Source organism: Umezawaea tangerina, assembly GCF_003002815.1.
Taxonomy (GTDB): Bacteria; Actinomycetota; Actinomycetes; order Mycobacteriales; family Pseudonocardiaceae; genus Umezawaea; species Umezawaea tangerina.
Genome location: NZ_PVTF01000013.1, coordinates 227,143 through 284,813 on the forward strand (window position 1 = coordinate 227,143; position 57,671 = coordinate 284,813).

Consider the following 57,671-nt stretch of genomic DNA (forward strand, 5'->3'; position numbering starts at 1 on the left):
ACGCACCCGCACGTCCGGATCGTGCACCGCAAGACCGGCAAGGCCGACGACCACCACCAGGCGCTGTTCACGCGCATGGCCGCCGGGTCGGGCCTGGCCGACGTCGAGGCCGTGGAGGAGGGCTGGATCGCCCAGGTCATGGCCAAGGCCGACCAGTTCAACGACCTCTCCAAGATCGGCCCCTCCGACGTCACGGCGGAGCGCTGGCTGCAGTGGAAGTCCGACTCGGCCAGCACCAAGGACGGCGAGCTGATCGGCTACGGGACCGACATCGGCCCGATGGCCATGTGCTACCGCCGCGACCTCTTCGACGCCGCCGGGCTGCCGTCGGACCCCGAGGCCGTCGGCGACCTGTTCTCCTCGTGGGAGAAGTACTTCGCCGCCGGGGACAAGTTCGTGGAGAACTCCGGCGGGAAGGCCTGGTTCGACAGCGCCTCGCAGGTGTTCAACGCGATGGTCAACCAGAACAAGGTCGGCTACTACGACCTGGACGACAAGCTCGTCGTGGAGACCAACCCCGCGGTGAAGGCCGACTGGGACCAGGTCACCGCGGCGGTCCGGAACGGCCAGTCGGCGAACCTGGTCGCGTTCAGCAACGAGTGGAACACCGCGTTCAAGACCGGCGCCTTCGCGACGAAGACCTGCCCGTCCTGGATGCTCGGCGTGATCGAGGCGCAGGCCGGTCCGGAGAACGAGGACAAGTGGGCCGTCACGGCCGCCTTCCCCGGCGGCGCGGGCAACTGGGGCGGGTCGTTCCTGACCGTGCCCAAGCAGAGCAAGCACCCGAAGGAGGCCGCCGAGCTGGCCGCGTGGCTGACCGCGCCGGAGCAGCAGATCAAGGCGTTCACCGCGAAGGGCGCGTTCCCGAGCCAGAACGAGGCCCTGCTCTCGCCCGCGCTGCTCAACCAGACCAACCCCTACTTCGGCAACGCCAAGGTCGGCGCGCTGTTCGCCGAGCAGGCCAACAAGGTCCCGGCCGCGCAGCACAAGGGACCGGGGTCGGGGCAGATCCAGGACAAGGTGTTCAGCGACGCGCTCCAGGCCGTCGAGCACGGCACGAAGGCCGACGAGGCGTGGAAGCAGGCGGTCGCCGAGGCCGAGAAGGTCGCCAAGTAGGGGCGTTCAGCGCCTCGGCGACGTGCCGCCCGGTGCCGGGAGGCGGTCGTCGCCCAGGCGCTGGACGCCGATGACCCCGAGCAGCCGCAGCTGCTCGACGGCCGGGCTGCCCGGCGGCGCCGTGAAGAACTGCAGGCGCTGCCTGCCGTCCTCGCTGAACAGGTTCTGGCAGTGCACGTCCACCTCGCCCAGCTCGGGGTGGATGACCCGCTTGCGGTCGCCGCGCCGCACGGCCACGTCGCCGGTGTCCCACAGGTCGGCGAACTCGCGGCTGGCCCGGCGCAGGCGGGTCACCATCGCGGTGGTCGGGCTGTCGTGCCCGCGACGGGCCACCGCCGCGCGCAGGTCGTGCACCAGCACCCTCGAGTGGTGCGGGTGGTCGTCCTCGGGGTAGACCGCCCGCGCCTCCGGGTCGGTGAACCACCGGTGCACGAAGCTCGCCTCCGGCCCCGAGGTGTGCGGGGGAGGACCCATCAGCGCCTCGGCGAGGCGGTTCTGCACGAGCGTCTCGTGCAGGTCGGTGATGATCTGCGCCGGGGTCGTGTCGAGCCGGTCCAGCAGCGCGAGCATCGCGGGCTGCACGTGCGCCGACCTCCCGGAGGACGCGGGCGGCAGCCGGTCGGCCAGCCGGAACAGGTGGTCGCGCTCGTCGTCGTCCAACCGCAGCGCCCTGGCCAGCGCGCCCAGCATCTGCGCGGACGGCTGCACGCCGCGACCGCGTTCCAGCTCGATGTAGTAGTCCACCGACGCGCCCGCGAGGGTGGCGACCTCGTCGCGGCGCAGGCCGGGGACGCGGCGGCGCGGACCGGTGGTCAGCCCGACCTCGGCGGGCGTGATGCGGGCGCGCCGGGTCCGCAGGAAGGCTCCGAGCTCGGGCAGGTTCACGTCACCAGTGTGCGGTCACCGCCGGGACCGGACCAGGGGGTGCCACCCCCTGGGTGGACGGCAACTGGTTGCCCTCCCGCAGCGGGGCCATCGTCGTGGTGACAACACCGAGCAGTGGGAGATGGACATGCCGTTCGCCAACCTGAAGGTCCCCGCGGGGACGCTGTCCGCGGCGCAGAAGGAGGAGCTGGTCGTCAAGGTGACCGACCTGTACGCCGAGACGTTCGGCGACCGGGCCCGCGCCACCACGATGGTGCTGGTCGAGGAGGTCGCCGACGGCGGCTGGGGCATCTCCGGCGGAGTGCTGACCCTCGCGATGCTCACCGGTTCCGAGACGTGACCGGTGGTCCGGCGCGGTGGGCGGACACCGCGCCGGACGCCGCGCGACCACCAGCGTAGGCCGTTCGGGCGCACCGGTTCGGCGCGGGCTGACAACCCGGACAGGATCACCGGCGCGCCGTTGACAGTCCGGCGCATTCCCCCGAATAGTGGGGTCGAATCGCGAATACCGGACCAATTGATACGGCGCCGGACCGCCCTGAATGGTTGCCGGTTTCGTCCGGAAACCTTCCGGGGTCGCCAACCCGGTGCCATGGCCTGTCAAAGGAGACAGCCATGGAATGCACACCGCGGTGCGACTCGTGAACGCTCGCAAGTTCACCTGTTTGGTCCTTGGCATTTTGTTGGCCGGTTCGGCGATAACCGTTTCCGCCGGTGGGACGGCCGAAGCGGCCACCACCGCGGTCGCGGTGAACGGCGCGAGCACGGGCCGCACGTTCGACGGCATCGGCGCGATCAGCGGTGGCGGTGGGAATTCCCGGCTGCTGGTCGACTACCCGCCCACGCAGCGCGCGCAGATCCTCGACTACCTCTTCAAGCCGAACTACGGCGCCGCCGTGCAGTTGTTGAAACTGGAGATCGGCGGCGACGCGAACTCCACCGACGGCGCCGAGCCCAGCCACCAGCACGTCCGCGGCGAGATCGACTGCAACGTCGGCTACGAGTTCTGGCTCGGCGCCGAAGCCGTCGCGCGCAACCCCGCGATCAAGCTCGTGGCGCTGCCGTGGGCCGCGCCGGGCTGGATCGGCGGCGGGAACTTCTGGTCCCAGGACATGATCGACTACGACATCTCCTGGTTGGACTGCGCGAGGTCGCACGGCCTGACGATCAGCTACCTCGGCGGCTGGAACGAACGCGGCCGCGACCTGACCTGGTACAAGAACCTCCGGTCCGCGCTGAACTCGCACGGCTACGGCTCGGTGCAGATCGTCGGCGACGACACCGGCTGGGACACCGCCGACGACATGCTCCGCGACAGCCAGTTCAACGCCGCCGTCGGCGTGGTCGGCTCGCACTACCCGTGCGGCTACCTGTCCGACGCCACGTCGTGCGGGTCCTCGGCGAACGCGGTCGCGACCGGGAAACCGCTGTGGGCCAGCGAGTTCGGCTCGCAGGACTTCAACACCGGGTCGGCGCCCTACATCCGCACCATCACCCGCGGCTACCTCGACGGGCAGATGACCGGGTTCATGAACTGGCCGCTGGTGGCCGCCCTGTACTCGACGCTGCCCTACAGCACGGTCGCCCTCGCCACCGCGAACACCCCGTGGTCCGGCGCCTACCAGGTGGGCAAGAGCCTGTGGGCCAACGCGCAGGTCGCCCAGTTCACCCAGCCCGGCTGGAAGTTCCTGACCGGCACGGCGAGCGGGTACCTCGGCGGCAACCGCGCCAACGGCAGCTACATCTCGCTGAAGTCCACCAACGGCACCGACTACTCCACCGTCTACGAGACGACCGGCGCCACGGCAGCGCAGACCGTGGACGTCACCGTCTCCGGCGGCCTCAAGACCGGCACTGCGCACGTCTGGTCGACGGACCTCGGCTCGTCGAACACCGCCGACCACTTCGTGAAGCAGGCCGACGTCACGCCGTCGTCGGGGACCTACTCCTTGACCCTGCAGCCGAACCGGATCTACACCGTGACCACCACGACCGGGCAGGCGAAGGGCACCGCGACGAGCCCGGCGGCCGGGTCCCTCGGCCTGCCCTACAGCGACGACTTCGAGTCCTACGCCGTGCGCAAGGAGGCGAAGTACTTCTCCGACATGCAGGGCTCGTTCGAGGTCCGCGTGTGCGCGGCGGGCCGGGCCGGTCGGTGCCTCCAGCAGGTCGCGCCGGTGAAGCCGATCGAGTGGCAGGACGACAGCGACGCCTACAGCCTGGTCGGCGACCCGTCGTGGGCCGACTACACGGTGAGCGTGGACGTCGACCTGCAGCAGGCGGGCACGGTCACGCTGCTGGGGCGGGCGAACACGCAGAACCGCCCGCAGGGCAAGCAGGCCGCCTACCAGCTGCGCGTCGCCGACACCGGCGCGTGGTCGATCGCGAAGAACAGCAGCGGCGGCGTGCTGACCACCCTCGCCTCCGGCACCCGGTCGGCGTTGGGGCTGAACTCCTGGCACAACCTCAAGCTCGGCTTCTCCGGCAACCGGATCACCGCCACCGCCGACGGTGCGACCCTCGGCGCGGTCACCGACAACTCGTTCACCGCCGGTCTCGTCGGCGTCGGAGTCGTGGGCTACCAGACGAACCTGTTCGACAACCTCTCCGTCACGCCCAACCCGCCCGGCGACTTCGGCGGCTACCTCAAGGGCGTCGAGTCCGGCATCTGCGTCGACGTGCCCGCCGCGAGCCACACCAACGGCACCGCCGTCGCGTTGTGGGACTGCAACGGCGGCGGCAACCAGAGCTGGACGGCCACCCCGGCCAAGCAGCTGACGGTCTACGGGGACAAGTGCCTGGACGCGGGCGGCACCGCGGACGGCACGGCCGTGCGGATCGACGCCTGCACCGGGTCGACCGCGCAGCAGTGGACGGTCAACGCCGACGGCTCGGTCGTCGGCGTCGGGTCCGGCAAGTGCCTGGACGCCACCGGCCACGGCACCGCCAACGGCACGGCGCTGGTGATCTGGGGCTGCACCGGCGGTCCCAACCAGAAGTGGGCGCGGACCGACACGACGGGCTTCCTCAAGGGCCAGGAGTCCGGCCGGTGCGTCGACGTGCCCGCGTTCGAGCAGACCAACGGCACCCGGCCCGCGCTGTGGGACTGCAACGGCGGCGGCAACCAGACGTGGACCTCCACGGCGACCAACCAGCTGAAGGTCTACGACGCCAAGTGCCTGGAGGCCGCGGGCGGCGGCACCGCCGACGGCACGGCCGTCCAGATCAACGACTGCACCGGGTCCACCGCCCAGCAGTGGCGGGTCGGCTCCGGCGGCACCGTCGTCGGCGTGGGTTCGGGCAAGTGCCTGGACGCCACCGGCCACGGCACCGCCAACGGCACCCTGTTCGCCATCTCCACCTGCACCGGCGCCGGGAACCAGAAGTTCTCCCGATCCTGACGGGGGTTCCCGGCGCCGGGACGGCACGGACGAAAGGATCGGCTATGCGCTGGAACCTCGGGCGGCTCGGTGCCGCCGCGCTCGGACTCGTCCTCGCCGCCGGGATGGCGGTGAGCACGACCGCGCCCGCCCAGGCCGCCGAGTCCAACGGCGGCGTGCGGGTGATGCCGCTCGGCGACTCCATCACCGACGGCTTCAACGTCCCCGGCGGCTACCGGATCAACCTGTGGCAGCGGATGGCCGCGGCCGGGCAGACGGTCGACTTCGTCGGCTCCGGCGTCAACGGCCCGGCCTCGCTGGGCGACCACGACCACGAGGGCCACTCCGGGTGGCGCATCGACCAGCTCGACGCGAACATCGTCGGCTGGCTGGCGAGCTCCAACCCGCGCACGGTCCTGCTGCACATCGGCACCAACGACATGAACCAGAACTACGACATCGCCAACGCGCCCGCCCGGCTGTCCGCGCTGATCGACAAGATCCGGGCCAACGCGCCCCAGGTGGAGCTGTTCGTCGCCCAGATCACCCCGGAGACCGACGCGACGCTGGAGTCGCGGGTGCAGGCCTTCAACGCGGCCGTGCCCGGCATCGTGTCACAGAAGGGCGCGAAGACGCACCTGGTCGACATGCACTCGGCCATCACCACCGCCGACCTGGCCGACGGCGTCCACCCGAACGCCGCGGGCTACGACAAGATGGGCGCCCGCTGGTTCTCCGCGCTGCAGGCCGTGCCCGGCAGCCTGACCACCGTGGCCGTCCCGCCGGTCGGCGGCGACGTGGTGCTGTCCAACCCGCAGTCGACCCGCTGCCTGGACGCCGACGGCGCGGGCACCGCGGACGGCACGCAGATCCAGATCTGGGACTGCCTCGGCGTGGTCAACCAGCGCTGGACCCGCACGGCCGCCGGTGAGCTGCGCTCGTACGGCCGATGCCTGGACGTGAACGCCAACGGCACCGCGAACGGCACGAAGATCCAGCTCTGGACGTGCAACTCGACCACGGCGCAGAAGTTCGCCTTCAACGCCGACGGCACCATCGTGGGCGTCACGTCGGGCAAGTGCGTGGACGTCACGTCCAGCGGCACCACCAACGGGACCCGCGTGCAGCTCTACGAGTGCAACAACACCGGCGCCCAGCGCTGGTCCGTGCGGTAGGACCCGTGGATGGTGGGCGGCCGGGACCCGGCCGCCCCACCACCGCGCCACCGCGGCCGGACTCGCCGGCGCCGCCGTCACCGTCGGGCTCCTGCGCGAACGGGGTCAGATCCGGCAGCTGATCTCCATGCCGTCCTCCACGGGGAAGTCGACGGAGTGGTAGCCGTTGGCCGGGTCGCGGACGTAGGCGAGGTACGGGGCCATAGACGGGAAGCTGGTGTCGTCGGCGACGACCAGGGTGCCGGGGGAGAGGCGGGGTTCGAGCAGGTGCAGGACGGGGAGGCAGAGGTCCTTCCAGCCGTCGAGCAGGACGAGGTCGACGGCGCCCTCGATGGTCGCGAGGGTGTCCAGTGCGTCGCCTTCGAGCACGGTGACCAGGTCGTCCAGGCCGGTCTCGGCGAACGTGCGCCGGGACGCGGCGGTCTTGGCGCGGCTGAGCTCGGTGGTGATGACGTGGCCGCGGCCGTTGTCGCGCACGGCCGCGGCGAGGTGCAGGGTGGAGATGCCGAACGAGGTGCCGAACTCGACGACGGTGGTCGGGCGGGCGGCGCGGACGAGGTTGTACAGCAGCCTGCCGCCCTCGGCGGAGATCGGCATGTAGATCGCGGCGGCGTCGTCGGCGCGCTCCCGCGCCGTGGTCGGCGCGTACCCGGTGGGCCGGTCGGCGACGACCGCCGCCGCGGCGACGTCGTCGTGCTCGGCCTGGGCGAACATCCGGCTGAGGGCGCGTTCGACCCTGGGGTCGCGCAGCGTGCTGGTTCGAGTCATGGGCCATAGGCTAGACGCAACGTTGCGTCTCGACAAAGTCCTACCGGCCGACCGGGGAGAACTCCGGTCGGCGGGCGCGGGTCAGTCGCCCCGCATGGCGCGGCGGATCTCCTCCAGCCTGTCGCGGCCCGCCCGGTCGCGTTCGGCCAGCTGCTCGTCGACCGACGCGGCCTCCGGCGTCCCGCCCGCGAGCTCGGTCGATCCCGCGGCCGTGCCCACCCGGTTCTCGATCCGGTCCCGCACGTAGTCGAACGTCGGCACGCCGTCGTCGGTGTAGTCGAAGGCCGGCACGACCGGCGGGGGAGCGCCGGTCTCCTCGACGATCTCGCCCTCGATCGCCAACGGCTCGTCCTGGTGGGGCCCGGTCATCGCCTGCTCCGTTCGTCGGTGCTGTGGCCGCCATTGTTCACGCACCGTCCCCGCGCGGGCGGGACCTGTGAGCATCCTGTGCGTTCCTTGTGATCCCGGTCTCGCCGGGTTTCGGGAAACCGTTGTCGGGCAACACTTCCGCAATTCGCACCGTCTAGTGTGGAACGGATCGGGTGGTGCGCGCACAGGGAGGTCACATGTCCGGGAGGGACGCTCGTGTCATGACCGAGCTGACCTTCCGCGCCCGCGGGACCGACGTGCACGCCCCGACCGACGTCGACCCGGCGGTGGCGCGGAAGCGACGGCTCCGGCTCGCGGCGGGTGGCGCGGTGGCCGCGCTGCTGGCCGTCGAGGGCTACCTGGTAGCTCCGACGCTCGGGGAGGCGGCGTCGTCGCTCGCGGACGTGGACGCGACCTGGTTCGCCGTCGCGCTGCTCGCGGTGGCGATGTCGATGGTGATGTTCGCGCTGACCAGGCGGCGGCTGCTGCTCGCGGCGGGCGTCGGCACGTCGGTGCGGGACGCGGTCGAGGCGGCCCTGGTGGCCAACTCGCTGCATGCGACGCTGCCCGGTGGGCCGGCCTTCTCCACCGCCTACAACTTCCGCTGGATGCGCGGCGCGGGTGCCAGCAGCGCGGTGGCGACGTGGTGCCTGGTCGCGGGCGGCCTGGTGTCGACGGCGTCGCTGGGTGTGGTCGCCCTGATGGCCGCGGTGCTGGTGCGCGGCCGGGCGAGCTGGGAGCAGCTGGCCCTGGAGGCCGCCGGACTGGTCGCCGCCGGGCTGGCCGTCCGCTGGGTCGTGCGCCGTCCCCACGTGCTCGTCGCCGCGGGCCAGTGGGCGCTGCGCCGGGTGAACCGGCTGCGCCGCCGCCCGGTGGAGACCGGGGTCGACGGTCTCGGCGAGCTCGTGACGCAGCTCGGGACCGTCCGCCCCACCGGCCGCGACTGGGGTGCCGCGACCGGGCTCGCGCTGCTCAACTGGGCGTTCGACGCGGCCTGCCTGGCCGCGTGCGCGGCGGCGCTCGGCGTGCACGGCGTGACTCTGCCGCTGCTGCTCGTCGCCTACACCGCGGGCATGTCGACCTCCGGGCTCTCGCCCCTGCCGGGCGGTCTCGGCGTGGTGGACGCCGCACTCGTGCTCACCCTCGTCGCGGGCGGCATCCCGGCCGCGCAGGCCCTGCCCGCCGTCGTGCTCTACCGGCTGATCAGCCTCGTCGGCGTCGTCGTGGCCGGCTGGGTCGTGTGCGCGGTCCGCCAGGTCCGCCCCTGGCACTCCGGCGACGTCGCCACCACCCCCTGAACGACCAGGGCCGTCGCGGACAGCCCCGCGGCGGCCCCGGTCCCTCCTACAGGGTGATCTTGTCGACGTTGGGTCCGCCGTTCGCCGTGGTCGCCACGGCCTTGATCCTGTTCACCCCGGCCGCGAGCGCGAGCCGGACGGTGGCGGTCTGCCAGGTCGTCCACGCACCGGTACCCGTGAACGCGACCCCGGTCGGCCCGGTCGTCCCGTTCACGCTGAACGTCATCGGCCGGTCGGCCGCCGTGCCGTTGGCGAACCGGACGACGACGTCGGCCGGTCCCGCCGCGGCGGCCGTCACGGTCCACTCGACCGAGCTGCCCACCGCGTTGTCGTAGTCGACGAACCCGGTCCCCGTGAAGCCCGCGTGGTCGGACTCGACGACGCCCTGCACGACCGCGCCGTCCTCGGCCTGGTAGTCCACCGGCGTGCCGCCGCCACCACCGTTCGCGGGCACGGTCCGGGTGCCGGTGTTCCAGCCGGACACCCGGACCGACGGGGACGCGCCCTTGAGGTCGGCCGTGCGGTAGGTCGCGGTGAGCGTGGTCGACTCGCCCGGCCACAGGCTCACCGCGTTGTCGTTCCACCGCACCGGCAGCACCGGCGCGCCCGCCGCGCCGACGACGTGCGCGTCGACGTAGAACGCCGGGACCTTGCCGGTGGAGGTGTTCCTGAGGACGACCGTGGTCGTGGTGTTGCCGTCCGAGCCCGTGGTGGAGGTGGCGGTCGTCGTCACCGGCGCCGTGCCCATCCCGGCCAGGCCGGTCAGGTCGGCCGACGCCGTCGTGGGCGTGTAGTACCAGTCGCTGTTGGCCCAGTCGAGCGTGTCGGGCTTGGTGGACAGCCAGTACACGTTCCGGCTGACCTCCCTGCCCGCGGAGTCGCTGAGCACCAGCTTCGCCAGGTACGTCGTGGACAGCCCGGACACCGCCGGGATGGTCACCACGCCGGTCTTGGCGCCGTCACCGCCGACCGACACGCCGGTGGCCGTCTGGCTGTACTTCTCCGTGCCGTCGAGGGAGAACAGCTTCACGCTCGCCGTCAGCCCGCTCGCGGCCGCGTGGTCGCGGTTGACCACCACGACGGACCTCGAGTCGTAGGAGTACTGGATGTGCAGCCTCTCGTTGGCCTTCTTGGCGCCGTAGTACGCGCCGTTCTGGTCGAGGTAGGTGTCGAACAGCTGCCAGTGCAGCGACGTCCAGCCGCTGTTGAGCATCCAGTAGATGAGGCCCGTCGACGGGTTCGACGAGTCGGTGTAGTCGCGGGCGTGCGACTCGAACTCCGCCCGCACGTTCTCGTACTGCGCGAGCTGCGCCTTGCGGGTGAAGTCCGCCAGGCTCGTCGTGGCGCCGTAGCGCTTGGCGAGCGCGTCGCCGAACAGCTTCAGGTTGCCGAACGTCGACGAGGACGACCGGTGGTACTGCGCCGTGGACGGGCTGGTCCACAACGTGTTCAGCTCGCTCGCCGACATCATCCGGTTGAGCGTGTCCGTCGTCGGGATGCTCGGCCCGGCGCTGGTCTCGGAGTTGAAGCTCCACGCGCCGCCGCTGTCGGTGTGCGCCTTGTCGTACCAGTAGTTCGGCGGCACGTAGTCGTACGGGCCGTTCATCTTCATGCCGGACGCGCCCAGCTGCGGCGAGGACTTCGCCGACGCCGCCGCGATGACCGGGGTGGGCCAGTCGGCCGCGGTGAGCGCGTCGAGGTAGCCCTTCTCGATGGTCGCGTCGGGCGCGAAGTCGCTGCCGATGTGGAACGAGATCACGCTCGGGTGGTCGCGCAGCCGCTCGGCCTCGCCGGTCATCGACGCCTTGGCGACCGGGTAGTCCGCCGCGGTCCACGCGTCACCGGCCTCGCCGCCGTTGACCTGGCCCTCCCACTTGTCGCAGCACTCCCAGCCCGGCATGGTCAGCACGCCGTACCGGTCGGCCAGGTCGAAGAACTCGTCGGGCTCGATGTGGCCTTCCAGCCGCACGGTGTTGAGGCCCAGGTCCTTGACGTACTTGAGCTTGTCGGAGGCGTAGGTGGCGTTCCAGCGCAGGAACAGGTCGGGTGACCAGCCGCCGCCGCGGATCAGCAGGTCGCGCCCGTTGACGGTGTACTGCCTGCCGCCGCTCGCGTTCAGCCTCGCCTTGACGTCGCGGACGCCGAAGCGCGAGTGCGCCGTGTCCGAGGTCGCGCCCGCCACGGTCGCGGTGAGGTCCAGGTCGTAGAGCGGCTGGCCGCCCATGTCCGCGGGCCACCAGACGTCCGGGTCGTCCACACCGACCACCCCGAAGGTGACGGTCTTCCTCTCCTTGGCGGCCAACGAGACCGCCTGGCTGACCGGCCTGCCCGCCACCGTGCCCGAGACGACGGCGGACACCGCCGCGGCCGAGTCGTTGCGGACGTCCGCCTTCACGGTGAGGTCCACGTGGTCCAGCGCCGGGACGGCCAGCTTGGTGACGACGTGCGCGCCGCGCAGGGCCACGGGGCCGCTGCGCCGGACCAGCACGTCCCGCACGATGCCCATGTTCTGGTCCGGCGGCGTCTGCGCCCAGTCGATCCAGCCCATCGAGAGGTCCTTGAGCGGGTCGTTCGGGTAGACCTTGAACGCCACGCTGTTCACGCCCGCGCGCACCTGGGCGGTCACGTCGAGGTCGTGCCGGGTGTAGGCGCCGTTGACCTGGTCCTTGGTGGCGATCCGGGTGCCGTTGACCCACACGTCGGCCTTGGACAGCACGCCGCTGAAGTCCAGGTAGGTGCGCTGCGCGGTGCTGTCGAGGGTCAGGTCGGCGCGGTACCACCAGGGGACGGTGAAGTCCGCCTTCGGCACGTCGCGCATCCGCGTCGAGTAGAACGGGTCGGGGTAGACGTTGTTCGCCAGCAGGGCCGCGTAGACCGTCGAACGCGACGACGCCGGGTACCAGCCAGCGGTCGGGAAGCCCGGCTTGGACACCGCGGAGTCGTCGCTGATCCCCGCGGACGTCCGGATGAGGTAGCCGGGGATCGCCGTCGCGGTCCCGGGGGAGTCGGCCACCGCCGTGGACGCGGCGGCCGACCGTTCCCCGGACGCCTCCGGCGCGACGACCGCCGCGCAGACCAGCGAGACCAGGGCCGTGACGAGGACTGTTCGCAGGGGGAGTCGGGGTCGAACCAGGCGGTTGCTCACAAGCGCGCCTCCTCGGGCACACGGCGGCGGCCGGACCAGGGATTTGTTAGGGAACTTTCCTAACAGTCCGTGGATAGTAGCCGCCCCCCGACCACCGCGACAGCCCCGAACCGGTGCTCGTCGTCAACGTCCCGCAGGGGCGGACCCGGTCACCAGGTGACCGGCAGCGACCGCACCGCGTAGACCGGACCGTCGACCCGGAACTCCAGGTCCTCCTCGGGCACCGCCAGGCGGAGGCCGGGGAAGCGGCGCAGCAGCGCGGGCAGCGCGATCCGCAGCTCCATGCGCGCCAGCTGCTGGCCGAGGCACTGGTGCACGCCGTGGCCGAACGCCAGGTGCGGCTGGGGCTTGCGGCGTACGTCCAGCGCGGTCGCGTCGCCGACGAACGCCGGGTCCCAGTTCGCGGCCAGCTGCGACACCACGACCCGGTCGCCCGCGCGCACCCCGGTGGCGCCGACGGTCATGTCCTCGGTCGCCTGCCGGACCAGCGGCGCGGCGATGGCGAGGTGGCGCAGCAGCTCCTCCACGGCGCTGGTCGTGGCGGAGTCGTCGTCGCGGACCACGGCGAGCTGGTCCGGGTTCCGCAGCAGCGCCAGGGTGCCCAGCGAGATCATGTTCGACGTCGTCTCGTGCCCCGCGATCAGCAGCAGGGTGCCGATTCCCACCAGCTCGTCGTCGCTCAGCTCGTGGCCGTGGTCCCGGACGAGGTCGCCGAGCAGCGTGTCGCCGGGGTCGGCGCGGCGCGCGACGACGATCGCCGCCATGAAGTCGTTCAGCCCGGCCACCGTGTCGAGGTGCTCCTCCAGCGTGGCCGACCCGCTGAGCAGGATCTCGGTCCGCCGCTGGAAGTCGTCGCGGTCGGCGTAGGGCACGCCGAGCAGCTCGCAGATCACCAGCGACGGCACCGGCAGCGCGAACTCGGCCATCAGGTCGACCGGTCCGGTCGCGGCCGCCATCGCGGACAGCCGCCCGGTCACGATCTCCTCGATCCGCGGCCGCAGCTTCCCGATCCGCCGCACGGTGAACGCGCCGGTCAGCATCCGCCGCAGCCGCGCGTGCTCGGCGCCGTTGTAGTTCAGCAGGAAGCCGGGCTGGTTGCCCAGTGTGCGGGGCAGGTCGGGGTCGAACGCGAACCCCATCGCGAACCGCTGGTCGCCGAGCACCCGGCGCACGTCGGCGTACCGCGTGACGACGTGCGCGTCGAACGCGTCCTGGCCGTTGAGGCTCATCCGCACGGCGGGCAGCGCGGTCGTGTCGTCCCGGATTCCGGCCAGCTCTGCGGCGGGTGCGAACGGGCAGCCGGTGGCGCGCCGGTTGGTGACCAGGGCGGCTTGGTGCTGGGTCATGGAGTGTCCCCCTCGGACTGAACGGAAGAAGTGCTTGAGTTTCTCAACGACTTCGAGCCTGGCCGAGATGCTTGAGCCTGTCAAGCAACGTCGACTCGATGAGCGACTCACGGAACAGCTCAAGAGGTACGCTGGCGCCATGGGCACGCACGAGACGAACGCGCTGCTGGTCGAGCAGCTCATCGACCTGAACTCCCTGGTGGCGGGGATGACGAAGGCCGTCGTCGAGGCCGAGGGGCTCAACGAGTCACAGGCGAACCTGCTGTGGCTGCTCGACCCCGGCGCCGAGCCGGTGTCCCTCAAGCAGCTGGCCGTCCGGCTCAAGTGCGACCCGTCGAACGTGACCCTGATCAGCGCCAAGCTGGAGGAGAAGGGGCTCGCCGTGCGCGCGCCGCACCCGGCCGACGGCCGCGTCCGCACCCTCGTGCTCACCAAGGCGGGCAAGAAGGCCCGCGAACGCGTGCTCGCGGGCGCCTACGGCCGTTCGCCGTTCAGGGTGCTGGGCGAACGCGACCAGCAGCAGCTGCACCGGCTGCTCAAGAAGGTCCTCGAAGCCTCGGAGCCCCAGCGCTGACACCGCCGGGGAACCCCGGTGCCCCGGCGTCCGACCTGTGGGGAGAAGACGCCGAACACCCGAGGGAGTCCCTGTGGAACGACGTACCTTCCTGCGCGCCTCCTTGCTCAGCGGTGGGGCCATGGCCGCGGGGGTCCCCGACGCGGCCGCCTCCGGACCGCTGCGGGTGCAGCTCCTGATGTTCGACGGCGTGGAGGAGCAGGACTTCGCCGGTCCGCTGGAAGTGCTCGGGATGGCGCGGCAGACCGGGAACGCGCTGACGGTCACCCAGGTCACCACCGGGGAGCCGGGCCGGATCACGGCCAGGTTCGGCACGTCGATCGACGTCGCCACCGGCTGGTCGCCCCAGGACGCGGACGTGCTGCTGGTGCCGGGCGGCGGGTACGCCGACAAGACCGGACCGGGGGTCAACCGGCTGATCGACGACCCCGGGTTCCTGGCGCGGCTGGCCGCGGCCGAACCCGTGCCGGTGGGCGTGTGCACCGGCGTGATGGTGCTGTCGGCCGCCGGGATCACCCGCGGCCGCCCGTGCACCACGCACTCGGCGGCGAAGGCGGACCTGGCAGCGCAGGGCGGGGTGGTCGTGAACGCCCGCGTCGTGGACGACGGCGACCTGGTCACCGGCGGCGGCATCACGTCGGGCATCGACGTCGCGTTGTGGTTGGTGGAGCGGCACTTCGGCGCGAAAGCGGCGCAGCGGGTCGAGACGGTCCTGGAGCACGAGCGCCGCGGGACCGTCTGGCGGGCCTGACCGCCCGGACGCGGGGGAGGTGACGCCGAACGGAGGTGTCACGGGAAACTCCAACACGGTGCACTGGTATCGCGAAAACTCGCAACCACATCACCTCGCGGGAGTGCCCGTGTCCTCACGCCCCCGTTCCGCGGCACTGGTGGCCGCGGTGGTCGTCTCCCTCCTCCTCCCCGCGTCGGCCCATGCCGACCGCGCCCCGTCGCCCGCCCCTCCGGTCGTGTCGGCCGATCCGGCGGACCTGACCCCCACCACGTCGGCCGCCGCCGAGGACCTGCGCCCGGAGTCCGGTGCCGGGTCGCCGGTCGGCGCGGCACCGGTGGCGGCCACGGCCGTCGACCCCGCGCACCGCATCGAGACCGCCCGCACCACGCGGCCGGTCGCGCCGGGCGTCTCCCTGGACTCCTTCGACTGGTACGAGCCCGGCGACTCGGGCGGCTGGGTGCGCGGCGACGCGCTGACCGTCGACCTGACCGCGGGCACCCGCGTCGACTACCTGCACCCCGGCACCGTCTCCTCGGCCGAACCGCTGTCCGCGCAAGCGGAGCGGACCCGCGCGGTAGCGGCCGTCAACGGCGACTTCTTCGACATCGACAACTCCGACGCGCCCGAGGGCGTCGGCATCCAGGCCGGTCGCACGGTCAAGTCGCCCAGCACGAACCACCGGCGCGCCGTCGGCCTCGACGCCGCGGGCGTCGGTCGGGTGATGGAGGTCTTCTTCCAGGGCAGGGTGGTCCGGCCGGACGGCCCGTCGATCCGGGTGGACCAGCTGAACAACGCCGCCGTGGACACCGGCGGGGTCGGCGTGTTCGACCCGATGTGGGGCACCTACAGCCGGGCCCGCGCCGTGCAGGGCGCCACCCGCGTCACCGAGGTCGTCGTCCGCGGCGGCGCGGTGGCCGAGCTGCGCGACCACGCGGGCGACGACCCGATCCCCGCCGACGGCTTCGTCCTGGTCGGCCGCGAGGCGGGTGCCGACGCGCTGGCCACCCTCAAGACGGGCGAGCGCGTCACCGTCGAGCACACCGCGAGAGCGGCGGACGGCACCGTGCCGCGCACCGCGCTGGGCGGCAACCAGCGGCTGGTCGAGAACGGCGTGGTGGTCGCGCCCGACGACCCGCTGCACCCGCGCACCGCGGTCGGCTTCGACGCCACCGGAAAGCGGATGTTCCTGCTCACCGTCGACGGCAGGCAGGCGCCCTACCTGCTCGGCCTCACCCTCAAGGACGTCGCCGCGATCCTCAAGGAGATGGGCGCCTACAACGCGCTCAACCTCGACGGCGGCGGGTCCTCCACCCTGGTGGCGCGGCGGCCCGGCGGCGAGTCGGTCGAGCTGGAGAACACCCCGTCCGACGGCGCCGAACGGCCGGTGCCCAACGGTCTCGCGCTCTACGCCCCGGAGGGCAGCGGCGAGCTGACCGGATTCCGCGTCGGCACCGCCGCGGACCCGCGGACCGCGCCCGGCGACGGCACCGTCCCCGGCGGCCGTCCCGACCGGGTGTTCCCCGGCCTGACCAGGCCGCTGGTGGCCGAGGGCTACGACGAGACCTACGGTCCGGCCCGCGACGAGCGGCACGAGTGGAGCACGTCCGCGCCCGCCGTGGGCGAGGTGGACGGCGACGGCGTGTTCCACGCCCGCGCGTCCGGGACGACCACGGCGGTGGCCAGGCGGGGCGGTGTGGCGGGCGAGGTCCCGTTGACCGTCCTGGGTCCGCTGGCCGGTCTGCGGGTCACGACCCCGCGGCTGAGCCTGCCCGAGGTGGGCGGCACCGGCCCGGTCGGTGTGGTCGGCTTCGACGCCGACGGGTTCACCGCTCCCGTCGACCCCGCCGACCTCGTGCTGGAGTTCGACCGGTCCGTGGTGGACGTCGTGCCGGGCGCGGACGGCGCTCTCCGCGTCACCGCGCTCCGGCCGGGGGCGACCACGATCGTCGCCCGCGTCGCGGGGCACGAGGTGCGCGTGCCGGTCACCGTGGGCCTGGAGGAGCGGCTGCTGGCCGGTTTCGACGACGGCGCGCGGTGGACGTTCGGGTCGGCGCGCGGCTCGGGCTCGGTCGCCCCCGCCGAGGGTCGCACCGGTCCCGGCCTGCGGATGACCTACGACTTCACCCAGTCGACGGGGACCCGCACCGCCTACGCCATCCCGCCCGCGCCCATCGAGGTCCCCGGCCAGCCGCTGGCGCTGGGCGCCTGGGTCTACGGGCACGGCAAGGGGGAGTGGACGGCGTTCACGGTCACCGACGGCTCGGGCCAGAGCCGGTCGCTCTACGGGCCCTACGTCACCTGGACGGGCTGGCGGTACCTGGAGGTCCCGGTGCCCGCCGGACTGGCGTACCCGATCACCGTCGACCGGTTCTACACCATCGAGACCAAGGCGGACCGCCAGTACACCGGGGAGGTGCTGGTGGACGACATCGTCGCCAAGGTGCCTCCCAGCGCGGAGCCGCCGGTCGTCACACCGGTGCAGGACCGGCTCGTGGTCCGCGACGGCACGGTCGCCGACCGGCCCTGGCGGTTCGCGGTGTTCTCCGACGCCCAGTTCGTGGCGCGGGACCCGGACAGCGCGCTGGTGCTCGCCGCCCGCCGGACGCTGCGCGAGATCAAGGCGCAGCGGCCGGACTTCGTGGTGATCGCGGGAGACCTCGTCGACGAGGCCTCACCGGCGGATCTGGCACTGGCCCGGCGGGTGCTCACCGAGGAGCTCGGCGACGAGCTGCCCTGGTACTACGTGCCGGGCAACCACGAGATCATGGGGCCGGGCACGATCGACGGGTTCCGCCGCGAGTTCGGCGCCACCTACCGGGTCTTCGACCACCGGGGCACCCGGTTCGTGCTGCTCGACTCGTCCACCGGAACCCTGCGCGGCGGCGGGTTCGACCAGACCGCGGCCCTGCGCGACGCGCTGCGCGACCACTCCGCGGTGGACTCCGTCGTCGTGGTCGAGCACCACCCCACCCGCGACCCCACGCCCACCAGGAGCAGTCAGCTGTCCGACCGGCTGGAGGCGGGCGTGGTCGAGGGCTGGCTGGCGGACTTCGAGCGCGCCACCGGCAAGGGCGCGGCGTTCATCGGTGGCCACGTCGGCCTGTTCCACGCCTCGCGGGTGGACGGCGTGCCCTACCTGGTGAACGGCAACTCGGGCAAGGCACCCGCGGACGAGTCCGCCCGCGGCGGGTTCACCGGCTGGACCATGCTCGGCGTCGGCGCGCGACGGCCGGGCGACGACTGGATCGCCGCCGAGATCCGCCCGCACGTCGACGCGCTGCGCCTGGACGCCCCGCCGGTCGTCCGCGAGGGCACCCCGGCCCTCGTCACGGCCACCGCCACCCAGGGGACGCGCACCGTGCCGGTCGCCTATCCGGTCAGCGCTGACTGGTCCGGCTCGCCGAACCTGCACATCGGCGCACCCGCCGACCTGCGGCCCTGGCACGTGGCGAACCTCGACCCGGACACCGGCGTCCTCACCGCGGTCCGGCCGGGCACCACGACGATCGCCGTCACCGTCAACGGCACCACCCAGCGCACGACCGTGCGCACGGCCCTGCCCGAACGGCCGAGGGCGGCGGCCTAGGTGTAGTGATTTGTGCGTTGTCGACGCTTACGGCGACCTCGACCGGTTCCGGGACGCGCTGGACGACCTCGGCGCGGGCGGGCGATCCTCACGTCGTGACCGGGTGGTCAGCCGCCGGACGTGCAGGTGACGTCCGGCGGCTCGGTCGCCGGGCCGTTGGCGGTGAAGCCGAGGGTGGTCGACCCGTCCACGGGCAGGGCGGCGTTGTAGTCGGCGCTGGTGACCGTCACGGAGTCCGCGCCCTTGGTGAGGACGCCGTTCCACAGGTTGTTGATCGCGTTGGCCGCCGGTTGGGGCCAGGTCAGCTTCCACCCGGTGAGCGCCCGGCCGCTCGCGTTGCGCACGACCACCTGGGCCTGGTACCCGTCGGGCCAGGCGTTGGTCACCTCCAGCCGGGCGGCGCAGTCGGGTGCCGGCGGTGTGGTCGACGAGGTCGTCGTGGAGGTTGTGGTGGAGGTGCTGTCCTGGGCGGGCAGCGCGGTGTCGGCGGGCCGCTCGTCCCGCAGCGAGGTGCCGACCACGACACCGACGGCGACCAGTGCCGCGGCACCGGCGACCACGGCGACCTTCTTCCACGGCACGCGGCGCGGCACGGGGAGCGACTGCGTGCCACCGGTCGGCGGCGCGTGACCGACGGGCCCGGTGTCCTCGACCGGCCGCGTGTCCACGTGCGTGGCCGTGGCCGTCGCCGTCGGCGGTGCGGCCGCCGGCAACGGCAGCCCCTGGACGGCCGCGTCCAGCAGGGCGTACGTCTCGGCCATCGTCGGCCGCTCGGCGGGGTCGCGCCGCAGGACGCGCCCCAGCACCTCGCCCAGCGGGCCGGGGAACCGCGGCGGCGCGACCTGGCCTTCCGCCACCCTCCGCAGCAGCGCGTACGGGTTGTCGTCGGCGTTGCCGAACGGCGGGTGGCCCTCCAACGCCGCGTACAGCGTCGCGCCGAGGGCGTACACGTCGGACGCGAACACCGCGCCGTGCCCCGACGCCACCTCCGGCGCGAGGTACGCGGGTGTGCCGATGACGGCGCGCGCCTCGGTCACGGTGCCCTCGCCGACCGCGCGGGAGATGCCGAAGTCCACGACCTTCGCCGTCCCGTCGTCGCCCACCAGGACGTTGAAGGGCGTGACGTCGCGGTGCACGATCCCCGCCGCGTGCGCCGCCGCCAGCGCCGAGGCCACCTGCCACCCGACGCCCACGACCAGGGCCTCCGGCAGCGCCCCGGCCGCGTCCATCATCTCGGCCAGCGTCTTGGAGGGCACGTACTCCATGACCAGGCACGGCTTCCCGCCGTGCTCGACCACGTCGTGCACGGTCACCGCGTGCGGGTGTCGCAGCCGGGCGGCGATCCGCCCCTCGCGCACGATCCGGTCCACGTCCTTCGGCGAGCCCGCCGAGGTGAAGAACTTGACCGCGACGACCCGCGCCAGCCGCTCGTCCTGGGCCCGCCAGACGACTCCGGCGGCCCCTCTCCCGAGCGGCTCCACGAGCCGGTAGCGCCCAGCGACGACCTCATCCCGTTCCGGCACGGTGCAAAAGCTACGTGGCCGCCCCGCCCACCGGCCAGCCCCGTCGATCGCGGGTGCGGTGCGGGCACTCCGGTGCCTAGGGTGGGAGCACGGTCGACGTCGAGGTCGGAAGGTGGCGGTCGGTGCCCGAGCAGCCAGGTCCCCCCGAGTCCGGTTACCCGCAGCGGAGCTCCCAGTGGTACGGCGGGACCGACCGCAACTCCTACATCCACCGGGCGTGGATGCGGCGCGGGCTGCCCGCGCACGCGTTCGACGGACGCCCGCACATCGCCATCGCGAACACCGCGTCCGACCTGACGCCCTGCAACGCGCACTTCAACGAGGTCGCGGAGAGCGTCAAGCAGGGTGTGTACGAGGCGGGCGGGATCCCGTTGAACCTGCCGGTGGTGTCGCTGGGCGAGACGCTGGTCCGGCCGACGGCGATGCTGTGGCGCAACATGGCCGCGATGGCGGCGGAGGAGATGTTCCGCGCCAACCCGATCGACGGCCTGGTGCTGCTCGGCGGCTGCGACAAGACCATCCCTGCGCTGCTGATGGCCGCCGGGTCGGTGGACCTGCCCGCGGTGGTGGTGCCCGGCGGTCCGATGCTGACCGGCACGTTCCGCGGGGTGGCGCTGGGCTGCGGCACGGACGTGTGGCGGCTGTCGGAGGAAGTGCGCGCGGGCACGCTGTCGCAGGAGCAGTTCATCCGGTCCGAGTCGTCGATGATCCGCAGCCGCGGCCACTGCAACACCATGGGCACGGCCTCGACGATGGGCCTGGTCGCGGAGGCGTTGGGGATGGTGCTGCCGGGTCTGGCCGGCACTCCGGCCGCGGACAGCCGCCTGCTGGAGAGCGCGCACGCCTCGGGGCGGCTGGCCGTGGAGATGGTGGCCGAGGGGCGCACACCCAGTGCCGTGCTCAGCCGCGGCTCGTTCCTCAACGCGATCGTCGCGCTGGCCGCGATCGGCGGCTCGACCAACGCGGTCGTGCACCTGCTCGCCATCGCCGGCCGGGTGGGGATCGAGCTGTCGCAGGACGACTTCGACCGGACCGGCTCGGAGATCCCGCTGCTGGTGGACCTGCAACCGGCGGGCCGCTTCCTGATGGAGGACTTCTTCCGCGCGGGCGGCCTGCACGCCGTGCTGCGCGAGGTGCGCGACCTGCTCGACCCGACCGCGCTCACCGTCACCGGCAAACCGCTCGTCGACTACCTCGACACCGCCGACATCTGGGACCGCGAGGTCATCCGCACCCGCGCCGAACCGCTCCTGCCGCACGCCGGCATCGCCGTGCTCTACGGCAACCTCGCCCCGGACGGCGCGGTGGTGAAACCGGCCGCCGCCTCGGAGCACCTGCTCCAGCACCGCGGCCGGGCGGTGGTGTTCGACTCCGTGGAGGACATGCACGCCCGCATCGACGACCCGGACCTCGACGTGGACGCCGACTCCGTGCTGGTGCTGCGCGGCTGCGGCCCCAAGGGGTATCCGGGGATGCCCGAGGTGGCCAACATGCCGTTGCCGCAGAAGCTGCTCCAGGCAGGCGTGCGGGACATGGTGCGGATCTGCGACGGCCGGATGAGCGGAACCGCCTACGGAACCGTCGTGCTGCACGTGTCGCCCGAGGCCGCGGCAGGTGGTCCGCTCGCGCTCGTGCGCACCGGCGACCACATCGTCCTGGACATCGCGGGCAGGCGCCTGGACCTGGACGTGCCCCCGGAAGAGCTCCTGCTGCGCCAACCGGACCCGGCGACGGTGGCCGCCTACGCCGCTCCCCAACGCGGCTGGGAGAAGCTCTACGTCCAGACCGTCGGCCAGGCCAACACCGGGGCGGACCTGGACTTCCTGGTGGGCTCCAGCGGCGCCGAGGTGTCGCGCGAGTCCCACTGAGAGCACGGTCACGAGGACGACCGCTACGCCGGGGCCAGGCGTTCGACGTGGACGCCGCGCATGCGCAGGCCGTTGCGGCGCAAGGCCGAGCGGCCGTAGAACCGCTGGAAACCGACGACGGCGGCGAGGGTGACGACCAGGAGGACGTCGTCGAGCAACGGCACCAGGTCGATCGGGAAGGTGACCGCCATGACGCGCGGGCTGCCGTTGACGAACGACATCGCGACGGTCAGCGCCATGGTGGCGAGGACGAAGATCCGCACGCCGCTGACCCGACAGCGGGTCACGACGTCGTGCGCCGTTCCGGCCAACGGGATCAGCGCACCCGCCAGCAGCGCGGTGAACTGGCTCGCCCCCAGTGCGGGCAGCCCGTAGAACACCGCCAGCGGCGCGATCACGTCGACCAGCAGCACCCGGCTCAACCGGCCTCGGATTCCCGATGCCACGGTGGTCCCCCCTTGGTCAGGCCCGCCGGGTGGCGAGCGCGAAGGTCGTGACGACCTCGGCGGTGTAGGCGTCGAAGTCGAAACCCGGCTCGGTCCGGAGCCGCTGTGCCGCGGCCTCGACGGCGCCGCGGATCAGCACGGCCATCGACCGGGTGTCGAAGTCGCGGAACTCGCCGGTGCGCTGCCCGTCGGCGAGCAGCCACTCCAGCCCCTGGACGCCCGGCTCCTGCGCTGTTTCCGACGTGTAGGCCTCACCGGTCGGGGTGCGCAGGTGTGGGCCGATAGCCGTCAGCGCCGCCATGTCGTTCGGGTGCTCCCGCAGGTACCGGAGGCTCGACTCGGGGTAGGCGCGCAGCCTGCCGGCGGCGGTCTCCTGCTCCTGCACGTGGTCGAGCACGTACCGCGCGGCGGCGGTGAGGACCTCCACCGCGATCTGGTGGACCAGGTCGTTCTTGTCCGCGAAGTGGTAGGAGATCATCCGCGGACTGCTCAGCCCCGCCTGCTTGGTGATGCGCGCGAAGGAAGCCTCCACGTACCCGTGTTCGGCGAGCGCGTCGATCGCGGCGCGGACAACAAGGGTCGCGGGTCGGACGGATCGCCGCGAACGAGGACCGGGCTCGTCTTCCGGAGTTCCGGCTCAGGCCGCGGGCCCGAACCGGCGCCGATAGGCCGACGGGCTCAGCCCCGTGTGCCTGCGCAGCTGCGCCCGCAGGTTGGCCGCCGTCCCGAACCCGCTCGCCGCGGCCACCCGGTCCAGCCGCTGCTCACCGCGTTCGATCAGCCTGCACGCCAGCGTGACCCGCTGGGTCGTCAGCCACGCCAACGGCGTCGTCCCGAGCTCGGCGCGGAACCGGCGGTGCAGCGTGGCCTGGCTGCTGGTGGCGCGCGCGGCCAGGTCCGCCACGGTCAGCGGCCGGTCCAGCCGTTCCTGCGCCCAGGCGAGCACCGGCCCGAGCGAGGAGTCCGGCACGGCGGGCACCGGCCGTTCCACGAACTGCCGCTGGCCGCCGTCGCGGTGCCCGGTGAACACCAGCCGCCTGCTGACCGCGTTGGCGACCTCCGCCCCGTGGTCGCGGTGGACCAGGTGCAGCCCGAGGTCCAGCGCGGCCGCGCTGCCCGCCGCGCTGAACACCGTCCCGTCCTCCACGAACAGCACGTCGGGTTCCAGTGCGACCTGCGGGAACCGGCGGGTGAACTCGTCGGCCCAGCGCCAGTGCGTGGTCGCCCTCCGCCCGTCCAGCACACCCGCTTCGGCCAGCGTGAACGCGCCGGTGCAGAAGCTGACCAGCCGGGCGCCGCGGTCGGCGGCGCGGGCGACCGCGGCCAGCACGGCGGGGGAGGGGGGCACCTGCGGGTCGGGCCGGTTGGGCACGACCAGCGTGTCCGCCGTGTCGGCGACCTCCAGCCCGGCGACGTCGGAGAGCGTGAACATCCCGAGGTGCATCGTCACGGCGGGCTCGGCGGCGCACAGCGCGAAGTCGTACCAGGGTCGGTCCAGCTCGGGCCGCCTCAGGCCGAACAGCTCGGTCGCCACGCCCATCTCGAACGGGTTGGAGCCCTGGTCGACGATCACCACGACCCGGTGCGAGGAATCTTGCGACATGTGCGATTCCTAGCACTCACGGCCGTGCGGGGCCAGTGGACAGGATGGGCGCATGAGCACTCAGCCGATCGACGTCCAGTCCGTCCTCGACGGGTTCGACACCCCCTGGAGCCCTCGGATCCCCTTGTACGTCAACGACTACGACATCCGGATCGCCAAGTTCCTCGGTGAGCACGTCTGGCACGTCCACCACGAGACCGACGAGTTCTTCCTCGTGCTGGACGGCGAGATCGCCATCGGTCTGCGCGAGGCCGACGGCGAGCGGGTGGTCACGCTGCCGCGCGGCTCGATGTTCGTCGTGCCGCGCGGGACCTTCCACATGCCGTCGTCCGAGCAGGGCGCGTCGGTGCTGCTCGTGGAGCCCACCGGCACGCTGTCGGTGGGCGACGAGCACGACGAGGTGCCCGACCACGTGGACGCCACCATCGGTCACCGGGTCTGACCTCAGGCGCCCCGGCTCAGCGCGCCCTCCGGTCGTGGGGCGTAGGTCCGCAGCGGCTCGGTCGCCCGGACGATCGTGCGCAGGTCGCCGTCCAGCGCACCCGCGGCGCGCGCCTGCACCAGCACGTTGCCGAAAGCGGACGCCTCGACCGGACCGGCCACCACGGGGAGCCCGCACGCGTCGGCGGTGAGCTGGCACAGCAGCTCGTTGCGCGCGCCACCGCCGACGATGTGCACGACGTCCACCCGGCGGCCGGAGAGCCGGGCCGCGTCGGCCACCGCGTCCCGGTGCGCCAGCGCGAGGCTGTCCAGCACGCAGCGGACGAGCTCGGCACGGGTCCGCGGCTCGGGCCGCCCGGTCTCGCGGCAGGCGGCCGCGATCCGCTCGGGCATGTCGCCGGGGGCGAGGAACCGGCTGTCGGTGGCGTCCACCGTGGCCGGTGACGGGGGGAGTGCCGCCGCCTCGGCGAGCAGGGCGCCGGGGTCGGTGGTGCCCCACGTCCGGTGGCACTCCTGGAGCAGCCACAGGCCCATCACGTTGCGCAGGAACCGGATCGTGCCGTCCACGCCCAGCTCGTTGGTGAAGTTCGCCCGCCGGGCGTCCTCGGTGAGCACGGGCCCGGTCAGCTCGACACCGACCAAAGACCAGGTGCCGCAGGAGATGTAGGCGAAGTTCTCGTCCCGCGCGGGCACCGCCACGACGGCGGACGCGGTGTCGTGCGAGCCCACCGCGTATACCGGGACCCGGTGCTCCAGGCCGATCGACGGCAGCACGTCGCCGATCACCGAGCCCGGCTCGCGCAGCGGCGCGAACAGGTCGGTGTCCAGCCCCAGCGCGTCGGCGACCTGCTCCGACCACGCGCGGGTGCGCGGGTCCAGCATCGCCGTGGTGGACGCGTTGGTGATCTCGGTGCCCTCCTGACCGGTGAGCCAGAACGAGATCAGGTCCGGGACGAGCAGCGCCCGCACGGCGCCGCGCGCGGCCCAGTCGTCGGCCACGAGCTGGAACGCCGTGTTGAACGGCTGGAACTGGATGCCGGTGGCGGCGTAGTGCAGGTCGGCCGGGAGCAGCTCGCGGGCGTGCTCGACGGCGGGTGCCGTGCGCTCGTCCCGGTAGTGCACCGGGTTGCCCACCAGGCCTCCGTGCCGGTCGAGCAGCCCGTAGTCCACCGCCCAGGAGTCCACGCCCACCCCGTCGAGGCGACCGGCGAGCCGAAGCCCGTCGACCACCTCCCGGTACAGGTCCAGGACGTCCCAATGGAGCGTGCGGCCGATCTTCACCGGCCGGTTCGGGAACCGGTGCGCCTCGGTGAGCGCCACCCGGTTCCCGTCCACCTCGCCCACGATCACCCGGCCGCTCGACGCGCCCAGGTCGACCGCCGCGAACCGCCTCATCGCAGGAACGCCGCGGCCACGCCGGCGTCGACCGGCACGTGCATGCCCGTGGTGTGGCTCAGCGTCGTGAGCACGAACACCGCGTGCGCCACGTGCTCGGGCAGCACCTCGCGCTTGAGCAGGGTGCGCTGCGCGTAGAACTCGCCCAGCCGCTCCTCGGGCACGCCGTAGACCTCGGCGCGCTGCGCGCCCCAGCCTCCCGCGAAGATGCCCGACCCGCGCACCACGCCGTCGGGGTTGACGCCGTTGACCCGGATCCCGTGCTCGCCGAGCTCGGCGGCCAGCAGCCGCACCTGGTGGGCCTGGTCGGCCTTGGCCGAGCCGTAGGCGATGTTGGCCGGACCGGCGAACACCGAGTTCTTGCTGGCGATGTAGACGATGTCGCCGCCCAGCCCCTGGTCGACCATGACCCGCGCGGCGTGCTTGGCGACCAGGAACGAGCCCCGCGCCATCACGTCGTGCTGCTTGTCCCAGTCCTCCACCGTGGTGTCCAGCAACGGCTTCGAGATCGACAGCCCGGCGTTGTTCACCACCAGGTCCACCCCGCCGTAGGCGAGCGAGGCCTCGACCAGCGCGGCGGCGATCTGCGCCTCGTCGGTCACGTCGGACGTCACCGCCGTCGCCCGCAGCTCGTCGGCCACGGTCCGCGCGGCCTCGGCGTCGCGGTCGGCGACCACCACGCACGCGCCCTCCGCGGCCAGCTTGTGCGCGATGGCCCGGCCGATGCCCGACCCGGCGCCGGTGACGAACGCGACCCGGCCGGTCAGCGGCGCGGGCTTGGGGCGGCGGGCGAGCTTCGCCTCCTCCAGCGCCCAGTACTCGATGCGGAACTTCTCGGCCTCGTCGATCGGCGCGTAGGTCGACACCGACTCGGCGCCGCGCATCACCGCGATGGCGTTGAGGTAGAACTCCCCGGCCACGCGGGCGGTCTGGGCGTCCGCGCCGAAGGAGAACATGCCGACCCCGGGCACGAGCACGATTGCCGGGTCGGCGCCGCGGATGGCGGGGGAGTCCGGGGTCGCGTGCCGGTCGTAGTAGGCGCGGTAGTCCTCGCGGTAGGCGACGTGCAGCTCGCGCAGCCTGGTCCGCACCTGCTCCAGCGGTGCGGTCGCCGGCAGGTCGAGCACCATCGGCCGGACCTTGGTGCGCAGGAAGTGGTCCGGGCACGACGTGCCGAGCGCGGCCAGCCGCGGGTGCTCCTCCCTGGCCAGGAAGTCCAGCACCGGCTCGGTGTCGGTGAAGTGGCCGATCCGGCGGTCGTCGGTGGAGGCCAGCCCGCGCAGCAACGGGGCCAGCTCGGCGGCCCGCGCCCGCCGCTGGTCGGGCGGAAGCGCCTGGTATCCGGGGATCTCCGGGCCGAACGGCTCGGCGCGGCCGTGCTCGGCGAGGAACCGCGCGGCGCCCTGGATGATCTCCAGCGAGCGCGCCTCCGCCTCGGCGGAGGTGTCGCCCCACGCGGTGATGCCGTGCCCGCCGAGCACGCAGCCGATGGCCTCGGGGTGCTCCTGCTTGATCTTGGCGATGTCCAGCCCCAGCTGGAAGCCCGGTCGCCGCCACGGCACCCAGACGACCCGGTCGCCGAAGCACCGCTCGGTCAGCTTCTCGCCGTCCACGGCGGTGGCCAGCGCGATCCCCGAGTCGGGGTGCAGGTGGTCGACGTGGCCCGCGTCCACCAGCGCGTGCATCGCGGTGTCGATCGACGGCGCCGCCCCGCCGCGGCCGTGCAGGCAGTGGTCGAACGCCTCGACCATCTCGTCCTCGTGCTCGACGCCCCGGTAGACCGCGCTCAGCCCGCGCACCCGGTCCAGCCGCAGCACCGCCAGTCCCGACTCGGTCAGCGTGCCGAGGTCGCCGCCGGACCCCTTGACCCACAACAGGTCCACCGGCTCGCCGGTCGCGGGGTCGGTCGCCGAGCCCTTGGCCGAGGTGTTGCCACCCGCGTAGTTCGTGTTCGCGGGGTCGGAGCCCAGCCGGTTGGACCGCTCCAGCAGGTCGCGCACGGTGCTCACACGCCCCACCCGCCCTGGTCGATGCCACGCGCGAGTGCCGTCATCGTGATCTCCCGCTCGTCATTGAAACGTTTCATCCGCATGTTAGGGTTCTCCGTGGCGCGGAGCAAGGGATCGGGTGACATGGTCGGCATCAAGGACGTGGCACGCCGTGCCGGGGTGTCCATCGGCACGGTCTCGAACGTGGTCAACCGACCGCACGTCGTCTCCGCGGCGACCAGATCCAGGGTCAACTCGGTCATCGAGGAGCTGGGCTACGTCCGCGACGAGTCGGCCCGCCAGCTCCGCGCGGGCAGCAGCCGCACGCTGGCCCTGCTGGTGCTCGACCTCGGCAACCCGTTCTTCGTCGACGTGGCGCGCGGTGCGGAGGAGGCAGCGCACGACGCGGGCCTGAACATGATCACGTGCAACAGCGCGCAGCGCGTCGACCGCGAGACCTCGTACCTGGCGATGCTCGCCGAGCAGCGGGTGCGCGGCGTCCTGCTCAGCCCGGTCGGCACGGCCGACGAGAGCCTGGCGGGCTTCCGCCGCAGCGGCATCCCCTACGTGTTCGTGGACCGCAAGGCGACCGGCGGCGAGTGCTGCTCGGTCTCGGTGGACGACGTGCTCGGCGGCGCGCTCGCGGGCAGGCACCTCACCGCGCAGGGCCACACCAGGATCGCGTTCGTCAACGGCCCGGCCGTCCTCGTGCAGTGCCGCGAACGCGAGGAGGGCGTGCGCAAGGCGTTGGCGGAGGCCCCCGGCCACGAGCTGTCCGTGCTGGAGGTGGCCGCGCTCGACGTGGCCTCGGGCCGGGACGCGGGCGCCCGCATACTGGGCATCAGCCCCCGCCCCACGGCGGTGTTCTGCGCCAACGACCTGCTGGCGCTGGGCGTGCTCCAGGCCATGGTCGCCGCGGGCGTGCGGGTGCCGGAGGACGTCGCGATCGTCGGCTACGACGACATCGAGTTCGCCTCGGCCGCCGCCGTCCCGCTCACCTCGGTCCGCCAGCCCGCCGCCCGCATAGGGGAGACGGCCGCGCGACTGCTGATCGAGGAGACGTCGGACGACGTGGCGCACGAACACCGCTCGGTGGTGTTCTCACCCGAACTGGTGGTCCGCGACTCCACCCGCGTGCCGCGTCGGTGACGGCCGCTACCCGATAGGGGCTTCCCTCCCGTCGTGCGGAGCGGACCCGCCGCAGGTGGGAGACGCTGTCGGCATGATCGGTTCCTGCGACACCTGGTCGTCGGCGGACGCGGTGGGCACCGGCGCGGAGTGGTCGCTGCGCTACACCCACGACGACGACTTCCTGTCCATCAGCGTCTTCATCCCGCCGTCCGGCCGCTGCGCCGAGGCCGTCCGGGACGTCTACGCCGAGATCTTCGCGTTGACCGGGTGGAGCGGGTACCCGGACATCTGCAGGCTCTGGCACTACATCGGGGACATCAACGGCGCCAACGCCGACGGCCTGGAGACCTACCGGGACTTCTGCGTCGGCCGCGCACGGGCGTTCGAGGAGCTCCGCCCGCCGTTCGGGATGCCCGCCGCGACCGGTGTCGGCAGCTCGGGCGAGGGCATCACGGTGTGCGTGCTCGCGACACGGGCGGGGCGGCTCACCGCGATCGAGAACCCGGACCAGGTGCCCGCCTACCACTACCCGACCCGCTACGGGCCGCGGCCGCCGTCGTTCGCCCGCGCCGGGTACCTGGAGCGCGCCGAGGGCGACGTGCTGTTCCTGTCCGGCACGGCGAGCATCGTGGGCCACGAGACCGTGCACGTCGGCGACCTGCACGGGCAGCTCGACCGCACGCTCACCAACATCCGGACGGTCGTGGGCGGGCCCAACCTCGCGCGCCACGGCGTGGACGGCCACTTCGGGCTCGCCGACTTCGACCGGGTGAAGGTGTACGTGCGGCACGCCGAGCACCTGCCTGCCGTCGAAGCCGTGTGCCGCGCGGTCTTCACCGGCGACCCGGCGGTCGAGCTGGTCCGCGCAGACCTCTGCCGGTCCGACCTGCTGGTCGAGGTCGAGGGCGTGATCGCCGTGCGGGGAGCCCTGCCGCGCGTCCTGCGCAGGGCCGATCAGCCCGATCGCGCGGGCGCGCCGACCCTGGCGCAGGCACCGGTCGTGTCGGCGCCGTAGCGGGCGATGTCGGCGTCGAGGTCCAGCTCACCCCGGTGCGCCAGGACCTCGGCGTCGACCAGGTGGTGGGGGACCAGCCAGCAGACCTCGAACTCCAGCCCGTCGGGATCCTTGGCGTACAAGCCCTTCGTGGCGCCGTGGTCGCTGGAGCCGACCAGCGCGCCCGCCGCCTCCAACCGGTCGCGGCAGTCGCGCAGGTCGGCGAGCGTCGGCACCTCCCACGCCAGGTGGTACAGCCCGACCTGGCCCTGCCCCGCCGTGCTGGGCGCGGCCACGTCGGTCCGGAACAGGCCAAGGTCGTGGTCGTTGGACGACTCCGGCGCCCGCAGGAACACCGACCTCGGCGTGCTGTGCACGACCCGGAAACCCAGCACGTCCACGTAGAACGCGGAGCTGGGCGCGGGGTCGCGCACCCACAGGACGGCGTGGTTCAAGCCGCGGATCGCCACGGTCGGTCTCCTCAGGCACCTCGGGGGAGGGCGAAGTCCGCGCCTCCTCGGAGCCACCATCGCGCGTACACCGGGGACGTGTCCACCAGCGCGCGGTACCGCACCTCGATCTCCCGGCACAGCTCGTCGACCGCGGAGGCGACGGGCGAGTCCTCGCGCCAGGCCAGCACGATCTCGCGGTGCAGCGGGTTGCCCTCCAGGGTCAACGTCGCCAGCCCGTCGCGCGCCGTGCCGATCGGGTAGAGCTGGCACACCGCGCGGCCCTCGGCGGTCAGCGCGAACGCGATGTGCGCCTCGTTGGTGAGGTGCGCGATCCGCTGCTCGAACCCGGCCGCCGCGCAGGCGCGGGCGACGAACTCGTTCATGCCGCTGTCGTCGGGGTCCGGCATGACCCACTTCTCGTCAGCCAGCTCCGCCAGCGCGATCTCGTCCCGCCCGGCCAGCGGGTGTCCTTCGTGGACACCCACGAAGATGGGCTCGGACAGCATCAGCCGGTGCTCGACGCCCGTCGGCAGCGCCAGCGGGAAGCCGGGGAACCGCCGCATGACCGCGACGTCGAGCTCACCGGACCCGAGCAGCGCGGTCAGCGCCGAGGTCTCGCGGACGGTCCGGCTGGTGACCTCCTGCCGCGGTCGGGTCGCCGCGAGGACGTTGACCAGCAGGCTGAACTGCTGCGCCGGGATGCCGCCGACCTTGAGCGGCGTGCCCGACTCGCGCTGGGTGTTGAGCCGCGCGGTCCGCTCCAGGTCGGCGAGCTGGTCGAGGACCTTCTTCGCGTCGCGGACCAGCTCGGTGCCCGTGTGGGTGGCCAGGACCCCGTCGGTGGACCGCACGAACAGCGGCCCGCCGAGCCACGCCTCGATCCGCTTGAGCTGGGTCGTCACCGCGGGCTGCGTGAGGTGCAGGTGCGCGGCCGCCTTGCGCAGGCTGCCCGACTCCGCGATGGCGACGACGAGCTCGAGGTGCCGGACTTCCAGGCGCATGAGGATCATCGTACGGGCGGTGAACGGACGCTGAACGCGAAAGGTTATCGCCCATCGGTATAGCGCCAACTCCGTGATCATCGTGACGTTTCCCCAGGTCGTGGCCTTCCGCCTGACGATCGGCGGGTTGTCGGCGCAGGGGGTGCCGGCTACGTTTCCGCCACCGATCCCGGACGGTCCACCGGGGAGAGCCGACGAGTGGGATTGATGACGATGGCGAGTGTCCTGGACGTGCGCGGCGACCCCGCGCGGGTCGCCGAAGACCGGTCGGTCCTGTTCTCCGAGACGGCCCTGGAGGTCTTCATCGAGGCCGCCGCGGCGGAGTACGCGTCCATCACCCCGGACGAGCCGAGACCGTGCTTCGGCGTGCTGCTCGGCACCGGCGCCGACGGCTCCTACCTGGTGGAGCGGGTCGAGTTCGGCCGCAACGCGCGGACCACGTCGCCCGCCGCGCGGCAGGAGTTCGAGACCACGATCGTGCCCCGGTTCGGGTCGGCCTACGAGAACCCGGTCCGGGCCTGGTGGCTCGACCCCGCGGACCTGCTGCGGATCTCCCGCCGCGCCGACGACCTCGGCTGCGACATCCTCGGCTCGATCCACCTGCACCCCGACTGGCACCGGCTCGGCCCGGAGTCCGAACGGCACCGGCCGCTGAGCGACCGGCCCTCCGCCATGGACGAGTACGTGTTCCGCGGCTGCGGCTGGCCCATCAACGTCGTCTGCTACCTGGAGAAGCGGCACGGCGACCTCTACTACTCGATCGCCGCGTGGGACGGGGCGTGCCTGCCGCTCCCGCTCCGCGTGCGCACCACCGTTCCGGGGAGCCGTCGTGGATGAGGTCCAAGCGCTGTGGGACACCATGGCCGAGGGGTGGGCGAAGGGCGACGCGGAGCGGTTCGCGGCCGTCTTCGCCGCCGACGTCGACTTCGTCACCGTGCGCGGTGAGGAGCTGCACGGCCGCGCCGAGGTCGAGGCCGGGCACGCGCGCCTGTTCTCCTCCGTCTTCCAGGACACCGAGCTGGTGCCCGAGTTCCACCTGGTCCGGCCGTTGGCCGACGGGGTCGTCCTCGTGCACGTCACGACGGCGATCACGCCGGGCGGTCCGCTCACCCACGCCCAGGCCGTGGTGACCCGCCACGACGGCGACTGGTCGATCACCGCCTTCCACAACATGGTCCCCACCGCCCCGAAGGGAAGCACCCCATGACCAGGCCGCGCCTGCGCCACCTCGCGTTCGTCGTCCAGGACGCCAAGCGGATGGCGGACTTCTACCGCGACCGCCTCGGGATGGAGGTGTTCCACCAGGACCCGGACGGCAGCCACTTCCTCACCGACGGGTACGTCAACCTCGCCCTCATCCAGCAGCGGCTCGACGGCGACGTCGCCACCGGCTTCAACCACTTCGGCTTCGAGGTCGAGGACGTCGACGTCACCGCCGACCGGATCGCCGAGGCCGGGGTGCCCCGCGCGGTCGCCCGTGCCACCGACCGGCCGTTCGCCGAGTACCGCGCGATCGACCCCGAGGGCAACTGGTTCGACCTGTCCGCCCACGGCTTCCTGCCACCGGGCATCGCGGACTGACCGGTCCACGGCCGCACCGTCCTCCGTGGACGGTGCGGCCGCTTCGCCACGGAGGGACGCCGACGATCGGACTGTGGCGGGCGCCACACCATGTCATCACCCCAAGATCGCTGTGAGCGCTCTCACGTCCACGGTTCGCCCAGGGCGTCATCACGACCGCTTCGCGCAGTGGCGGTCTCGCGCCAAAGCACCTGCTGTCGGCCTTGCCGGACCGTGAACGACCGGATCCGGCGAATGGGCCGCTGGTCCGTTCGGGTGTCGGTCCGACCACCGAACGGACCCCCTCAAGACCGGTCGTCGTTCACTGTGAAAAAGCGACGGCAATTCGGCCGAATCGGACTTCCGTTAGCGATACGTACCGGAGCCCAAGATCGTTCAAAGCAGTTTCGCCATTCGACGGGATCACCGTCTGTGCTGGTAGATCGCCTTCCGTGAGTCCAACGAGGTGAGACTCACCCGTTTGTCCAATTCCAGGGGGCCATTGCATATACAGGGGGTTGCCGGTGCCGCTCCGACCCCGCTAATGTCCCCTCGTCCACCGTCGTGGTTGATCACGAGAGTGAACGCCGAGTCGGACCCCCGACCGACTCACCGGGTTCCCCCGCCCGGTTCGACCGGACTCCCCGAACACGGAAGGCCAGGTCTTGTCCCACCCCCGCTCCTCAGGCGGCAAGGCAGTCGACGCGAGCGCGGCACCCCGAGCCGTGCGCAGCCACCGCCTGCCACCGCCCCCGTCCGCCCTGCGCGGCCGGATCGTCGTTGCCGCTGTCGCGATCGGTGCCTTCGGTGCCGCGGGCGCGGGCCACGCCCTCCAGGCCACCGGCGCCCCCGCGCCCTCGGACGAGGTGACACCGCTCGCCAACGCCACCGACGGCGCGGCCGCGTTCGGCATCGGCGGCACCGCCCCCGCCGCCCCGCAGGTGCTCCAGGTCGTGAAGCACACCGACGCGAGCGCCGAGGCGAGCAAGCTCACCAAGAGCCAGCGGATCACCGAGGAGCGCGAGGCCGCCGAGGCCGAGGCCAACCGCCCCAAGTACGTCGCCCCCGCCCACGGCACCTTCTCTTCGGGCTTCGGCTACCGCGACGGCGCCATGCACTACGGCATCGACATCGCCGCCCCCCTCGGCTCCCCGATCTACGCCGCCGCCGACGGCGTCGTCATCGAAGCCGGCCCCGCCAGCGGCTTCGGCCTCTGGGTCCGCATCCAGCACCCCGACGGCACCATCACCGTCTACGGCCACATGTACTACTTCTCCGTCGAGAAGGGCCAACAGGTCCACGCGGGCGACCAGATCGCCCAGGTCGGCAACAACGGCGTCTCCTTCGGCGCCCACCTCCACTTCGAGGTCTGGGACGCCAACGGCCTCAAAACCAACCCCCTTCCCTGGCTCAACAAAGCAGGCGTCACCGTCTAGCCAAAGCCAAAGCAGCAACCGGGCCAAGCCAAGCTCCGTCCGCCGAAGCCCGGACGCCTGTCCGACGCGCAGCGAGGATGCGTTCCCTGCCCGACGGCGAAGCCAAGGATGCCCCGTCCAATGGCGCAGCCGAGGATCCCCCCGATGGGCGCAGCCCGCCAGCGCGCATCCGGCGCGGAGCGCCTGGGGCCTTGTCCGCAGCGCAGCAAGGATGCCCGGTCCGACGGCGCAGCCGAGGATGCCCTTCAGGCGCAGCCTGCTGCCCTGCGAACCCCTTCCCCCACGCACCCCGACGAAAAGCCATCTCTATACGCACCAACGCTTGTCAAGACAGCTTCACCGTCTTGACAAGCGTTGGTGCGTATAGAACACTCGGCGATCGGGGTTGACCCCTCGCGGCACACTCAACGCACGGCGGGCACCCCCAACATCACCTCAAAGCCCACTCCACAGCCGCCTCCACGTGCAGCCGCGTAGTCGGGAACACCGGCACCTCGCTATCCCCTTCCCCCACCAGCAACTCGATCTCCGTGCACCCCAGCACCACCCCTTGCGCTCCGGCCTCCACCAGTCGCGCGATCACCCCCCGATACCCCTCCCGCGACTCCTCCCGCACCACCCCCAGGCACAACTCCTCGTAGATCACCCGGTGCACCAACGCCCGATCCGCGTCCCCCGGCACCAGCACCTCCAACCCGTGCCCCTCCAACCGCTCCCGGTAGAACCCCTGCTCCATCGTGAAAGCCGTCCCCAGCAACCCCACAACCCCCACCCCGGCCCGCTGCACAGCCGCGGCCGTCGCATCCCCCAGGTGCAACAACGGGATCCCGATCGCCGCCTCCACCTGACCCGCCACCTTGTGCATCGTGTTCGTGCAGATCAGCAGCACGTCAGCTCCCGCCGCCTCCACCCCACGAGCGGCCTCGGCGAGCACCTTCCCCGCCTCCTCCCACCGCCCTTCCGTCTGCAGCACCTCGATCTCCGCGAAGTCCACCGAGTGCAACACGCACCGCGCCGAATGCAGCCCACCCAACTTCTCGCGGACCAGCTCATTCGCCAGCCGGTAGTACTCGGCACTGCTCTCCCAGCTCATCCCGCCGAGCATCCCGATGGTCAACATCCCGCACCCTCCCAAGATCAGCACCACAACCCCGCCCATTCTCCGCACACGCAACCCGGGCAACCCGATCACCCCTCCGCCGCGTCCTACGGACGACACCCGTCCCGACGACACCCCGTCCCGACCCTAAGCGGAGGAACCTTGCCGACCACCGTGTGCCGCGCCTGCGGAGGCCCGAGCAGCCCCCTCCGCTGGGCCTGCCCGTGCTGCGTCCGGGCAACGGCCGACCGCCTCGACGAGATCCGCGCCCACGCCGTCGCCATCTGCACCACCGGCCCCTCTCACGAGGGCCGCTCCGCCCCGGTCTCCACCACGGGCCTGCACGCCGCTCTCGACACCGCCCTGGGCGACCCCGACCCCGCCGTCGTGGTCCTGTCGACGCTGGCCACGCTGCACCGGGTCGCGAGCTACGTCCGCCACCACCGCGGCGAGCCGGGGGAGTGGCGGTGCACGATCGCCACCGAGACCGCCTACCTGCGCGCCAACGCCGAGTGGTGCGCCCACCAGCTGTGGGGCCACGAGTTCGTCGAGGTCGTCCACGAGTTGCACGCCCGCACCGGGGCGCGGTCGGCGTCGCCCGTCAGGTAGCCCGTCCGATCGCACGCACCGTGTCCGTTTGCTCCCACTTCCACCTCCGCGATGAGCCGTCCGGGCACCCGTAGACCGGTCGATCTCCAGTGACTGTCACTTTGGGTAGTCGACTGCGACGATCGGGTGACTTCTGTAACGAACCGGATCCCGGCGCCGTGGACGGCGTCAAACCCCCGCGTCGTCTCCCGGCGAAGGTCGGTGGAACGCCAACCCGTGGAGGGGGCTCGGTGCAGTTCCGGATACTCGGCCCGATCGAGGTGCACGACGACAGCGGAGCCGCGGTCCCGTCCCTGCCCCCCAAGGCCAGCCGGATCCTCGCCGTGCTCGCCCTCGACTGCGGCAAGGTCGTCCCGGTGGACCGGCTCATCGACCTCGTCTGGGGCGAGGAGCCGCCGCCGCAGGCGCGGAAGTCCCTCCAGGTGCACATCTCGACGCTGCGCCGCGCCGGTGTCCCGGTCGAGCACCGCACCGCGGGCTACCGCCTCGACGCCGACCCGGACCACGTCGACGCGCACGTGTTCCGCTCCCTGACCGCGCGGGCGGGGGAGATCGCCGACCCGGCGGAGCGCCGGGTGGTGCTGGGGGAGGCGCTGGCGCTGTGGCGGGGCGCCCCGGTGACCGGGATCGAGCGGCTGGCCGGTCCGCTGGAGGCCCAGCGCCTCGCGGCCGTGGAGGAGGCCGCCGACGCGGACCTGGCGCTCGGGCGGCACGCCGAGGTCGTCGACCTGCTGGCGGACCTCGTGGAGGAGCACCCGCTCGCCGAACGCCTGCGCGTCCGCCTGATGCGCGCGCTGGCGGGCGCGGGCAGGCGCACCGAGGCCATGCGGGTCTTCCACGACACGCGTCGCCTCCTCGTGGACGAGCTGGGCGTGGAACCCGGACCGCAGCTGCAACAGCTCTACCGGGCCGTCCTCGACGGCGCCGAGCCGGAACCGGTGCGCCGCAACTACCTGCCGCGCGACGTCGGAGACTTCACCGGCCGGGCCGAGGAGCTGGCCCGGCTGACCGAGGGCGAACCGCACGGCGTGTGGTGGATCGAGGGTGCCGCGGGCGTCGGCAAGAGCGCGTTCGCCGTGCACGCCGCCCACCGGCTGGCCGCGCGCTACCCGGACGGCCAGCTGTTCGTCGACCTGCACGCCCTCCCACCCGTTCCCGGTGCGGCGCTGGACGTCCTGCTGCGCGCGCTGGACGTGCCCACCGTCCGGATCCCGACCCAGCTCGACGAGCGCGCCGCCCTGTGGCGGGCGCAGCTGACCGGTCGGCGGGTGCTGATCGTGCTCGACGGCGTCGCGGGCGTCTCGCAGGTCCGGCAGCTCCTGCCCGGCGCTCCCGGCTGCCTCACGCTGGTCACCAGCCGCAACCGCCCGGTCGACCGCCAGGTGCAGCGGCTGGCGCTGGACGTGCTGACCCCGCAGGAGGCCGTCGCGCTGCTCACCGGCATCCTCGGTGACGACAGGGTGGCCGAGGACCCGGAGGCGGCGCTGGAGGTCGCCCGGCTGTGCGGCCACCTGCCGCTGGCCGTGCGGATCACCGGCGCGCGCCTGGCGGGTCGACCGCACTGGCCCGTCTCCCGGTTGGTGAGCAGGCTGAGGGACGAACGGGGGCGGCTCGACGAGCTGGTCGCCGACGACCTCGCGGTGCGCAGCAGCCTGGAGCTGACGCTGCGCGCGCTGGACGGGCCCGCCCGTCGCGCGTACCGGGCGTTCGGCTTCCTCGACCACCCCGAGCTGCCCGCCGGACTGGCGCCCGCGCTGCTCGGCTTACCGGAGGACGCCGCCGAGGACGTCCTGGACCGGCTGGTGGACGCGCGGCTGCTCGACGTCACCGGACGGCACCGCTACCGGATGCACGACCTCGTCCGCATCCACGCCCGCGAGCTCGCCGAGGCCGAGGACGACGTCACCGACCGCTTCGCCGCGTTCCACCGCGTGCTCGTCGAGTGCCAGGCCAAGGTCGACGGGTGCGTCGAACGGCTGATGCCCGTGGTGCCGCGGATGCAGGACTTCCTTGGCGAGCTGCACGACCACCCCGTGCCGCGCGCCGAGCGGGACGCCTGGTTCGCGGTCGAGGAACCGCTGCTGATCAAGGTCGTCGAACGGGCCGCCGAGCTCGGGTTCGCCGCGCAGGCCTGCGACCTCGCCGAGGCGCTGGTGTTCGCCTGGTTCGGGCTGCGCAACCGCTACGACGGCTGGGAGCGCACGCACCGCGCGGCGCTGGACGCCGTGGTCGCGGTGGGGGACCGCCGTCGCGAGGCGGTGCTGCGGTGCAGCCTCGGCCAGCTGTACTTCAAGCGCGACGAGTTCGCCGAGGCGGGTCGCTGGTTCGCCGACGCGGGCGCGCTGTTCGTCCGGCTCGGCGACCGCCGCGGCGAGGCGGTCGCGCTCAACGGCGCGGGCATGGTCGCCCGCGAGCAGGCCAGGTACGGCCCCGCGCTGGCCTCGCTGCACCGCGCGCGGACGCTGCTCGCCGAGCTGGGCGACGCCGAGGGCGCGGCCCACTCGCTCTACGGGATCGGCTCGGTGCAACGCGAGCTCGGCCGCGACGCCCAGGCCCTCCAGACCCTGCGCGCGGCCGAGGAGGTCTACCGCTCGGTGGGCAGCGCCCGCGGCGAGGCGCTGGCCGTGCGCGGCATCGGGCTCGTGCACCGCGCCCGCGACGAGCACCTCGAGGCGGAGGACCACTTCCGCCGCGCCCACGACATCGTGCTGGCCCTGGAGGACCCGCTGATGGGCTGCTACACCGCCCAGTCGCTGGCGAAGGTCTGGCTGCGCACCGGCCGGTTCGCCGAAGCGGCCCTGCTGCTGGTCTCCGCACTGGAGAACTGCCGCGAGCTCGGCGACCGCTTCGGCCTCGCCCTGCTCCGCCGCACCCTGGGCGAGCTGCACCTCGCGGCGGGCGAGCTCGACCTCGCCGAGGTCCTGCTGGGCGCCGCCCTCACCACGTGGGACGACCTGGAGCTGCCCGCCTGGCGCGCCCGCACCCTGCGCGACCTCGGCGCCGTGCACGCGGGCCGCGGGGACGACGACAGCGCCGCCCGCTGCTGGAGCGAGGCGGCGCTGCTGTTCGCCGAGCTGGGGTCGCGGGAGGCGGGCGAACCGATCTCCCGGACCCGGTCGGACTGCTCGGTCAGTCCTTGATCTTCTTGTACTTCCACGGCACGTAGCCACCGGACTTGAGCGACGAGACGGACACCGTCTCGTGGTCCATGTCCGTCGCCGTGCTGCCCTCCTCGTAGATCCACATCGACGTCTTCGCCGAACTGGTCCACTTCTCGAACAGCTTCACGTGGTGACCGGCCCGCAGCACCATGTCACCCGGCTTCAGACTCGCCCAGCCGATCTTCGTGGCGATGTCGTCGAGGGTGCTCGTGTTGCGGCTGCTGGTGATCTTCCACGTCATGGACACGAACCCGGAGCAGTCCGTCCGGTACTTCTTGCCCTTGTCGACGTCCCACGCGTACTTGCTCTGGCTGTACGGAACCTTCCGGTTCCACCAGTCCTTCGCCCGCGCCAGGACCTCCGCGCGGGTGATGGTGCCGCCGTAGCTCGCGGCCTTCGCCGCGGCACTGTTGTCCTCCGCGTCCTGGACGCCCTCCGGCGCGTCGAGGATCACCGAGGAGTCGACCGACTCGGCCGTCACGGGCGCCGCGGAGGCCGGAGCCACCACCACACCCGAGAAGAGACCGAACACGAGTGCGGTCGCCGGCACCAGCGCCGCAGCCGCGTTTCGAATCCGCATCTAAGCCTTCTCCCTGCCCCAGTCGGATTGGACGGGCCAACCGTGACGGGCACCGCTGAAGATCCGCCTAAGAACGGGTAACCACCCAGGTCCAACACCACTTCGCCGCCCCAGCCCGACCAGTCCACACGATGGTGTGACAACACGAGTGGCCTCCCGACAAGCCGGGTAGTCCTGGTTCGAGGTGTCCACAAGGGACACCGTCGAGGAGGATTCGGGCTCATGGGTATCGGCGACAAGTTCGACGCGCTCAAGGACAAGGCCAAGGACGCTCTCGGCGAACACGGCGACAAGGCCGACCAGGGCATCGACAAGGCGGGCGACTTCGTCGACAGCAAGACCGACGGCAAGTACTCCGAGCACGTCGACCAGGGCCAGGAGAAGGCCAAGGAAGGCCTGGACCGCTTCAGCCAGCGCTAACCCCACAGACCCGGAGGCCTCTCCCCGCGACCGGGAGAGGCCTCCGCCATGTCCAGACAAAACACCAAGCAGCAAAGCCAATGGCAACCCGACTGCCCAACCACACTGAAACCAACAGACAAACGACCGACCGCCACAGAACCGAGCGCAATGACCAACCACAACGAAACCGAGCAAACAGCTCAACCACAACGAAACCGAGCACGCTCGTCCGCCCGTGCGGCCGACTTGACTTGGGGTTTTTGGGCTTAGACTTGCGGCGGCGGGCAGGCTCTACCACCTGCCCTTTTTCGCCCGACGAAGCCCAAAAAAGGGGCCCCAAGTCAAGTCGGCCGCACCCGAAGTCCCCTGTAGCGATACCAACGCCAGGGGACAACCAGACCCATCCCCTGAACGCCCCATTGTCACCCCCAACCCCACCCCCTACCGTGACCACTACATCCCAACCCTGGCGGCGCCTACCGGCGGCTCACCCCCCCCGGTGGCCAGAGTGCGGGACCCCCTTCGGGGTTCGCGCGCTGCCCGCCGAACGCTCCTCCCGGCCCTCGCGCACCCCACCGCAGCCGGGCCCGCCCTGCCGGGCCCGTCGAGGAAGGAGCCGACCATGCCCGGTTGGACATCGAAACTCCTGGTCGCAGCCCTAGCCCTGATGATCACCACGCCGCCGGCCTCCGCCGAGCAAGCCTTCGCCGACACCTGCGCCGTCAAGTCCAAGCCCACCGGCAAGGTCCTCCAGGGCTACTGGGAGAACTGGGACGGCTCCTCCAACGGCGTCCACCCGCCGTTCGGCTGGACCCCCATCACCGACTCCCGCATCCGCGACCACGGCTACAACGTCCTCAACGCCGCGTTCCCCGTCATCCGCTCCGACGGCACCGTCCTGTGGGAGGACGGCATGGACGCGTCCGTCAAGGTCGCCACCCCGGCGGAGATGTGCGCCGCCAAGGCCGCGGGCCAGACCGTCCTGATGTCGATCGGCGGTGCCACCGCGGGCATCGACCTCAACTCCACCGCGGTGGCCGACAAGTTCGTCGCCACCATCGTGCCGATCCTCAAGAAGTACAACTTCGACGGCATCGACATCGACATCGAGACCGGCCTGGTCGGCAGCGGCAGCATCACCACGCTGTCGACGTCCCAGGCGAACCTCGTCCGCATCATCGACGGCGTCCTCGCCAGGATGCCGTCGAACTTCGGCCTGACAATGGCGCCGGAGACGGCGTACGTGACCGGTGGCAGCGTCGCCTACGGCTCGATCTGGGGCGCGTACCTGCCGATCGTCAAGAAGTACGCCGACAACGGCAGGCTGTGGTGGCTCAACATGCAGTACTACAACGGAAGCATGTACGGCTGCTCCGGCGACTCCTACTCCGCGGGCACCGTGCAGGGCTTCACCGCGCAGACCACCTGCCTCAACACCGGACTGGTCGTGCAGGGCACCACGATCCGGGTGCCCTGCGACAAGCAGGTCCCCGGCCTGCCCGCCCAGCCCGGCGCCGGTGGCGGCTACATGTCCACCAGCCTGGTCGCGCAGGCGTGGAACAACACCTGCGGCCGCGGCCTGAAGGGCCTGATGACCTGGTCGGTGAACTGGGACGGGTCGAAGGGCTGGACGTTCGGCGACAACGCGAAGGCGTTGCAGGGACGCTAGCCGACGAGCACGCCGTGGACGCGGGCCCCTCCGCCCGCGTCCACGGCGTCCCCCGGAGCTCGGACAAGCCGAGGACCTGCGGGGACGCTGAATTTACATCGTTGGCACAACGTTGTAAAAACGCTACGATCGCCTTGCCCGTCTCCGACGTGGACAGGGGGCTCAGCTGACGACGCTCATGAGCCCCGTGGATCCCCTCCTCAACGACGTCCCCGCCAACGACGTCCCTGCCGCCGCGCGTGACTCCGCCGCCGCGACCGCGTCGAGGACCCGTCCGTTCGACACCTCAGGCCGCACCCACCCTGCACCGGGAGCACAGCCATGTCGATTCCCCGCCGAACGTTCATCAAGGGCGGTCTGCTGACCGCAAGCGGAGCGCTCATCGCCGAGCGAACCGCGCCCACCGCGCTCGCGGCGACCGCCCGCTACCCCGTCAACCGCGCCCCGCTGGCCCCGTCCGCCTACCTCCGCCTCCCTCCCGGCGCGGTCGAGCCCAGGGGCTGGATCGCCACCCAGCTCGACCGCCAGCTCGCCGGTCTCAACGGCCGCTACCAGGAGGTGTCGCACTTCCTCCGGTTCGGCGAGACCGGCTGGACGCGGTCGGACCTCGACGGCTGGGAGGAGGTGCCCTACTGGCTGCGCGGCTACGGCGACCTCGGGTACGTCACCCGCGACGCCCGCGTGCTGGCCGACACCGAGCGCTGGATCAACGCGGTGATCGCCACCCAGGCCTCGGACGGCTACTTCGGGCCGTCGCGGCTGCGCACCGCGCTCCAGGGGCACGCGGACCTCTGGCCGCACATGCCGATGCTGCACGCCCTGCGCTCGTGGGCGGAGTTCCGCGAGGACACCCGCGTGGACACCCTGCTCACCCGCTACTTCCGGTTCATGGCCGCCCAGCCCGACGGCGTGTTCTCCGACGGCTGGGGCGCGACCCGCTGGGGCGACACGCTCGACGTCGTCTTCTGGCTCTACAACCGCACGGGCGACCCGGCGCTGGTCGACCTGGCCCGCCGCATCCACCAGCGCTCGGCGAACTGGGTCGACCGGATCGCGAGCCTGCACAACGTGAACTTCGCCCAGGGCTTCCGCGAGCCCGCGCAGTTCTGGCTGCTGTCCGGGGACGCCGCGCACCGGGCGTCCAGCTACCACACCTACGACACGATCATGGGCTCGTACGGCCAGTTCCCCGGCGGCGGCTTCGCGGGCGACGAGGAGGCGCGGCCGGGGTACGGCGACCCGCGGCAGGGCTTCGAGACGTGCGGGGTCGTGGAGTTCATGGCCAGCCACGAGCTGCTGACCAGGACCACCGGCGACCCGGTGTGGGCCGACCGCACCGAGGAGCTCGCGTTCAACATGCTGCCCGCCTCGCTCGACCCGCAGGGCAAGGTCACGCACTACGTGACCAGCGCCAACGGCGTGCAGCTCGACAACGGCGGCAAGAAGCGGCGGCAGTTCCGCAACGACTTCGCCATGGGCGCCTTCGTGCCGGGTGTAGACAACTACCGCTGCTGCCCGCACAACTACGGCCAGGGCTGGCCCTACTTCGTCGAGGAGATGTGGCTGGCCACCCCGGACGGCGGTCTGGCCGCCGCGCTGCACGGCCCGTCGAAGGTCACCGCCAAGGTCGGCGACGGCACCGCGGTCACGGTCGTGTCGGAGACCGGCTACCCCTTCGCCGACACCATCACCTTCACCGTGACCACGCCGAAGGCGCTCGCCTTCCCGTTCGCCGTGCGGATCCCCGGCTGGTGCCCGAACCCGTCGCTCACCGTCAACGGCGCCGCGGTCGCGGTGGCGGGCGGTCCCCGGTTCGCCGTGGTGGACCGGACGTGGGCCAACGGTGACAAGGTCGTCCTGCGGCTGCCGATGGCCCCGCGCACGAGGGTGTGGACCCGCAACCACAACGCGGTGTCGGTCGACCTGGGCGCGCTCACGTTCTCGCTGCGCGTGGACGAGCGCTGGAACCGCTACGGCGGCACAGCGGACTGGCCAGAGTACGAGGTGAAACCGGGATCGGCGTGGAACGTCGGCCTGACGCCGAACCAGCAGTTCACCGTGTCCGCCGGCGGCAACGTCGCCGACCCGTTCACCCTGGCCAACGCGCCACTGCGGATCACCGCGAAGGTGCGCGACATCCCGGACTGGGAGGTCGACAGCGAGAACGTCGTCGGCACCCTGTCCGACGGGCCGGTGTCGACCACCGGTGCCGAGCGGACCGCCGAGCTGGTCCCGATGGGGGCGGCGCGGCTGCGGGTCACCGCGTTCCCGCAGACCGGCGGCACCAGGACGTGGGGCACGCCGGGCGTGCTCGTCCGGGTGCAGAACAAGAACAGCGCCAAGGTGCTCGGCGTGGACGGCGCGTCGACGGCGGACTCGGCCAGGATCGTGCAGTTCGCCGACAACGCCGCCGCCGACCACCTCTGGCGGATCGTCGACCTGGGCAACGGCAGGGTGAAGGTGCGCAACGAGCGGTCCGGCAAGGTGCTGGGCGTGGACACGATGTCCACGGCCAACTCCGCGCAGGTCGTCCAGTTCGCGGACAACGGCACGGCCGACCACCGGTGGACGCTGGTGGACAACGGCGACGGCTGGTTCCGGCTGCGCAACGTCAACTCCGGCAAGGTGCTCGGGGTCGACGCGATGTCGACCGCCGACGGGGCGCGGGTCGTGCAGTACGACGACAACGGCTCCGCCGACCACCTGTGGCGGATCATCCCCGACGGCACCGTCCGCATCCGCAACCTCAACTCCACCAGGGTGCTGGGCGTCGACCAGATGTCCACAGCGGACTCCGCGCGGGTGGTGCAGTTCGACGACAACGGGTCCGCCGACCACGACTGGCAGTTCGTCCCGGACGCCAACGGCTACTTCCGGATCCGCAACGCCCACTCCGGCAAGGTCCTCGGTGTGGACCAGATGTCCACGGCCAACTCCGCGCGGGTCGTCCAGTTCGCCGACAACGGCACGGCCGACCACCTGTGGCGGCTGCGCGCGGACACCGACGACCTGTGGCGGGTCCAGAACGCCAACAGCGGCAAGGTCCTCGGCGTCGACGGCATGTCCTACGACAACTCCGCCCAGGTCGTCCAGTTCGACGACAGCGGCACCGCGGACCACCTGTGGAGGCTCTCGTGATCAGGACGGTCGTCACCTCCCTGCTGCTCGCCCTGGTCCCGGTCATCCCTTCCGCCCCAAGCGGTCCGCCGGTCCCGAGCACGGCCGCCGGGCCATCGGTCGCGGCCACCGTGTGCGTGCTGTCCTGCGACACCCTCGACCCCTCGCGGGCGAGGCAGGAGACGTTCCCCGTGCCCGAGCGCCAGGTCAACGGCCGCCGGGTCGTGCTGCACGTGTCCGACGCGGACGGGATGGCGTGGGCCAGCATCGACAACGGCGTCGCCGACGACGGCGTGTGGCTGGACCGCTCGTGGGACGGCGGTGCCACCTGGGACGGCCTGCTCGGCCGCGCGACCATCCCCGGCTCGTGGACCGGCACCAGGACGCTGATGTACAACGTGACCGATCCCGGCGCCCACAGGCGCGGCCTGATCAGGGCCTGCGGCGACGGCGCCGGGGTGGTGTGCACCGACTGGATCTACCCGCCGGTGTGCGACGTGACGTGCGACCGCACCGACGCCGGACAGGCCAACGGTGACACGCAGCCGGTGCCCGCCACGACCCTGTACGGCCGCACGATCCGGCTGCACGTCGACCGCAACGCCATGGCGTGGGGCACGATCGAGGGCGGCGGGTCCGGCGACGAGGTCTGGCTCGACCGCTCGTGGGACTCCGGCGCCACCTGGCCCGGCGGCTCCTCCCTCGGGCGGACCGGCTCGGCCGGGCGCACCACGATGTTCGCCACCCGCGACCCGCGCGGCAGGCACTACGGCGGTGCCGTGCGGGCCTGCGGTCGGGAGGCAGCGCACGCCGAGGGCAGCTGCACGGCCTGGGCCCGGCCCGCGCCGACGCGCACGGTGGCGGCCGCGGACGCGCTGGCCTACTCCTACGACCCCTACACCGCGTGGTGGCCGAGCAGCTGGTGGAACTCGGCGGCGACGCTCACCGCGCTGACCGCGTTCGCCGCGCGCACCGGGAACCACCAGTACGACTGGATGATCGCGCGCACGTTCGACGTCAACCGGGTCGCGTTCGCCGCCGGGCAGCGCAGCTCGGACCCGATCGAGGGCAACTTCATCAGCCGGTCGATCGACGACACGGCGTGGTGGGGCCTGGCGTGGGTGGCCGCCTACGACCTGACCCGCGACACCCGGTACCTGTCCATGGCGACCACGATCGCCGCGTACGTGCACCAGTTCTGGGACACCGGCACGTGCGGCGGCGGGGTCTGGTGGGACCGCGAGCGCACCTACAAGAACGCGGTCACCATCGGCCTCTACCTGAGGTTGACCGCGGCCGTGCACAACCGGACGTCCGGGGACACCCTGTGGCTCGGGCGGTCGCGGACGGCGGGGGACTGGTTCCTGGCCAGCACGATGATCAACTCGGCCGGTCTGGTGAACGACGGCCTGACCTCCGACTGCCGCAACAACGGCCAGACGGTGTGGACCTACAACCAGGGCCTGGGCATCGGCGGTCTGCTCGAGACGTGGCGCGCCACCGGCGAGGCCAAGTACCTGACCGGGGCGCGGCGGCTGGCCGACGCGGGCACCACCAGCTCCGTGCTCACCGTCGGGGGAGTGCTCACCGAGTCGTGCGACACCGCCCAGCGCACGTGCGACGACAACCAGAAGCAGTTCAAGGGCGTGTTCGCCCGCTACCTGGCCGACCTGGCCCAGGCCACCGGATCGGCGGCCTACCAGCAGTTCGGGCAGCGGCAGTCCGACTCGATCTGGGCGACCGACCGGGACGCGCTCAACCGGGTCGGCCAGCGCTGGGCGGGCACCAGCCCGAACCAGGTCGACTGGCGCACGCAGGCGAGCGGACTGGAGGCGTTGACCGGCTAACGATGCTCAATAGCTTCAGCGTGGACCGAAACCACGTCCCACTGGCATGATCAACCACCCCCGCCGCGGACCGGACAGCGGCGGGGGTGGTGTGCTCCGAAGGGAGTACCGCCGCCGTTCGGACGCGCCCGCCCGCGGGGCCGTTGCCGTAGCATGGTGCGGGGGAATGCGAATCATGGAGCTCAGGCTGCTGGGGCCGGTGGAGGCACTGGCCGACGGCGCTGACGTGCCCCTCGGAGGCCCGAAACCGAGGCTCCTGCTGGCGGCGCTGATCCTCGCGCGCGGTCGGTCCGTGTCGGGCTCGCGACTGGTCGACCTGCTCTGGGAGGACGACCCGCCCAGGAGCGCCGCGGGACTGCTGCACACCTACGTGTCCGGGTTGCGGCGCGCGCTCGGGCCGGACGTCATCCGCACGGACCAGGCCGGGTACCGGCTCGACCCCGACGCCGTGGTGGTCGACGTCCACGAGTTCGACCGCCTGGCCGCGCGGGCCCGTGCGGCGGCCGAGCGGGGTGAGCACGACCGCGCGCGGGACCTCTGCGCGCAAGCCGAGTCGTGGTGGCGCGGGGACGCGCTGGGCGGGCTCGGCGGCGCGTTCGCGGCGGCCGAGGCCGAACGGCTGCGGGACGCGCGCCTGGCCGTGGTCCAGACGAGGATCGCCGCGCTGTCGGCGCTGGGCGCCGACGAGGTGCTCGTCGGCGAGCTGACCGGGCTGGTGGCCGACCACCCGTTCCACGAGCGGCTGCGGGCGGCGCTCGTGGTGGCGCTGGGCCGGGTCGGCCGCCGGTCGGACGCGATGGCGTGCTTCCACGAGGCCCGCGAGCTCCTCGCCGAGGAGCTGGGCGTCGAGCCCGGACCGGAGCTGCGCGAGGCCTACCGGGCGCTGCTGGCCGAGGAGGACGAGCCGCGGGCGCTGGTGCCCGACGAGCTCCCCGACGACATCCCGGACTTCGTCGGGCGGCGGGACGAGCTGCGGCGGATCCACGGGGGAGCCAGGGTGGTGGTGGTCTCCGGCCAGCCCGGCGCGGGCAAGACGACGCTCGCCGTGCGCGGGGTGCGCACGTTCCCGGCGGAGTTCCCCGGCGGCAGGCTGTACGCGGACCTGCGCGGCTCGCGGCGGCCGTTGGACCCGTTCGACGTGCTCGGCCGGTTCCTGCGCGCCCTGGGCGTCGCGGCCGCCGCCGTGCCGTCGCGGCTGGACGAGCGGGTGGGGCTCTACCGGACGGTCACGGCCGCGCGCGGTGTCGTGGTGGTGCTCGACGACGCCGCGGGCGAACGCCAGGTCCGGCCGCTGCTGCCCGGCGGCGAGGGCTCCCGCTGCGTGGTCACCACCCGGCGGAGGCTGTCGGCGCTGGAGTCGGCCGAGCACCTGGGCATGCCGGTGCTCGACGAGGCCGAAGGGCTCGCCCTGCTGGCACGGGCGGCGGGCGGCCGCGTCGCGGAGGACCCGCACGCGGCCCGCGAGGTGCTGCGGCTGTGCGGGCACCTGCCGTTGGCGGTCCGGATCGTCGGCGCGCGCCTCGCTGCCCGTCCGGATCGGCCGCTGTCGGCGTTCGTGGCGCGGTTGCGGGAGCAGCGGCGGGTGCTCGACGAGCTGGTCGTGGGCGACCTGGAGGTGCGCGGCAGCCTCGCGCTGAGCTACGACGCCCTGGACGAGCCCGGACGGCGGGCGCTGCGCGGGCTGGGCTGGCTCGGCGCGTCCGACTTCGCCCCGTGGGTGCTCGCCGTGCTGCTGGACGTCCCGCTGCTCGACGCGGAGGACGTGGTCGACGACCTGGTGCACGCCCAGCTGCTCGACGTGTCCGGCGGGGGCCGGTTCCGGCTGCACGACCTGACCCGGATCTTCGCCTGGGAACGCGCGGAGGCCGAGGAGGACCGCGACGCCCTGGCGGTGACGGCCGCGCGCGTCGCGGAGGTGTGCCTGCTGCTGGTGGAGCGCGCGGCGGGCGGGACGCCGGTGAAGACGCTGCGCCCGTTGCGCTCCGACCCGCCGACGCAGTCGCGCCGCTGGGAGGAGCTGGGCTGGTTCGCGCTGCCCGCCCGTCCGGTGGACTGGCTCGACGTCGAGCAGGGCACGCTCGTGCACGTCGTGGAACGGGTCGGGGAGCTGGACCTGGCCGATGTGGCGACCAGGCTCGCGACCGCGCTGTGCTCGTCGTCGTTCGCGGTGGAGAACCGGTTCCACCACTGGTGGCGCGCCCACACCGCGGCCTTGGAGTCGGCCCGGCGCGCGGGCGACCTGGCCGGCCAGGCGCTGTTGCTGTCCGGGCTCGGCTGGCTGCGCAGCGAGCAGGACCGGCTGGACGAGGCCATCGACTACTACCGGCAGGCGCTGGACCTGAACGACCGCGCGGACGAGGTGTCCGCCGCGTCCGTCACGCGGCTGCTGCTGGCGAGCGTGCTGCGCGAGCGCGGCGACCTCGTGGACTCGCTGGCCACGCTGGACCAGGTGATCGGTCACCTCGTGGACCCGCGGGCCCTGACGCGGGCGCACCACGGGCGGGGCATGACCCTGCTGGAGCTGGGGGACTTCGCGGAGGCGTGGCAGGAGCTGGACCAGGCGCTGGCGGGCTACGCGGAGCTGCGGGACGCGCACGGGGTCGCCCTGGTGCGGCGGTCGCTGAGCCTGGCCCACCGCGCCGAGGGGCGCTGGGAGGACGCCGCCCGCGAGGGCGAGGAGGCGTTGCGCGGGCTGGAGAGCGCGGGGGACCGGCTGATGATCGCCTACGCCACCCAGTCGCTGGCGAAGGTCCGGATCAGGCAGGGCAGGGGCGAGGCGGTCCGCGCGGCGCTCGGGCACGCGCTGGCCACGTGCCACGAGATGCAGGACGGCTTCGGCGAGGCGCTGCTGCACCGCACGCTCGGGGAGCTGGAGCTCGCCGTCGGCGCGCCCGCGGAGGCCGTGGTGCTGCTGGGGCAGGCGATCGACTGGTGGGAGTCGCTGAGCCTGCCGCTGTGGCGGGCGCGCACCCAGCGCGACCTCGCCGCGGCGTTGGCCGAGGTCGGCGCGACCGCCAAGGCCGACGCCACCTACGACGAGGCGCTGCGCGTGTTCACCCGGCACCGCAGCCGCGAGGCCCGTGAACCCAGGCACGTGCCCGCCCGGCGCGGTTGACCTCCAGGCGCCCGCTCGGCGTCTGAAGCGGATCTGAAGGTCCTCGCCGGATGATCGGTCCGGGAACACCGCCTGCTTCTGGGGGGTCGGTGACGGGGCAGTGTCGAGGGGTCTCTGCCCCGTCACCGTTGATCTTGACCGGATATGGCCAGACGAGGTGAGGGGGCTGGGGAGAACCTTGTCCGGTCAGCACGTCCCGGTACAGGAGGAAGCACCAGTGCAAGCCCAGCTCCACATCGTGAGCACATCGCAGGCCCGGCGTCCGGGAAGGGGGAGCCGCCCGTGATCACGTCCGACCGGAAGGCGCTCGCGCTGGTCCTGCGCACGCTGCACCGCGACCGACCGCTGGTGCTCCCGAACGCCTGGGACCCCGGCTCGGCGGTGGCGGTCCAGGCGGCGGGCGCCAAGGCGGTCGCCACCACCAGCGCGGGAGTCTCGTGGGGGGTGGGGGTGGCGGACGCGGGCGGACTGACCCGCACCGCCGCCCTCGACGTCCTGCGCAGGATCGTCGCCGCCGTGTCCGTCCCGGTGACCGCCGACATCGAGGCGGGCTACGGCTCGACCCCCGACGAGGTGGGGGAGACGGTCGCCCTGGTGCTCGCCGCGGGCGCGGTGGGCGTCAACATCGAGGACAGCCCCGGTGTCGCGGGCGAGCCGCTGCTGGACCCGGACGCCCAGGCCGCACGCCTGGTCGCCGCGCGCGAGGCGGCCGTGGCCGAGGGCGTCGACCTGGTGGTCAACGCCCGCACCGACACCTACCTCATGGGCGTCGGCACACCCGAGGAGCGGTTCGCCGCCACGGTGAAACGGGCGGAGCGCTACGCCGAGGCGGGCGCGGACGTGCTGTTCGTGCCCGGTGTGGTCGACCCGGACGTGATCCGCGAGCTGGTCGCCGGACCGCTGCCGCTCAACGTGATGGTGCATCCGGGTGCCCTGACCGTCGCCGAGCTCGCCGCGTTGGGGGTGGCGCGGATCAGCGTCGGCTCGGCCATCGCCCAGGCCGCCTACGGGCTGGCGGGGGAGGCGGCGCGGGAGCTGCTGGGCACGGGCACGTACGGCTCGCTGGAGCGGGCGATGGAGTACGGCGAGCTCAACGACCTGCTGCGCTGAGCGCGTCCAGGACGAGGTGGACCGTGGCGAGGGCCCGCCACGGTCGCCAGTTCTCGGAGGCACCGTCGAGCGGGGACGCGTCACGGGCGCCGAGCCGCAGCGCGATGTGGTGCGCGGCGGCGGTACCCACCCCGGGTACGGCGGTCAGCGACCCGACCAGGTCGTCGAGCCCTTCGCCGCCGTCGAGCACCACGGCACCGCTCTCGACCGCACGGGCCAGCGCGCCCACCACCCCCGGCTCGGCGGTCAACGCCCCGGCCGACGGGAACGTGCGCACGAGCCCGTACCCGAGCCCGTCGACCCGAGGCCCGTGCTCCTCGACCAGCCGCGCCAGGGTGTCGTGGTCGACCACGTGCTGGACGGCGGTCTCGAACGGCCCCCACGAGCCGGGCACCCGCACACCGGGACGGGCGGTGACCAGCTGTCCGAGGGTCGCGTCCGCGCGCAGCCGCGCCACGGCGAGCGTCTGGTCCGCGTCGACCCCCACGAGCCGGGCCGCGCGCTCCACGACGTGGATCACGCCCTCCCAGTAGGGCAGGTGGGCGCGCAGCAGCAGGTGGTCCGCGCCACCGGGCCCGATCTCCAGCAGCCCCGGAGCGCCGTCCAGCGTGATCGTCCGCCGGTAGTTGCCGTCCACCACGGACTCGACACCGGGCACCGCCCGCTCGCCGAGCAGGACGAGCACCGCGTCCCAGTCGTACGGCGCGGTGAACGGCATCCGCAGCACCAGCCCGCCGTCCGCGGTCAGCCGGTCACCCCGCCTGCGCCGGTCCCGCATCTCGCTCGGCGCCGCCCGGAACACCTCCTTCATCGCCCGGTTGAACTGCCGCAGGCTCCCGAACCCCGACGCGAACGCCACGTCGGCGATCGACAGGTCCGAGTCGTCCAGCAGCCGCCGCGCGAAGTGCGCCCGCCGCGACCGCGCGAACTGGTCCGGCGTCACCCCCAGGTGGTCGTTGAACAACCGCCTCAGGTGCCGTGCCGACACCCCCAGCCGCGCCCCAACCGCCGCCTCGTTCGCCTCGTCCAGCACCCCGCCGATGATCAGCCGCACCGCCCGGCACACCAGCTCCGGCGCCTCGTCCCCCACCGCCCCCGCCACCCGGTAGGGCCTGCACCGCAGGCACGCCCGGTACCCCGCCGCCTCCGCCGCCGCCGCCAGCCCGAACGTCCTCACGTTCTCCGCCAACGGCTTCGCCCCGCACCCCGGCCTGCAGTAGATCCCCGTCGTCCGCACGGCTGAATACGTCGTCACACCCCCATGCTCCCCACCACCACCCCCGCGAGCCGGCCGTTTTCGGACGTCACCATGACGCGGCCGCCACGGGGGATCCCCGTGGCGGCCGCTGTGGTCGGTCCTGCTCGTCCCGTCAGGTCACGGGTAGCTGACCACGTTCACCGGGACGGTGCCCGGAGGCGTGACGCCGCCGGTGTCGTTGATGACGTGGGTGATCAGGCCCTGGTAGTTCAACGAGACCGTGCACAGGCTGTGGAAGCGCACGTTCGAGTTGTTGGGCACCTCGAACGCGTGGTAGGCGTTCACCGAGGGGTTGACGTTGAAGAAGTTGTAGCTGCCCAACCCCCACGCCTCGTGCGAGGTCACGTTGTCGCCGACCTTGTAGGCCGCGTACCCGTTGCGGCCGTTGGGACTCATCCAGCTCGCCTGGTTCGGCACGTCGTAGGGCATCTCGTTCTGGAAGAAGATGGTCTTGCCGCCCTGGCCGTTCCAGATGACCTGGTACTTCTGGTAGTGCTCGACGAACAGGCCGGTGGCCAGCACGTCGTTGCCGTTGACGATCAGCCCGGTGTCCGCCTTGGCCTGCGTCCACCCCCACGTCCCCGCGTTGCCGTGGTCGGCGCGCCAGGCCCAGATGTGGTCGATGATCGTGTTGTGGCTGTTGACGATCAGACTGGTCGTCGCGTTGCCCGCGATCGACCCGCCGATGCGGAAGAACACGTCCTGCAACGTCGTCGGGTTGCCGGCGTGACCGGCGGAGGAACCCGACGGGCCCACGGTCAGCAGCGCGGCCGAGTTGGTCGTGCCCGCGTCGAACAGGACGCCCTTGATGCGGACGCCGTCGACGTCGGCGACCTGCATCGCGTTGACGCCGTTGTCCGGGATGATCGTCGGGTAACCGACGCCGAGGACGACGGTGTTGGCCTTCGTCACGTTGAGCGTCTGGTTGACGTGGTAGACGCCGGGGGTGAAGAAGAGGTTGCAGCCCGCGGCCAGGGCGGAGTTGATGGACGACGCGGTGTCGCCCGACTTCACCACGTAGAACTGGCTCATCGGGATCGACGTGCCGGGGGTGCTGCCGTTGGCCCAGCTGGCGCCGGAGGCGTTGGTGCGCAGCGACGGCGTGAACACGCGGTACTTGCCCGCGCTGTCGACGTAGAGGTAGGGCACGTCGCGGGAGACCGGCGTGGTGCCCAGCGTCGTCTCCGGCGGGTTCGGGAACGTGGTCGCCGGGGCACCGGGCGTGCCCGAGAAGACCATGTTCCACACGCCGCCGGCCCAGCTGCCGAGGTTGCTGTCGCGGGTGTACCACTGCTGCTGCGAGATGGACGCGGTCTGGCCGGACACCTTGGTGTCGGCGATGTAGCCGCCGCTGGCGAAGCCGTAGCTGGCCGGGTAGAGCTGCAGGTTGCCGCGGATGTCCATGCGGCGGAACGGGGCCGCCTGCGCGACCGCCCAGCGGTTGGAGCCGCCGATCGGGTTCACGGCCATGTTCTCCGCGGACCGCCAGAAGTTCTGCAGCGCCACGCCCTGGTCGGACTCGTTGAACGCGTCGACCGTGATGGCGCCGTTGATGACGACGTCACCGGGGTTCTGGCCCAGACCCGCGACCGAGGTGTAGTAGCCGACGTCGTCGTGGACGCTGTAGGAGCCCGGCTTGAACAGGTGCGCGACGCGGCGGTCGGACATCTGCGCGGTGAGGGTGTCCTTGAGCGAGTTGAAGTCGGAGTCGAGCTGCGACTGGATGCTGGTCGCGGACATGCTCGGGTCGAAGATGCGCACGTTCGGGCCGAAGTTCGGGGTGTCCGACTGCGTCGGGCAGCCCGCGGAGGTGCCGATCGTGTACGTGGCGCTCGCGACCGCGGAGTTCGCCAGGCCGGACTTGATGCCGATGGCGTTGATCGTGCGCGTCGACGGGACGCTGATCGGTCCGCTGTAGAGGGTCGAGGACGCGGTGGGCTGCGACCCGTCGGTCGTGTACCGGATGGTGGAGCCCGAGGTGGCGGTGGAGATCGTCACCGTCTGCGCGGAGGAGTACTGGCCGCCCGCCGGGCTGAACGTCGGCGTCGCGACCGGCGTGCCGATCACGTAGGCCGCCGTGGCGACCGCGGAGGTGGTCGACCCGGACTTGACCCCGATCGCCTTCAGCGTGGTGTTGCTCGAGACGCTGATGGCTCCGTTGTAGACCGTCGACGACGTCGTGGGCGTGGACCCGTCGGTCGTGTAGCGGATGGTCGCACCGGAGGTGGCCGTCGAGATCGTGACGGACTGGGCGGTCGAGTACGTCCCACCGGCAGGGGAGAAGGAGGGGGTCGCGACCGTGCTGGAGCCGCCCGAGTGGGTGTAGCTGAAGTGCGGCGTGTCGTACTGCGGGCCGCTCTTCTCGTAGGTGAACCAGTAGTCGACCACGTTGCCCGAGGACAGCGAGCCCACCGTCTGGGTCCACGTCCCGGAGTTGTTGGTCATCCGGAAGTTCTGCTGGTTCGCCCCGTTGACGAGGTAGTGCACGTCGACGTAGACGGCCGCGGTGGTCGGGGTGAACGAGATCCGCGCCTCGGTCGCGCTCAGCGACGTCGCGCTCTGGGTGTAGTCGGCCGCGGCGGCGCTGCCGGTGACGCTCGTCAGGACGAGCAGCGCGGACGACGCCAGCGCGATCAGACCGGTGCGCCAGCGCGAGCGCCGTCGTCCGGTGGTTTCAGGGCTCCGGTTCACGTGGGGCCACCTCCAAGCAGGGAAGATCGTGCAGGGACTGCGTGAGAGCGCTCCCACAATCGGGACGATAAACCCATCGGGGCCGACGCGGAAGAGTTACACGGAAGAAACAAGGGGCCTATTGGTGAATACACGGGCGGGAGGGCCCCTTGTGCCGGTCGCGCGGTCACTCCGGGCCTCTCGACACTTGCGCTGAACAGGCCTGATGTGCTTCGCGCGCACACCCCTACTAGGTGCCCGAGCTATTCGGCTGGACCGATCGGTCGCGTCCTGTGCCGGCCTCCGGTGCAATGCGGGCGACCGCGATCGTGAGAATTCCGTGATGGGAATTTACCGGCAGGACATCGGCGGGGTCCAATTCTCCCTTTCGGCCCGCCCGACGAGCCCCGACGACACCTACGGGGCGCGCCCCGGCTTTCGCCGGAACGCGCCCCGTGCAGGGATCCTTCCGCGGTCAGAAGGACGTCAGGGTGATCTTCACCGAGCTGGGCACGCCGTCGAACACCAGCGACTCGAAGCCGCCGACGTCGTCGAACGCGAACCCGTAGGCCTTGCCGTCCACCATGTTCGCGTGGATGTTCTTCGAGTAGTGGTCGGTGACGGCCCGCGTGTAGAACTGCGAGCCGTCGTAGGTCGGCTGCGTGTGCAGGAAACCCAGCGTCGAGCGGTGCAGCGACGCGCACAGCGACCGGGCGAGCGGGCCGACCACGTCGTCATTGGGCGCGGCGAGCTTGCCGTCGCAGCCGAACACGTCCTTGGTCTCGGGCTTCGGGAACGACGCGACCTGCCTGCCGGTCGAGTCGGTGAACTGCAGCACCCCGTTGCCGTCGGTGCGACCCGTGTACTTGAGGTTCGGCTGGAACTGGAACGGGGCCACGGTGAGGTCCGTGCTCTTGTAGGTGTTCCAGGTGTCGGTCAGGTACCCGTCCAGGTAGGTCGGGTCGAAGCCCGAGTCCATGCCCAGCCGCGGCGCCAGCACCCGCAGCCTGGTCCCGTCGGCGCGCTGGTGGACCAGCTTGCCCCACGGTCCCGGCTCGTCGGCGATGGCGTCGAAGATCGCGTCGCGACCGCCGGGCTTGAGCTCGCCCGCGGTGTTCGTGCCGCGCTCACCGGTCACCGACACCGAGTGCGGGACGCTGAACATGTCCACCTGCGAGCTGTTGAGCCACAGGCCCGCGTCGTTGTAGGTGAACTCGCTCCAGTCGAACAGGGTCTCCCGGTTCGGGTCGCCCCCGGCCCACGGCGCGGGCTGCACCAGGCCGTCCTGGCTGAGCAGGAACGTCAGCTTCTGCCCGAACGCCATGTACATGCGCCCGGAGATGCCGCGCGGCAGCTGGATCGTCTTCGCCGACCCGTTGCCGGGCCCGGCGATGGCGACGTCCGGTGCCGGGCTGGGCGGGTTCGTCCCGCCGGTCCACGGCGTGAACGCGCCCGCTTCGTCGACGTAGCCGAGCTTCCCGCTGGCCAGGTCGGTGCCCAGCACGTAGAGGAAGACCTCCTCCGCCCTCCCCGAGTTGTTCGCCACGCTCAGCGGCAGCAGGCCCGGTGGCTGCGCCGCGTGCGCGGTGGACGTGACGCCCAGCGACAGGGGCACGCTCACCGCCAGCGCGGTGAGCAGGTGGATCAGTTTCCTGGTGCGCACTAGGCCACTCCAATCCCCGTTGACCGGGTGTGCTTCGTGAGAGCGCTCTCCAGAGGGAGCGACCCCATGGTTGGAGTGGCGAACGGCGCAGGTCAAGGTCGACCACACGGTCCTGTGGTCCAAAACCTGTGGAGCTTTCGGCGACCTTTCGTCGCTGTTCGGAGGTTTAAGGCCAGGTGACCGGGCGGTTCGGAAGACGGGTATTGGTCACACCGGGGTGGGCGCCAGATCGCCCAGGATGGCCTCGCCCTTGGTCAGCCACGCGAAGCCGAACGCCAGGATCGCCGCCGACTCGAGCCACAGGGCGGGGTGCAGCCCGGTGTCCGGGAACAGGTTCACGACCACGATCAGCGCCAGGCACCCCAGGATCACCGCGCCCGACACCGCGTACACCCGGTTGCGCTGCACCTTCCGCACCGTGGGCCTGCTCTTGTCGGACTTGCGGAACAGCACCAGGCAGAAGTAGGCGAGCGGCAGGAAGAAGAACGCGGCGAACACCAGGTGCAGCACGCCGACGACGCCCTGGAGCGGGGTGTGGCCGCCCTCGGGCGTCGTGGGGAAGAGCCCCACACCGATCGCGGCGAACCCGGCGACGGTCGCCGTGGTGTTGTCGAGCCGGTCGTAGCCCCGGTAGGACAGCAGGAACACCCCGACCGCGCACATGGCGCCGACGAACACGTTGCGCATCGGGCTGTAGTAGTAACCGCTGATCGAGTCCAGCAGCCCGTCGCCCGCCAGCAGCGACCCGACCACCACGACGAACGGCAGCAGCACGCCGACGAACCCGATCGCCCTCCTCAGGAACAGGTAGGAGTGGACGAGCGAGTCCTGCTGGTTCATGGCCGCCTCCGCCGCGAGTGCCTCTACCGGGTAGATCGGCAGGGTACGGACTGCTCCGCAGCCGCCATCGGGGTGCTCGTGCCCATAACGCGATCAGCTCCCGGTCGTTGGACAGGGCAACCGAGGCGGAGAGGGGCTGGGAATGCTGCTCGAGGACGGCACCGAGCTGAACGTCGTGAGCACCGGCGACCCGGACGCGGACGTGACGGTCGTGCTCGCGCACGGCTACGCGCTCGACCACCGCTCGTGGTGGCGGGTGGTCGAGGCGCTGGGCACCGACTGCCGCGTCATCGCCTACGACCACAGAGGACACGGGAA

44 protein-coding genes (2 of these 44 only partly in view) are annotated in these 57,671 nt (G+C 72.2%); 25 read left to right on the forward strand and 19 right to left on the reverse strand.

What is annotated here, in order from left to right; genetic code table 11:
• A protein-coding gene (locus CLV43_RS36625) for an ABC transporter substrate-binding protein (RefSeq protein WP_106193349.1) crosses the window boundary here: on the forward strand, nt 1-1,116 show its 3' portion. 174 nt of this gene lie to the left of the window's left edge; the window shows 1,116 of its 1,290 coding nt (coding positions 175-1,290); its start codon lies off the left edge, out of view; its stop codon occupies nt 1,114-1,116.
• A gap of 6 nt (nt 1,117-1,122) precedes the next feature.
• Here the strand turns inward: CLV43_RS36625 and CLV43_RS36630 are convergent, their stop codons facing one another.
• Nucleotides 1,123-2,001, reverse strand: coding sequence for a helix-turn-helix transcriptional regulator (locus CLV43_RS36630; RefSeq protein ID WP_106193351.1), 879 nt, complete (start codon nt 1,999-2,001; stop codon nt 1,123-1,125).
• A gap of 127 nt (nt 2,002-2,128) precedes the next feature.
• On the opposite strand from CLV43_RS36630, the gene CLV43_RS36635 reads away from it, so the two are divergent.
• From CLV43_RS36635 to CLV43_RS36645, 3 genes are all read left to right on the forward strand, one after another.
• The gene (locus CLV43_RS36635; protein WP_106193492.1) at nt 2,129-2,341 is read left to right on the forward strand and encodes a tautomerase family protein; all 213 of its coding nucleotides are present in this window, start codon (nt 2,129-2,131) and stop codon (nt 2,339-2,341) included.
• Nucleotides 2,342-2,750: 409 nt separating this feature from the next.
• The gene (locus tag CLV43_RS36640) at nt 2,751-5,402 is read left to right on the forward strand and encodes a ricin-type beta-trefoil lectin domain protein (RefSeq protein WP_211304721.1); all 2,652 of its coding nucleotides are present in this window, start codon (nt 2,751-2,753) and stop codon (nt 5,400-5,402) included.
• Nucleotides 5,403-5,446: 44 nt separating this feature from the next.
• Nucleotides 5,447-6,556: an RICIN domain-containing protein gene (locus tag CLV43_RS36645; protein WP_106193354.1), complete on the forward strand. Its 1,110-nt coding sequence runs from the start codon at nt 5,447-5,449 to the stop codon at nt 6,554-6,556.
• 105 nt (nt 6,557-6,661) lie between these two features.
• Here the strand turns inward: CLV43_RS36645 and CLV43_RS36650 are convergent, their stop codons facing one another.
• Both CLV43_RS36650 and CLV43_RS36655 read right to left on the reverse strand, forming a co-directional pair.
• On the reverse strand, nt 6,662-7,324 hold the full coding sequence (locus tag CLV43_RS36650) for an O-methyltransferase (RefSeq protein WP_106193356.1): 663 nt from the start codon (nt 7,322-7,324) through the stop codon (nt 6,662-6,664).
• 81 nt (nt 7,325-7,405) lie between these two features.
• Nucleotides 7,406-7,693 carry a PspA/IM30 family protein gene (locus CLV43_RS36655; protein WP_170156173.1) on the reverse strand — a complete coding sequence of 96 codons (288 nt, stop codon included), beginning with the start codon at nt 7,691-7,693 and terminating at the stop codon, nt 7,406-7,408.
• 221 nt (nt 7,694-7,914) lie between these two features.
• Between CLV43_RS36655 and CLV43_RS36660 the strand changes: the two genes are divergently transcribed.
• A complete protein-coding gene (locus CLV43_RS36660) occupies nt 7,915-8,991 on the forward strand; it encodes a lysylphosphatidylglycerol synthase transmembrane domain-containing protein (RefSeq protein WP_170156174.1) in 1,077 nt (358 codons plus the stop codon).
• A 46-nt stretch (nt 8,992-9,037) separates the two neighbouring features.
• Here CLV43_RS36660 and CLV43_RS36665 read toward each other — a convergent pair whose 3' ends face one another.
• Nucleotides 9,038-12,136: a glycosyl hydrolase 2 galactose-binding domain-containing protein gene (locus tag CLV43_RS36665; protein ID WP_106193359.1), complete on the reverse strand. Its 3,099-nt coding sequence runs from the start codon at nt 12,134-12,136 to the stop codon at nt 9,038-9,040.
• A gap of 149 nt (nt 12,137-12,285) precedes the next feature.
• Nucleotides 12,286-13,482, reverse strand: a complete 1,197-nt coding sequence (locus CLV43_RS36670; RefSeq protein ID WP_106193361.1) for a cytochrome P450 — start codon at nt 13,480-13,482, stop codon at nt 12,286-12,288.
• A 139-nt stretch (nt 13,483-13,621) separates the two neighbouring features.
• On the opposite strand from CLV43_RS36670, the gene CLV43_RS36675 reads away from it, so the two are divergent.
• The 3 genes from CLV43_RS36675 (at nt 13,622) to CLV43_RS36685 (ending at nt 18,375) form a co-directional block, all read left to right on the forward strand.
• Nucleotides 13,622-14,056, forward strand: coding sequence for a MarR family winged helix-turn-helix transcriptional regulator (locus CLV43_RS36675; protein WP_170156175.1), 435 nt, complete (start codon nt 13,622-13,624; stop codon nt 14,054-14,056).
• Between the two features lie 73 nt (nt 14,057-14,129).
• Entirely contained in the window at nt 14,130-14,807 is a 678-nt protein-coding gene (locus CLV43_RS36680; protein ID WP_245887229.1) for a DJ-1/PfpI family protein, read from the forward strand.
• Between the two features lie 109 nt (nt 14,808-14,916).
• The gene (locus CLV43_RS36685; RefSeq protein ID WP_245887230.1) at nt 14,917-18,375 is read left to right on the forward strand and encodes a phosphodiester glycosidase family protein; all 3,459 of its coding nucleotides are present in this window, start codon (nt 14,917-14,919) and stop codon (nt 18,373-18,375) included.
• Nucleotides 18,376-18,482: 107 nt separating this feature from the next.
• On the opposite strand, the gene CLV43_RS36690 is transcribed toward CLV43_RS36685, so the two are convergent.
• Nucleotides 18,483-19,898 (reverse strand): serine/threonine-protein kinase, encoded by a 1,416-nt coding sequence (locus CLV43_RS36690; protein ID WP_106193365.1) that lies wholly within the window; start codon nt 19,896-19,898, stop codon nt 18,483-18,485.
• Nucleotides 19,899-20,020: 122 nt separating this feature from the next.
• Between CLV43_RS36690 and CLV43_RS36695 the strand changes: the two genes are divergently transcribed.
• On the forward strand, nt 20,021-21,766 hold the full coding sequence (locus CLV43_RS36695; protein ID WP_106193367.1) for an IlvD/Edd family dehydratase: 1,746 nt from the start codon (nt 20,021-20,023) through the stop codon (nt 21,764-21,766).
• 23 nt (nt 21,767-21,789) lie between these two features.
• Here CLV43_RS36695 and CLV43_RS49725 read toward each other — a convergent pair whose 3' ends face one another.
• From CLV43_RS49725 to CLV43_RS36710, 3 genes are all read right to left on the reverse strand, one after another.
• Nucleotides 21,790-22,212 (reverse strand): DUF3159 domain-containing protein, encoded by a 423-nt coding sequence (locus CLV43_RS49725; protein WP_245887231.1) that lies wholly within the window; start codon nt 22,210-22,212, stop codon nt 21,790-21,792.
• Between the two features lie 16 nt (nt 22,213-22,228).
• Nucleotides 22,229-22,744 (reverse strand): TetR/AcrR family transcriptional regulator, encoded by a 516-nt coding sequence (locus tag CLV43_RS36705; RefSeq protein ID WP_245887232.1) that lies wholly within the window; start codon nt 22,742-22,744, stop codon nt 22,229-22,231.
• A gap of 105 nt (nt 22,745-22,849) precedes the next feature.
• Nucleotides 22,850-23,815, reverse strand: a complete 966-nt coding sequence (locus tag CLV43_RS36710) for a helix-turn-helix domain-containing protein (RefSeq protein WP_106193370.1) — start codon at nt 23,813-23,815, stop codon at nt 22,850-22,852.
• A 52-nt stretch (nt 23,816-23,867) separates the two neighbouring features.
• On the opposite strand from CLV43_RS36710, the gene CLV43_RS36715 reads away from it, so the two are divergent.
• The gene (locus tag CLV43_RS36715; protein ID WP_106193372.1) at nt 23,868-24,257 is read left to right on the forward strand and encodes a cupin domain-containing protein; all 390 of its coding nucleotides are present in this window, start codon (nt 23,868-23,870) and stop codon (nt 24,255-24,257) included.
• Nucleotides 24,258-24,259: 2 nt separating this feature from the next.
• Here the strand turns inward: CLV43_RS36715 and CLV43_RS36720 are convergent, their stop codons facing one another.
• Together CLV43_RS36720 and CLV43_RS36725 are read right to left on the reverse strand one after the other, a co-directional pair.
• Nucleotides 24,260-25,651, reverse strand: coding sequence for a rhamnulokinase (locus tag CLV43_RS36720; protein WP_106193373.1), 1,392 nt, complete (start codon nt 25,649-25,651; stop codon nt 24,260-24,262).
• Nucleotides 25,648-27,660, reverse strand: coding sequence for a bifunctional aldolase/short-chain dehydrogenase (locus CLV43_RS36725; protein ID WP_245887233.1), 2,013 nt, complete (start codon nt 27,658-27,660; stop codon nt 25,648-25,650). The genes CLV43_RS36720 and CLV43_RS36725 overlap by 4 nt, the downstream gene beginning before the upstream one ends.
• A 123-nt stretch (nt 27,661-27,783) precedes the next feature.
• Between CLV43_RS36725 and CLV43_RS36730 the strand changes: the two genes are divergently transcribed.
• A complete protein-coding gene (locus CLV43_RS36730; RefSeq protein ID WP_106193377.1) occupies nt 27,784-28,788 on the forward strand; it encodes a LacI family DNA-binding transcriptional regulator in 1,005 nt (334 codons plus the stop codon).
• A 73-nt stretch (nt 28,789-28,861) separates the two neighbouring features.
• Nucleotides 28,862-29,785 (forward strand): FkbO/Hyg5 family chorismatase, encoded by a 924-nt coding sequence (locus CLV43_RS36735; protein WP_106193379.1) that lies wholly within the window; start codon nt 28,862-28,864, stop codon nt 29,783-29,785.
• Here CLV43_RS36735 and CLV43_RS36740 read toward each other — a convergent pair.
• Together CLV43_RS36740 and CLV43_RS36745 are read right to left on the reverse strand one after the other, a co-directional pair.
• On the reverse strand, nt 29,725-30,234 hold the full coding sequence (locus tag CLV43_RS36740) for a VOC family protein (protein ID WP_106193381.1): 510 nt from the start codon (nt 30,232-30,234) through the stop codon (nt 29,725-29,727). The two genes, CLV43_RS36735 and CLV43_RS36740, sit on opposite strands and share 61 nt — an antisense overlap.
• An 11-nt stretch (nt 30,235-30,245) precedes the next feature.
• On the reverse strand, nt 30,246-31,217 hold the full coding sequence (locus tag CLV43_RS36745; protein WP_170156176.1) for a LysR family transcriptional regulator: 972 nt from the start codon (nt 31,215-31,217) through the stop codon (nt 30,246-30,248).
• A 207-nt stretch (nt 31,218-31,424) separates the two neighbouring features.
• Between CLV43_RS36745 and CLV43_RS36750 the strand changes: the two genes are divergently transcribed.
• The 4 genes from CLV43_RS36750 (at nt 31,425) to CLV43_RS36765 (ending at nt 34,213) form a co-directional block, all read left to right on the forward strand.
• The gene (locus tag CLV43_RS36750) at nt 31,425-32,054 is read left to right on the forward strand and encodes a M67 family metallopeptidase (protein ID WP_106193384.1); all 630 of its coding nucleotides are present in this window, start codon (nt 31,425-31,427) and stop codon (nt 32,052-32,054) included.
• Entirely contained in the window at nt 32,047-32,424 is a 378-nt protein-coding gene (locus CLV43_RS36755; protein ID WP_106193386.1) for an SgcJ/EcaC family oxidoreductase, read from the forward strand. Before CLV43_RS36750 ends, CLV43_RS36755 begins: the two co-directional genes overlap by 8 nt.
• Nucleotides 32,421-32,798, forward strand: a complete 378-nt coding sequence (locus CLV43_RS36760; protein ID WP_106193387.1) for a VOC family protein — start codon at nt 32,421-32,423, stop codon at nt 32,796-32,798. The genes CLV43_RS36755 and CLV43_RS36760 overlap by 4 nt, the downstream gene beginning before the upstream one ends.
• Nucleotides 32,799-33,502: 704 nt before the next feature.
• A complete protein-coding gene (locus tag CLV43_RS36765) occupies nt 33,503-34,213 on the forward strand; it encodes a M23 family metallopeptidase (protein WP_106193389.1) in 711 nt (236 codons plus the stop codon).
• Nucleotides 34,214-34,643: 430 nt separating this feature from the next.
• On the opposite strand, the gene CLV43_RS36770 is transcribed toward CLV43_RS36765, so the two are convergent.
• Nucleotides 34,644-35,333: an aspartate/glutamate racemase family protein gene (locus tag CLV43_RS36770; RefSeq protein ID WP_106193498.1), complete on the reverse strand. Its 690-nt coding sequence runs from the start codon at nt 35,331-35,333 to the stop codon at nt 34,644-34,646.
• Between the two features lie 141 nt (nt 35,334-35,474).
• On the opposite strand from CLV43_RS36770, the gene CLV43_RS36775 reads away from it, so the two are divergent.
• Both CLV43_RS36775 and CLV43_RS36780 read left to right on the forward strand, forming a co-directional pair.
• Nucleotides 35,475-35,921, forward strand: a complete 447-nt coding sequence (locus CLV43_RS36775; RefSeq protein WP_106193390.1) for a hypothetical protein — start codon at nt 35,475-35,477, stop codon at nt 35,919-35,921.
• A 230-nt stretch (nt 35,922-36,151) separates the two neighbouring features.
• Nucleotides 36,152-39,061, forward strand: a complete 2,910-nt coding sequence (locus CLV43_RS36780; RefSeq protein WP_170156177.1) for an AfsR/SARP family transcriptional regulator — start codon at nt 36,152-36,154, stop codon at nt 39,059-39,061.
• On the opposite strand, the gene CLV43_RS36785 is transcribed toward CLV43_RS36780, so the two are convergent.
• A complete protein-coding gene (locus CLV43_RS36785; RefSeq protein ID WP_146175038.1) occupies nt 39,051-39,662 on the reverse strand; it encodes an NlpC/P60 family protein in 612 nt (203 codons plus the stop codon). The two genes, CLV43_RS36780 and CLV43_RS36785, sit on opposite strands and share 11 nt — an antisense overlap.
• A 222-nt stretch (nt 39,663-39,884) precedes the next feature.
• On the opposite strand from CLV43_RS36785, the gene CLV43_RS36790 reads away from it, so the two are divergent.
• The 6 genes from CLV43_RS36790 (at nt 39,885) to CLV43_RS36815 (ending at nt 50,922) form a co-directional block, all read left to right on the forward strand.
• A complete protein-coding gene (locus tag CLV43_RS36790; RefSeq protein ID WP_106193395.1) occupies nt 39,885-40,082 on the forward strand; it encodes an antitoxin in 198 nt (65 codons plus the stop codon).
• A 649-nt stretch (nt 40,083-40,731) separates the two neighbouring features.
• Nucleotides 40,732-41,733: a chitinase gene (locus tag CLV43_RS36795; protein WP_245887245.1), complete on the forward strand. Its 1,002-nt coding sequence runs from the start codon at nt 40,732-40,734 to the stop codon at nt 41,731-41,733.
• Nucleotides 41,734-42,054: 321 nt separating this feature from the next.
• Nucleotides 42,055-44,871: an RICIN domain-containing protein gene (locus CLV43_RS36800; protein ID WP_106193398.1), complete on the forward strand. Its 2,817-nt coding sequence runs from the start codon at nt 42,055-42,057 to the stop codon at nt 44,869-44,871.
• Entirely contained in the window at nt 44,868-46,697 is a 1,830-nt protein-coding gene (locus CLV43_RS36805) for a glycoside hydrolase family 76 protein (protein ID WP_245887234.1), read from the forward strand. Before CLV43_RS36800 ends, CLV43_RS36805 begins: the two co-directional genes overlap by 4 nt.
• Before the next feature lie 166 nt (nt 46,698-46,863).
• A complete protein-coding gene (locus tag CLV43_RS36810; RefSeq protein WP_245887235.1) occupies nt 46,864-49,812 on the forward strand; it encodes an AfsR/SARP family transcriptional regulator in 2,949 nt (982 codons plus the stop codon).
• 282 nt (nt 49,813-50,094) lie between these two features.
• Entirely contained in the window at nt 50,095-50,922 is an 828-nt protein-coding gene (locus CLV43_RS36815; protein ID WP_342749843.1) for an isocitrate lyase/PEP mutase family protein, read from the forward strand.
• Here the strand turns inward: CLV43_RS36815 and CLV43_RS36820 are convergent.
• From CLV43_RS36820 to CLV43_RS36835, 4 genes are all read right to left on the reverse strand, one after another.
• Nucleotides 50,903-52,177 carry a helix-turn-helix domain-containing protein gene (locus CLV43_RS36820; protein WP_106193403.1) on the reverse strand — a complete coding sequence of 425 codons (1,275 nt, stop codon included), beginning with the start codon at nt 52,175-52,177 and terminating at the stop codon, nt 50,903-50,905. The two genes, CLV43_RS36815 and CLV43_RS36820, sit on opposite strands and share 20 nt — an antisense overlap.
• A gap of 120 nt (nt 52,178-52,297) precedes the next feature.
• Nucleotides 52,298-54,871 (reverse strand): chitobiase/beta-hexosaminidase C-terminal domain-containing protein, encoded by a 2,574-nt coding sequence (locus CLV43_RS36825; protein WP_211304723.1) that lies wholly within the window; start codon nt 54,869-54,871, stop codon nt 52,298-52,300.
• A gap of 454 nt (nt 54,872-55,325) precedes the next feature.
• Nucleotides 55,326-56,513 carry a beta-1,3-glucanase family protein gene (locus tag CLV43_RS36830; RefSeq protein ID WP_106193405.1) on the reverse strand — a complete coding sequence of 396 codons (1,188 nt, stop codon included), beginning with the start codon at nt 56,511-56,513 and terminating at the stop codon, nt 55,326-55,328.
• Between the two features lie 207 nt (nt 56,514-56,720).
• A complete protein-coding gene (locus CLV43_RS36835; RefSeq protein ID WP_106193406.1) occupies nt 56,721-57,353 on the reverse strand; it encodes a DUF998 domain-containing protein in 633 nt (210 codons plus the stop codon).
• Nucleotides 57,354-57,495: 142 nt separating this feature from the next.
• Here CLV43_RS36835 and CLV43_RS36840 point away from each other — a divergent pair, with 142 nt between their 5' ends.
• Nucleotides 57,496-57,671: the start of an alpha/beta fold hydrolase gene (locus tag CLV43_RS36840; protein WP_106193408.1), read on the forward strand. The gene runs 679 nt beyond the window's last position; 176 of the gene's 855 nt are visible here — the first part of the coding sequence; the start codon lies at nt 57,496-57,498; the stop codon falls past the right edge of the window.

What these genes read in the sequence shown, in the direction of transcription:
- CLV43_RS36635 (WP_106193492.1), top strand. Translation starts at nt 2,129, where the DNA reads ATGCCGTTCGCCAACCTGAAGGTCCCCGCGGGGACGCTGTCCGCGGCG.
- CLV43_RS36645 (WP_106193354.1), top strand. Translation starts at nt 5,447, where the DNA reads ATGCGCTGGAACCTCGGGCGGCTCGGTGCCGCCGCGCTCGGACTCGTC.
- CLV43_RS36650 (WP_106193356.1), bottom strand. Translation starts at nt 7,324, where the DNA reads ATGACTCGAACCAGCACGCTGCGCGACCCCAGGGTCGAACGCGCCCTC.
- CLV43_RS36655 (WP_170156173.1), bottom strand. Translation starts at nt 7,693, where the DNA reads ATGACCGGGCCCCACCAGGACGAGCCGTTGGCGATCGAGGGCGAGATC.
- CLV43_RS36660 (WP_170156174.1), top strand. Translation starts at nt 7,915, where the DNA reads ATGACCGAGCTGACCTTCCGCGCCCGCGGGACCGACGTGCACGCCCCG.
- CLV43_RS36670 (WP_106193361.1), bottom strand. Translation starts at nt 13,482, where the DNA reads ATGACCCAGCACCAAGCCGCCCTGGTCACCAACCGGCGCGCCACCGGC.
- CLV43_RS36675 (WP_170156175.1), top strand. Translation starts at nt 13,622, where the DNA reads ATGGGCACGCACGAGACGAACGCGCTGCTGGTCGAGCAGCTCATCGAC.
- CLV43_RS36710 (WP_106193370.1), bottom strand. Translation starts at nt 23,815, where the DNA reads ATGTCGCAAGATTCCTCGCACCGGGTCGTGGTGATCGTCGACCAGGGC.
- CLV43_RS36715 (WP_106193372.1), top strand. Translation starts at nt 23,868, where the DNA reads ATGAGCACTCAGCCGATCGACGTCCAGTCCGTCCTCGACGGGTTCGAC.
- CLV43_RS36720 (WP_106193373.1), bottom strand. Translation starts at nt 25,651, where the DNA reads ATGAGGCGGTTCGCGGCGGTCGACCTGGGCGCGTCGAGCGGCCGGGTG.
- CLV43_RS36730 (WP_106193377.1), top strand. Translation starts at nt 27,784, where the DNA reads ATGGTCGGCATCAAGGACGTGGCACGCCGTGCCGGGGTGTCCATCGGC.
- CLV43_RS36735 (WP_106193379.1), top strand. Translation starts at nt 28,862, where the DNA reads ATGATCGGTTCCTGCGACACCTGGTCGTCGGCGGACGCGGTGGGCACC.
- CLV43_RS36745 (WP_170156176.1), bottom strand. Translation starts at nt 31,217, where the DNA reads ATGCGCCTGGAAGTCCGGCACCTCGAGCTCGTCGTCGCCATCGCGGAG.
- CLV43_RS36750 (WP_106193384.1), top strand. Translation starts at nt 31,425, where the DNA reads ATGACGATGGCGAGTGTCCTGGACGTGCGCGGCGACCCCGCGCGGGTC.
- CLV43_RS36760 (WP_106193387.1), top strand. Translation starts at nt 32,421, where the DNA reads ATGACCAGGCCGCGCCTGCGCCACCTCGCGTTCGTCGTCCAGGACGCC.
- CLV43_RS36770 (WP_106193498.1), bottom strand. Translation starts at nt 35,333, where the DNA reads ATGTTGACCATCGGGATGCTCGGCGGGATGAGCTGGGAGAGCAGTGCC.
- CLV43_RS36785 (WP_146175038.1), bottom strand. Translation starts at nt 39,662, where the DNA reads ATGCGGATTCGAAACGCGGCTGCGGCGCTGGTGCCGGCGACCGCACTC.
- CLV43_RS36790 (WP_106193395.1), top strand. Translation starts at nt 39,885, where the DNA reads ATGGGTATCGGCGACAAGTTCGACGCGCTCAAGGACAAGGCCAAGGAC.
- CLV43_RS36795 (WP_245887245.1), top strand. Translation starts at nt 40,732, where the DNA reads ATGATCACCACGCCGCCGGCCTCCGCCGAGCAAGCCTTCGCCGACACC.
- CLV43_RS36800 (WP_106193398.1), top strand. Translation starts at nt 42,055, where the DNA reads ATGTCGATTCCCCGCCGAACGTTCATCAAGGGCGGTCTGCTGACCGCA.
- CLV43_RS36810 (WP_245887235.1), top strand. Translation starts at nt 46,864, where the DNA reads ATGCGAATCATGGAGCTCAGGCTGCTGGGGCCGGTGGAGGCACTGGCC.
- CLV43_RS36835 (WP_106193406.1), bottom strand. Translation starts at nt 57,353, where the DNA reads ATGAACCAGCAGGACTCGCTCGTCCACTCCTACCTGTTCCTGAGGAGG.